The 57,006-nt window shown below is 35.0% G+C and carries 67 protein-coding genes and 1 other annotated feature (2 of these 68 running past the window's edge); of the genes, 58 read left to right on the plus strand and 9 right to left on the minus strand.

What is annotated here, in order from left to right; all coding sequences use genetic code 11:
* The 10 genes from ACLRVU_RS09350 to ACLRVU_RS09395 form a co-directional block, all read left to right on the plus strand.
* Window positions 1–631, plus strand: the 3' portion of a protein-coding gene (locus tag ACLRVU_RS09350) for a M24 family metallopeptidase (RefSeq protein ID WP_412891624.1). Its footprint begins 449 nt before the window's first position; 631 of the gene's 1,080 nt are visible here — the last part of the coding sequence; its start codon lies beyond the left edge, outside the window; its stop codon occupies window positions 629–631.
* A 102-nt stretch (window positions 632–733) separates the two neighbouring features.
* On the plus strand, window positions 734–1,177 hold the full coding sequence (locus ACLRVU_RS09355; protein WP_412891625.1) for a CBS domain-containing protein: 444 nt from the start codon (window positions 734–736) through the stop codon (window positions 1,175–1,177).
* A gap of 58 nt (window positions 1,178–1,235) precedes the next feature.
* Window positions 1,236–2,105, plus strand: a complete 870-nt coding sequence (locus ACLRVU_RS09360) for an ROK family protein (protein WP_412891626.1) — start codon at window positions 1,236–1,238, stop codon at window positions 2,103–2,105.
* Between the two features lie 65 nt (window positions 2,106–2,170).
* On the plus strand, window positions 2,171–3,484 hold the full coding sequence (murC, locus tag ACLRVU_RS09365; RefSeq protein ID WP_412891627.1) for a UDP-N-acetylmuramate--L-alanine ligase: 1,314 nt from the start codon (window positions 2,171–2,173) through the stop codon (window positions 3,482–3,484).
* A 61-nt stretch (window positions 3,485–3,545) separates the two neighbouring features.
* On the plus strand, window positions 3,546–3,809 hold the full coding sequence (locus ACLRVU_RS09370) for a DUF948 domain-containing protein (RefSeq protein ID WP_147551704.1): 264 nt from the start codon (window positions 3,546–3,548) through the stop codon (window positions 3,807–3,809).
* A gap of 12 nt (window positions 3,810–3,821) precedes the next feature.
* Window positions 3,822–4,349, plus strand: coding sequence for a YtxH domain-containing protein (locus ACLRVU_RS09375; RefSeq protein WP_147551706.1), 528 nt, complete (start codon window positions 3,822–3,824; stop codon window positions 4,347–4,349).
* A complete protein-coding gene (locus ACLRVU_RS09380; RefSeq protein ID WP_412891628.1) occupies window positions 4,303–5,340 on the plus strand; it encodes a LacI family DNA-binding transcriptional regulator in 1,038 nt (345 codons plus the stop codon). The genes ACLRVU_RS09375 and ACLRVU_RS09380 overlap by 47 nt, the downstream gene beginning before the upstream one ends.
* Before the next feature lie 73 nt (window positions 5,341–5,413).
* Window positions 5,414–5,605 (plus strand) — a binding site (T-box leader).
* A gap of 32 nt (window positions 5,606–5,637) precedes the next feature.
* Entirely contained in the window at window positions 5,638–6,864 is a 1,227-nt protein-coding gene (gene tyrS, locus ACLRVU_RS09385) for a tyrosine--tRNA ligase (protein WP_412891629.1), read from the plus strand.
* Between the two features lie 118 nt (window positions 6,865–6,982).
* Entirely contained in the window at window positions 6,983–7,198 is a 216-nt protein-coding gene (locus ACLRVU_RS09390) for a DUF4177 domain-containing protein (RefSeq protein ID WP_412891630.1), read from the plus strand.
* Between the two features lie 95 nt (window positions 7,199–7,293).
* Window positions 7,294–7,644 (plus strand): DUF2200 domain-containing protein, encoded by a 351-nt coding sequence (locus ACLRVU_RS09395; RefSeq protein WP_412891631.1) that lies wholly within the window; start codon window positions 7,294–7,296, stop codon window positions 7,642–7,644.
* Between the two features lie 31 nt (window positions 7,645–7,675).
* Here ACLRVU_RS09395 and ACLRVU_RS09400 read toward each other — a convergent pair whose 3' ends face one another.
* A complete protein-coding gene (locus ACLRVU_RS09400) occupies window positions 7,676–9,016 on the minus strand; it encodes a dicarboxylate/amino acid:cation symporter (protein ID WP_412891632.1) in 1,341 nt (446 codons plus the stop codon).
* A gap of 132 nt (window positions 9,017–9,148) precedes the next feature.
* The gene (locus tag ACLRVU_RS09405; protein WP_147551716.1) at window positions 9,149–10,180 is read right to left on the minus strand and encodes a M42 family metallopeptidase; all 1,032 of its coding nucleotides are present in this window, start codon (window positions 10,178–10,180) and stop codon (window positions 9,149–9,151) included.
* A gap of 130 nt (window positions 10,181–10,310) precedes the next feature.
* Here ACLRVU_RS09405 and truB point away from each other — a divergent pair, with 130 nt between their 5' ends.
* The 9 genes from truB to ACLRVU_RS09450 all read left to right on the plus strand — a co-directional run bounded on the left by truB (window position 10,311) and on the right by ACLRVU_RS09450 (window position 24,185).
* Window positions 10,311–11,156: a tRNA pseudouridine(55) synthase TruB gene (gene truB, locus ACLRVU_RS09410; protein WP_147551718.1), complete on the plus strand. Its 846-nt coding sequence runs from the start codon at window positions 10,311–10,313 to the stop codon at window positions 11,154–11,156.
* Window positions 11,156–12,085, plus strand: coding sequence for a riboflavin biosynthesis protein RibF (gene ribF / locus ACLRVU_RS09415; RefSeq protein ID WP_412097010.1), 930 nt, complete (start codon window positions 11,156–11,158; stop codon window positions 12,083–12,085). Before truB ends, ribF begins: the two co-directional genes overlap by 1 nt.
* A 118-nt stretch (window positions 12,086–12,203) precedes the next feature.
* Window positions 12,204–14,024, plus strand: a complete 1,821-nt coding sequence (locus ACLRVU_RS09420) for a dockerin type I domain-containing protein (protein WP_147551722.1) — start codon at window positions 12,204–12,206, stop codon at window positions 14,022–14,024.
* Window positions 14,025–14,040: 16 nt separating this feature from the next.
* The gene (locus ACLRVU_RS09425; protein ID WP_147551724.1) at window positions 14,041–15,480 is read left to right on the plus strand and encodes a cadherin-like beta sandwich domain-containing protein; all 1,440 of its coding nucleotides are present in this window, start codon (window positions 14,041–14,043) and stop codon (window positions 15,478–15,480) included.
* 115 nt (window positions 15,481–15,595) lie between these two features.
* The gene (locus tag ACLRVU_RS09430) at window positions 15,596–15,934 is read left to right on the plus strand and encodes a type II toxin-antitoxin system PemK/MazF family toxin (RefSeq protein ID WP_041138179.1); all 339 of its coding nucleotides are present in this window, start codon (window positions 15,596–15,598) and stop codon (window positions 15,932–15,934) included.
* A 51-nt stretch (window positions 15,935–15,985) separates the two neighbouring features.
* Entirely contained in the window at window positions 15,986–17,611 is a 1,626-nt protein-coding gene (locus tag ACLRVU_RS09435) for a CPBP family intramembrane glutamic endopeptidase (RefSeq protein ID WP_412097009.1), read from the plus strand.
* 97 nt (window positions 17,612–17,708) lie between these two features.
* Window positions 17,709–19,148 (plus strand): extracellular solute-binding protein, encoded by a 1,440-nt coding sequence (locus tag ACLRVU_RS09440; RefSeq protein ID WP_147551728.1) that lies wholly within the window; start codon window positions 17,709–17,711, stop codon window positions 19,146–19,148.
* Window positions 19,149–19,159: 11 nt separating this feature from the next.
* A complete protein-coding gene (locus ACLRVU_RS09445) occupies window positions 19,160–22,099 on the plus strand; it encodes an EAL domain-containing protein (protein WP_412891633.1) in 2,940 nt (979 codons plus the stop codon).
* A 67-nt stretch (window positions 22,100–22,166) separates the two neighbouring features.
* Window positions 22,167–24,185, plus strand: a complete 2,019-nt coding sequence (locus tag ACLRVU_RS09450; protein WP_412891634.1) for an EAL domain-containing protein — start codon at window positions 22,167–22,169, stop codon at window positions 24,183–24,185.
* A 69-nt stretch (window positions 24,186–24,254) separates the two neighbouring features.
* Here ACLRVU_RS09450 and ACLRVU_RS09455 read toward each other — a convergent pair whose 3' ends face one another.
* Both ACLRVU_RS09455 and ACLRVU_RS09460 read right to left on the minus strand, forming a co-directional pair.
* A complete protein-coding gene (locus ACLRVU_RS09455) occupies window positions 24,255–25,466 on the minus strand; it encodes a hypothetical protein (RefSeq protein ID WP_412891635.1) in 1,212 nt (403 codons plus the stop codon).
* Window positions 25,450–25,602, minus strand: coding sequence for a hypothetical protein (locus tag ACLRVU_RS09460; RefSeq protein ID WP_412891636.1), 153 nt, complete (start codon window positions 25,600–25,602; stop codon window positions 25,450–25,452). Before ACLRVU_RS09460 ends, ACLRVU_RS09455 begins: the two co-directional genes overlap by 17 nt.
* A 378-nt stretch (window positions 25,603–25,980) precedes the next feature.
* Between ACLRVU_RS09460 and ACLRVU_RS09465 the strand changes: the two genes are divergently transcribed.
* The 8 genes from ACLRVU_RS09465 to ACLRVU_RS09500 all read left to right on the plus strand — a co-directional run bounded on the left by ACLRVU_RS09465 (window position 25,981) and on the right by ACLRVU_RS09500 (window position 34,566).
* The gene (locus ACLRVU_RS09465) at window positions 25,981–27,072 is read left to right on the plus strand and encodes a transporter substrate-binding domain-containing protein (RefSeq protein ID WP_412891637.1); all 1,092 of its coding nucleotides are present in this window, start codon (window positions 25,981–25,983) and stop codon (window positions 27,070–27,072) included.
* 9 nt (window positions 27,073–27,081) lie between these two features.
* The gene (locus tag ACLRVU_RS09470) at window positions 27,082–28,431 is read left to right on the plus strand and encodes a diguanylate cyclase domain-containing protein (RefSeq protein WP_412891638.1); all 1,350 of its coding nucleotides are present in this window, start codon (window positions 27,082–27,084) and stop codon (window positions 28,429–28,431) included.
* A gap of 119 nt (window positions 28,432–28,550) precedes the next feature.
* Window positions 28,551–28,904 carry an Hpt domain-containing protein gene (locus tag ACLRVU_RS09475; RefSeq protein WP_412891639.1) on the plus strand — a complete coding sequence of 118 codons (354 nt, stop codon included), beginning with the start codon at window positions 28,551–28,553 and terminating at the stop codon, window positions 28,902–28,904.
* A 17-nt stretch (window positions 28,905–28,921) separates the two neighbouring features.
* A complete protein-coding gene (locus tag ACLRVU_RS09480; protein WP_412891640.1) occupies window positions 28,922–31,069 on the plus strand; it encodes a diguanylate cyclase in 2,148 nt (715 codons plus the stop codon).
* A gap of 64 nt (window positions 31,070–31,133) precedes the next feature.
* Window positions 31,134–31,403 carry a hypothetical protein gene (locus ACLRVU_RS09485; RefSeq protein ID WP_412891641.1) on the plus strand — a complete coding sequence of 90 codons (270 nt, stop codon included), beginning with the start codon at window positions 31,134–31,136 and terminating at the stop codon, window positions 31,401–31,403.
* 94 nt (window positions 31,404–31,497) lie between these two features.
* Complete coding sequence (locus tag ACLRVU_RS09490; protein WP_412891642.1) at window positions 31,498–32,211, plus strand: hypothetical protein; 714 nt, start codon at window positions 31,498–31,500, stop codon at window positions 32,209–32,211.
* A 133-nt stretch (window positions 32,212–32,344) separates the two neighbouring features.
* The gene (locus ACLRVU_RS09495; protein ID WP_412891643.1) at window positions 32,345–33,085 is read left to right on the plus strand and encodes a MurR/RpiR family transcriptional regulator; all 741 of its coding nucleotides are present in this window, start codon (window positions 32,345–32,347) and stop codon (window positions 33,083–33,085) included.
* A gap of 65 nt (window positions 33,086–33,150) precedes the next feature.
* Window positions 33,151–34,566: a glycoside hydrolase family 1 protein gene (locus ACLRVU_RS09500; RefSeq protein WP_412891644.1), complete on the plus strand. Its 1,416-nt coding sequence runs from the start codon at window positions 33,151–33,153 to the stop codon at window positions 34,564–34,566.
* A 55-nt stretch (window positions 34,567–34,621) separates the two neighbouring features.
* On the opposite strand, the gene ACLRVU_RS09505 is transcribed toward ACLRVU_RS09500, so the two are convergent.
* From ACLRVU_RS09505 to ACLRVU_RS09520, 4 genes are all read right to left on the minus strand, one after another.
* Entirely contained in the window at window positions 34,622–35,014 is a 393-nt protein-coding gene (locus ACLRVU_RS09505; RefSeq protein WP_412891645.1) for a manganese catalase family protein, read from the minus strand.
* A gap of 25 nt (window positions 35,015–35,039) precedes the next feature.
* Window positions 35,040–36,587, minus strand: a complete 1,548-nt coding sequence (locus ACLRVU_RS09510) for a recombinase family protein (protein WP_412891646.1) — start codon at window positions 36,585–36,587, stop codon at window positions 35,040–35,042.
* A 636-nt stretch (window positions 36,588–37,223) separates the two neighbouring features.
* The gene (locus tag ACLRVU_RS09515; RefSeq protein WP_412891647.1) at window positions 37,224–37,595 is read right to left on the minus strand and encodes a helix-turn-helix domain-containing protein; all 372 of its coding nucleotides are present in this window, start codon (window positions 37,593–37,595) and stop codon (window positions 37,224–37,226) included.
* A 71-nt stretch (window positions 37,596–37,666) separates the two neighbouring features.
* Window positions 37,667–38,047: a helix-turn-helix domain-containing protein gene (locus ACLRVU_RS09520; RefSeq protein ID WP_412891648.1), complete on the minus strand. Its 381-nt coding sequence runs from the start codon at window positions 38,045–38,047 to the stop codon at window positions 37,667–37,669.
* Window positions 38,048–38,176: 129 nt separating this feature from the next.
* Here ACLRVU_RS09520 and ACLRVU_RS09525 point away from each other — a divergent pair, with 129 nt between their 5' ends.
* Window positions 38,177–38,335 (plus strand): hypothetical protein, encoded by a 159-nt coding sequence (locus tag ACLRVU_RS09525; RefSeq protein ID WP_412891649.1) that lies wholly within the window; start codon window positions 38,177–38,179, stop codon window positions 38,333–38,335.
* A 10-nt stretch (window positions 38,336–38,345) separates the two neighbouring features.
* Window positions 38,346–38,507 (plus strand): hypothetical protein, encoded by a 162-nt coding sequence (locus tag ACLRVU_RS09530; protein WP_412891650.1) that lies wholly within the window; start codon window positions 38,346–38,348, stop codon window positions 38,505–38,507.
* An 8-nt stretch (window positions 38,508–38,515) separates the two neighbouring features.
* Here ACLRVU_RS09530 and ACLRVU_RS09535 read toward each other — a convergent pair whose 3' ends face one another.
* Entirely contained in the window at window positions 38,516–39,235 is a 720-nt protein-coding gene (locus tag ACLRVU_RS09535; RefSeq protein ID WP_412891651.1) for a DUF4393 domain-containing protein, read from the minus strand.
* A 147-nt stretch (window positions 39,236–39,382) separates the two neighbouring features.
* Between ACLRVU_RS09535 and ACLRVU_RS09540 the strand changes: the two genes are divergently transcribed.
* The 29 genes from ACLRVU_RS09540 to ACLRVU_RS09680 all read left to right on the plus strand — a co-directional run.
* Window positions 39,383–39,652 carry a hypothetical protein gene (locus ACLRVU_RS09540; RefSeq protein WP_412891652.1) on the plus strand — a complete coding sequence of 90 codons (270 nt, stop codon included), beginning with the start codon at window positions 39,383–39,385 and terminating at the stop codon, window positions 39,650–39,652.
* A gap of 118 nt (window positions 39,653–39,770) precedes the next feature.
* On the plus strand, window positions 39,771–40,091 hold the full coding sequence (locus ACLRVU_RS09545; RefSeq protein ID WP_412891653.1) for a hypothetical protein: 321 nt from the start codon (window positions 39,771–39,773) through the stop codon (window positions 40,089–40,091).
* Between the two features lie 89 nt (window positions 40,092–40,180).
* Window positions 40,181–40,336: a hypothetical protein gene (locus ACLRVU_RS09550; protein WP_412891654.1), complete on the plus strand. Its 156-nt coding sequence runs from the start codon at window positions 40,181–40,183 to the stop codon at window positions 40,334–40,336.
* An 11-nt stretch (window positions 40,337–40,347) separates the two neighbouring features.
* The gene (locus ACLRVU_RS09555) at window positions 40,348–40,752 is read left to right on the plus strand and encodes a hypothetical protein (protein ID WP_412891655.1); all 405 of its coding nucleotides are present in this window, start codon (window positions 40,348–40,350) and stop codon (window positions 40,750–40,752) included.
* A complete protein-coding gene (locus tag ACLRVU_RS09560; RefSeq protein ID WP_412891656.1) occupies window positions 40,749–41,459 on the plus strand; it encodes a helix-turn-helix domain-containing protein in 711 nt (236 codons plus the stop codon). The genes ACLRVU_RS09555 and ACLRVU_RS09560 overlap by 4 nt, the downstream gene beginning before the upstream one ends.
* Window positions 41,456–42,763 (plus strand): replicative DNA helicase, encoded by a 1,308-nt coding sequence (locus ACLRVU_RS09565; RefSeq protein ID WP_412891657.1) that lies wholly within the window; start codon window positions 41,456–41,458, stop codon window positions 42,761–42,763. The genes ACLRVU_RS09560 and ACLRVU_RS09565 overlap by 4 nt, the downstream gene beginning before the upstream one ends.
* Before the next feature lie 157 nt (window positions 42,764–42,920).
* The gene (locus ACLRVU_RS09570) at window positions 42,921–43,175 is read left to right on the plus strand and encodes a hypothetical protein (RefSeq protein WP_412891658.1); all 255 of its coding nucleotides are present in this window, start codon (window positions 42,921–42,923) and stop codon (window positions 43,173–43,175) included.
* Between the two features lie 28 nt (window positions 43,176–43,203).
* Entirely contained in the window at window positions 43,204–44,007 is an 804-nt protein-coding gene (locus ACLRVU_RS09575) for a DNA adenine methylase (protein WP_412891659.1), read from the plus strand.
* A complete protein-coding gene (gene dcm / locus ACLRVU_RS09580; protein ID WP_412891660.1) occupies window positions 44,000–45,370 on the plus strand; it encodes a DNA (cytosine-5-)-methyltransferase in 1,371 nt (456 codons plus the stop codon). The genes ACLRVU_RS09575 and dcm overlap by 8 nt, the downstream gene beginning before the upstream one ends.
* Before the next feature lie 13 nt (window positions 45,371–45,383).
* Window positions 45,384–45,965 carry a hypothetical protein gene (locus ACLRVU_RS09585; RefSeq protein WP_412891661.1) on the plus strand — a complete coding sequence of 194 codons (582 nt, stop codon included), beginning with the start codon at window positions 45,384–45,386 and terminating at the stop codon, window positions 45,963–45,965.
* Between the two features lie 132 nt (window positions 45,966–46,097).
* Window positions 46,098–46,484: a hypothetical protein gene (locus ACLRVU_RS09590; RefSeq protein WP_412891662.1), complete on the plus strand. Its 387-nt coding sequence runs from the start codon at window positions 46,098–46,100 to the stop codon at window positions 46,482–46,484.
* Window positions 46,485–46,490: 6 nt separating this feature from the next.
* Window positions 46,491–46,724: a hypothetical protein gene (locus ACLRVU_RS09595; RefSeq protein WP_412891663.1), complete on the plus strand. Its 234-nt coding sequence runs from the start codon at window positions 46,491–46,493 to the stop codon at window positions 46,722–46,724.
* Entirely contained in the window at window positions 46,690–47,034 is a 345-nt protein-coding gene (locus tag ACLRVU_RS09600) for an ASCH domain-containing protein (protein ID WP_412891664.1), read from the plus strand. Before ACLRVU_RS09595 ends, ACLRVU_RS09600 begins: the two co-directional genes overlap by 35 nt.
* Entirely contained in the window at window positions 47,027–47,179 is a 153-nt protein-coding gene (locus tag ACLRVU_RS09605) for a hypothetical protein (RefSeq protein ID WP_412891665.1), read from the plus strand. Before ACLRVU_RS09600 ends, ACLRVU_RS09605 begins: the two co-directional genes overlap by 8 nt.
* Before the next feature lie 133 nt (window positions 47,180–47,312).
* Window positions 47,313–47,921: a tyrosine-type recombinase/integrase gene (locus ACLRVU_RS09610; protein ID WP_412891666.1), complete on the plus strand. Its 609-nt coding sequence runs from the start codon at window positions 47,313–47,315 to the stop codon at window positions 47,919–47,921.
* A 219-nt stretch (window positions 47,922–48,140) separates the two neighbouring features.
* Window positions 48,141–48,668 (plus strand): hypothetical protein, encoded by a 528-nt coding sequence (locus ACLRVU_RS09615; RefSeq protein ID WP_412891667.1) that lies wholly within the window; start codon window positions 48,141–48,143, stop codon window positions 48,666–48,668.
* The gene (locus ACLRVU_RS09620) at window positions 48,661–48,897 is read left to right on the plus strand and encodes a hypothetical protein (protein ID WP_412891668.1); all 237 of its coding nucleotides are present in this window, start codon (window positions 48,661–48,663) and stop codon (window positions 48,895–48,897) included. Before ACLRVU_RS09615 ends, ACLRVU_RS09620 begins: the two co-directional genes overlap by 8 nt.
* Window positions 48,887–49,066 carry a hypothetical protein gene (locus ACLRVU_RS09625; protein WP_412891669.1) on the plus strand — a complete coding sequence of 60 codons (180 nt, stop codon included), beginning with the start codon at window positions 48,887–48,889 and terminating at the stop codon, window positions 49,064–49,066. The genes ACLRVU_RS09620 and ACLRVU_RS09625 overlap by 11 nt, the downstream gene beginning before the upstream one ends.
* Window positions 49,059–49,484: a hypothetical protein gene (locus tag ACLRVU_RS09630; protein ID WP_412891670.1), complete on the plus strand. Its 426-nt coding sequence runs from the start codon at window positions 49,059–49,061 to the stop codon at window positions 49,482–49,484. Before ACLRVU_RS09625 ends, ACLRVU_RS09630 begins: the two co-directional genes overlap by 8 nt.
* A gap of 4 nt (window positions 49,485–49,488) precedes the next feature.
* Entirely contained in the window at window positions 49,489–49,848 is a 360-nt protein-coding gene (locus ACLRVU_RS09635; protein WP_412891671.1) for a hypothetical protein, read from the plus strand.
* Window positions 49,845–50,252 carry a hypothetical protein gene (locus tag ACLRVU_RS09640; protein ID WP_412891672.1) on the plus strand — a complete coding sequence of 136 codons (408 nt, stop codon included), beginning with the start codon at window positions 49,845–49,847 and terminating at the stop codon, window positions 50,250–50,252. Before ACLRVU_RS09635 ends, ACLRVU_RS09640 begins: the two co-directional genes overlap by 4 nt.
* A gap of 193 nt (window positions 50,253–50,445) precedes the next feature.
* Window positions 50,446–50,958: a hypothetical protein gene (locus ACLRVU_RS09645; protein ID WP_412891673.1), complete on the plus strand. Its 513-nt coding sequence runs from the start codon at window positions 50,446–50,448 to the stop codon at window positions 50,956–50,958.
* A 12-nt stretch (window positions 50,959–50,970) separates the two neighbouring features.
* Entirely contained in the window at window positions 50,971–52,491 is a 1,521-nt protein-coding gene (locus ACLRVU_RS09650) for a hypothetical protein (protein ID WP_412891674.1), read from the plus strand.
* A gap of 2 nt (window positions 52,492–52,493) precedes the next feature.
* A complete protein-coding gene (locus ACLRVU_RS09655; protein WP_412891675.1) occupies window positions 52,494–52,745 on the plus strand; it encodes a hypothetical protein in 252 nt (83 codons plus the stop codon).
* Window positions 52,746–52,748: 3 nt separating this feature from the next.
* Window positions 52,749–53,243, plus strand: a complete 495-nt coding sequence (locus ACLRVU_RS09660; protein WP_412891676.1) for a hypothetical protein — start codon at window positions 52,749–52,751, stop codon at window positions 53,241–53,243.
* A 2-nt stretch (window positions 53,244–53,245) separates the two neighbouring features.
* Complete coding sequence (locus ACLRVU_RS09665; RefSeq protein ID WP_412891677.1) at window positions 53,246–53,932, plus strand: AAA family ATPase; 687 nt, start codon at window positions 53,246–53,248, stop codon at window positions 53,930–53,932.
* A 133-nt stretch (window positions 53,933–54,065) separates the two neighbouring features.
* Window positions 54,066–54,404, plus strand: a complete 339-nt coding sequence (locus ACLRVU_RS09670; protein ID WP_412891678.1) for a hypothetical protein — start codon at window positions 54,066–54,068, stop codon at window positions 54,402–54,404.
* A complete protein-coding gene (locus ACLRVU_RS09675; RefSeq protein WP_412891679.1) occupies window positions 54,397–56,121 on the plus strand; it encodes a terminase TerL endonuclease subunit in 1,725 nt (574 codons plus the stop codon). Before ACLRVU_RS09670 ends, ACLRVU_RS09675 begins: the two co-directional genes overlap by 8 nt.
* A gap of 23 nt (window positions 56,122–56,144) precedes the next feature.
* Window positions 56,145–57,006, plus strand: partial view of a phage portal protein gene (locus ACLRVU_RS09680; protein WP_412891719.1) — the 5' portion only. 353 nt of this gene lie beyond the right edge of the window; the window shows 862 of its 1,215 coding nt (coding positions 1–862); the start codon lies at window positions 56,145–56,147; its stop codon lies beyond the right edge, outside the window.

The raw sequence follows: 57,006 nt of genomic DNA on the forward strand, positions 1-57,006 counted from the left end.
AGCGATTGAGCGTTTGATTGCTACACTTAAACCAACGGATACGGAACTTAGCCTAAGCGATCGCTTATTAGCCATCTATCAGGAATTAGGAGCCAGTGGTCACTCTTTTTCACCAATCGTCGCTTTTGGTAAGAATGGTGCTGATCCCCATCATGGAAATGATGATACAGTGATTGCTTCAGGCGATTCGATTATTATCGATATGGGCTGTCTGTATCAAGGGTATTGTTCAGATATGACCAGAACTTTCTTTTACCAAAGCGCCAGTGATAAGCAAAAGGAAGTCTACAATATTGTAAAAGAAGCCAACTTAAAAGCGCAGGCGATGATTCAGCCGGGAGTACGTTTATGTGATATCGACGCTGCTGCCCGCGATTATATAACAGAAAAAGGCTATGGTGAATACTTTACCCATCGTCTTGGTCATTTCATTGGCAGAGATGTACATGAATACGGTGATGTATCCAGCCAGTTTGATATGAGAGTCGAAGAGGGAATGATCTTCTCTATCGAACCGGGTATTTATTTACCGGATGAGTTTGGTGTTCGTGTCGAAGACTTAGTTGTCGTGACTGAAAACGGCTGCCAAAGCTTGAACCAATATTCTAAAGAATTAAAAATAGTAGATTAACAGCAGGGAATTTCTGCTGTTTTATTTTTGTTACTAAATCTTTTTAACTTAATTTTATTTTAGCGTATAATAGAGATGGACAAAAAAGAAAAAGGTGAGTATATGAATTTGTTATTTTTTTTGAAATCCAAATCGGATGTAACATATATTGATGAAAGCAACACCGCTAGGCAAGCCTTAGAAACAATGAAGCATCATGGCTTTACGGCAGTACCGGTGATCAGTGCCGGCGGTCGCTATGTAGGAACCATTACCGAGGGGGATTTGTTATGGGAGATTTTGAAACATGATCCCTTTGAATATAAAATGAGTGAACATATTTATGTAAAAGACATGATTCGTCAGGAGCTAAATCCTGCCGCAAGGGTTGATACATCAATGGCAGATCTATTGCTGATGGCAACGAAGCAAAACTTTATTCCGATTATTGATGACCGTAAACTCTTTATTGGAATCGTTACCCGCAAGGATATTCTGCAGTATTATTATCGCTTGCATTATGTAGATAATAATCCTAAGGAATTCATGGAAGAATATCAAAAATAGTTTCGCTGAGCCCTTATTTATGCTATTGTAAAGATAGATATAAATGGAGGGGAAATACATGTATTTAGGAATTGATATTGGCGGAACTTTTATCAAATATGCGCTAGTTGAAAAAGATTACACCATTACCAAAAAATGGAAAAAAGAAACCAAGCTGTGTGAGACCAAAGATGAATTTTATGATTACCTTTGCGAAGGGCTAAAAGAATTAGATGTCGAATGTATTGGGGTCAGTGCACCGGGTGTGATTGACAGTGATTCTACGGTATTATCTAAAGCTGCCCGTAATGTGCAGATCATGATGTATCATTGCGTCAATGAAGAAATTCAAAGCCGCACCAAAATCAAGACAGCAACGATGAATGACGCTAAAGCGGCAGGTTATTGTGAATTGATGATTGGTAATGGGAAAGGAACTTCTTCAAGTGTATATTTCGTTATCGGAACGGGAATCGGCGGATGTGTCTGTGATCGTGACGGTGTCATTCAAGGGGTTAATAATATTGCCGGAGAATTCTCTAATATTCCAATGGGTTATGCCAATGGAAAGATTTTAGGTTTATCTCATCTGGCATCCATGAGTGCTTTGATTGACATTTATAACAGTATGAGCGAAACTCAGCTGACTTATGGAACAGAAGTATGTGAACGCTATCTAGCAAACGAAGAAGCAGCAGTGAAAGCAATGGACCAATGGTGCTTAAATATTTGTTTAGGACTTTTCAGCATTGTTATTTTCTATAATCCGGAAGTGATCTGCCTAGGTGGCGGAATCAGTGAAGAAGACTGGTTTATTGATAAAGTAAGAGAGACTTGGAATGCCTTGGAACGTCCGTTCAAAGACTTAACTACGACAAGGATCGACCGTTGTCTTTATAATAATGACGCCAATCTGCTAGGTGCCGTATTATATGCAACAAAACATTAGGGAAATAGAGCTCTAATGTTTCTTTTTTTTGTGATTGTGATAAAATAGTTCTAGAGGTGAAAATAATGTATTATTTTATAGGTATAAAAGGTTCTGGGATGGCATCCCTAGCAAGAATTTTATATGAACTTGGGTATGAAGTTGCCGGAAGTGATATTGATAAATATATCTTTATTGAAGAAGATTTGAGAAATAAAGGCATCCCGATCTATTCTTTCAACAAGGAAAATATTAAAGATGGGTATAAGGTGATTATTGGCAGTGCGTTCAATGATGATCATGAAGAAGTGAAAGCGGCATTGGAAAATCCCAATGTAGAATGCTATCGCTATTTTGATTTTTTAGGTGAGATGATGAATCACTATGACTCAATTGCGATCGCCGGAACTCATGGAAAAACCACGACAACCGGAATGGCTTATCATCTGTTTAAAGATTATGATAAGACAACGGTGCTGATTGGGGATGGAACCGGCTTTGCAAAAAAAGACAGCAAGTATTTTATAGCGGAATCATGTGAATATCAGGATCATTTCCTGCATTATCGTCCTAAGTACGCTGTGATTAACAATATTGAATATGATCATGTCGATTATTTCAAGACGTTTGAAGATTATAAGCAGGCATTTGAGAATTTTGCCAATCAGATAAAAGATACGGTCATCATTTGGGGAGATGATCCTTATCTGCCAAAACTGAATATTCAAACCAGAACACTGTCTTTTGGTTTAAATAAAAGCAATGATGTTCAAGCGGTTAATTATTTGCCGACAGAAGAGGGCATGAGCTTTGATGTGATGATTCATGGTGAACTGTTTGGTCATTTCAATCTGCCTTATTTTGGCAAACATATGCTTCAAAATGCCTTAGCGAATATTACATTGGGATATTTAGAAGGCATGGAAGCAGAATATATCAATGAGCGTTTAGCCTCATTTGATGGGGTAAAGCGCCGTTATAGCGTCAAAAAAATTGGTCATAATATATATGTTGATGATTACGCTCATCATCCAACAGCAATTCGCATGGTCATTGAAGCGACACGTATGCGTTATCCGTATAAAAAGATCGTGGCAGTCTTTAAACCCGATCGTTTTTCAAGAATCTTGCGTTTTGCTAAAGAATTCGCTGAAGCAATGGATCTTTCAGATTATCCGTATTTATGTCATTTTCCGGAAAATGCAGCAAAAGAACCCGGCATTGACATTGATATTCATGAGATCGGACAATATATACCCAGAGCTAAGATTATTCGTGAAGATCAGGAGTCTGCTAAGCAGCTTTCAGAGTATGAAGATGTGGTCTATTTATTTATGAGCAGCAAAGATATTTATAAGTTCGAAGATTTAGTGATAGAGGCGAAGAAAGCGGAAATTTAATACATTTATTGCATAATGAAAGCGACTGTGCAATAATAAACTTAAGAGAAGAGGTGGATATATGAGCGCATTGCAGATAAGCCAATGTATCGTTTTATTAGCAGGTGCGTTTGCCTTGCTGGCACTCGGTTTTGTTTTTATAAAATTAGTCAGCACGATCGAGCGTCTCAACATGACGATCGACCGCTCCAATCAAACAATCGATAAAGCCAATCTGATGATTGATGACATCAATTACAAATTGGATATGATCAATCGTCCTTTTGAAGCGATTACACGATTGTTTGCCCCATTTGGCGGAAGAAGCAAGTTTAGGAAAAAATAGGAGGATATAAATATGAAATTAGGAAAGTTTATTGTTGGTTTAGGTGTTGGTGTTATTGCCGGAATGCTGTGTGCACCTAAAAAAGGCAGTGAAATGGTAGAAGACATTAAAGAAGGTTCTAAGAAAGCATACGATAAATCAAAAGACCTGACAAAAGATGATATCGTAGGCATGATTAGTACTACTGCTGATAAAATGAAAAAAGCTGTAGAAGATTTCGATGCTGAAAAAGTAAAAACTTCAACGAAAGAAAAATTAACAGACGTTAAAAGCAGTTTAGATGAATTGGTACAAAAAGCAAAAGATAATGAATCATGCCAGGAAGTATTAGAAAGAATTGATGATCTTTCTCAAAAAGCTATGGAAAAGATTAATGAATACAAAGAAAAAATCATTGAATACGGTCAAGATGTATACGATGATATGAGTGATGAAATCGACGAAGAATTAGATGATGTTAAAGAAGAAATCGATGACTTATTAGAAGAAATTGGTGAAGAAAAGTCTGATACAGACGATTCTAATAAAAATAATGGATAAAAAGGTAACCATTTATGACGTAGCTAGGGAAGCAAATGTTTCTCTAGCTACTGTTTCCAGAGTTATCAATGGGTCTAGTGTTGTTAAACAGGCAACCAAAGCCCGTGTTTTAGAGGTCATCGAACGATTAGATTTTAAACCTAACGAAATTGCCAGAGGATTGGCAAAAAGTAAGACAACGACGATCGCTGTTGTTTTTCCACAATCATTATTTGCTCATGTAAAAGATATGATCGGTGGGATCGGAGATACAAGCCGTACTTTAAAATATACGGTTACTTTCCATACGACAGATGATATTGGTGAAGATAACATGGTCAATGAATTGGTGGAAAAATTAGTTAAATCAAGAGCGGATGGTGTTATTCTTTTCAACAATGAATTCTTGGAAGAAGAAATTAGTCAAATTTCTAAATATAAAATTCCGATTGTAGTCGTAGGAGATTACATGGCAGGAGATAATTTAGGAAGCATTCATACGAATGTTAAGCAGGCGATTTATGATATTACCTGTGACCGCTTGGAAAAAGGAATTGATGATATCTTATTTGTAACGACACATCAAAACTTATTAAGCGATGAAGAAATGGTGAGCGGAATCAAAGAAGCTTATGCGAAATACAATAAAACATTTGATCAGATTTTAGAAAGTTCTTCTGAATATGAAGAAAGCTACAAACAGTTTCAAGAGTATTTTAAAACTCACAAACATCAGCTTGTCATTGCGACCAATGATAAAGAAGGCGTAGCTGTCATCAACGGAGCAACCGATAACCAGATTTCAATTCCTGATGAAATGGAAGTCATTGGGATGTTTAATACCACTTATGCTCTGATGTCAAAGCCAACACTAACAAGCATCAATATTCCTATTTACAATATGGGAGCTTTAGCTGTTCGCCTTTTGACAAAGATGCTGAATAACGAAGAAATCGAATCCAATGATGTTGAAGTAAAATATATTTTAATTCAGCGTCAGTCAACGAAATAAAAATGAAAGCAGCAGGGTCTGCTTTTTCTTTATGAATTCTGTTTGACAAACTGTAATAAACCATATATAATCCAATTATACGCTGAAAGAGAGAGGTTCAAAGGAAAGCAACAGAGAACTCGTGGTTGGTGAAAACGAGTCTGGAATTTGATCTATACACTCTGGAGTTTCTAAGTGAAAAGCTTAGACGGGTCATGTCGTTATGCATGAATGAGTGCATGTGAAAGCATGAATAAAGGTGGTACCGCGAGACTTCGTCCTTTGGATGAGGTCTCTTTTTATTTTAAGGAGGACAATATGAAAATTTATGATGAATTAGTATGGCGTGGATTGATCAAAGATATCAGTTCACCAGAATTAGAAGAAAAATTAAATAACGGAGGATTAACTTTCTATATTGGAACCGATCCAACTGGAGATAGTTTGCATATCGGGCATTTTTCTTCATTTTTGATCAGCAAGCGTTTAAAAGATGCCGGTCATAATCCTATCTTATTGGTCGGGGGAGCAACCGGACTGATCGGAGATCCAAAACCGGATACAGAAAGACCAATGATCACTAAAGAACAAGTGACTCATAACTTTAATTGTTTGAAAAAACAAGCAGAGGATATTTTTGGCTTTGAAGTGGTAAATAACTATGACTGGTCGAAAGATATTAATTTTATTGATTTCTTAAGAGACTATGGAAAGTATTTCAATATTAACTATATGCTCTCAAAAGAAATTATTAAAAGCCGTTTAGATCTGGGAATCACATATACTGAATTTTCTTATATGATTATGCAGGCTTTGGATTTCTTATGGCTATATGAAAACAAGGAGTGCATGATGCAGGTTGCCGGACAGGATCAATGGGGTAATATTACCGCCGGAATTGAATTGATCCGTAAAAAAACCGGAAAAGAAGCTTATGGATTTACGATGCCGTTATTAACTAAGAGTGATGGAACGAAGTTTGGTAAAACCAATGGAAAAGCCATTTGGCTGGATAAAGAAAAAACATCTCCTTATGAAATGTATCAGTTCTTTATCAACTCAGAGGATGATAAGGTTATCGATTATTTAAAATTCCTGACTTTCTTAACACCGGAAGAAATCATGGAGTTAGAAGAGAAAAACAAAACACAGCCTCATCTGCGTGAAGCACATAAAGCGTTGGCTAAAGAAGTCATCACGTTCTTACACGGTTCGGAAGCTTATGACGAAGCCGTGCATATCAGTGAATTGCTGTTCTCCGGTGCGATCAATGAATTAAGCTTAGCTCAGGTAAAAGCTTGTTTAAGCGGAGTGCCTACTTCTAAAACTAATGAGGATCTAAATATTTTGGATGCCTTGATTCTTTCAGGAGCAGCGAAAAGTAAACGTGAAGCACGTGAATTTACAAAAGGCGGATCTGTATTAATCAACGGAAATAAAGTGACGGATGAAACATTTACTGTTAAAAAAGCAGAGGCCTTTGGTGAAGAAATGACAGTTATTCGTCGTGGAAAGAAAAATTACTACCTAATACAGCATGCTTAAGATATCCGAGAGGATATTTTTTTTTGTAAAAAAAAACAGGATTTAGGATATCGCTATGCTAAACTGTAAGTAGATAAAGAACAAAAAATATGAATTATAGAAAGGAGCAAAGGAAGCGATGAAACAAGTAAAATTTATTGAAGTGAAATCAGAATTAAGCGGATATGGCTTGGGAAAAGGAACGAGGTATACATTTGAAGGACTCGAAAAGGTCATTTATGAAATGATCATGAAGGGCTGGGACTATAAAGGTTATGTTCCAAAGGAGACAAGAGGCACCGGTGATATCGAAAAAATGTCGCTCATCTTTCAAAAGGATGAATTAGAAGAATAAATTGTAGGCAACTCCCATTTAAGTGTTTTGTTAAAAAAGAATTAAAAGGTAAATTTCTATCCAAAATATAGAGAGTCGTAAAGGAGAAGGAAACGATGAATAATGAAAAAGTATATCAGATGAAATTTTCTAAAATCTATCCCTTGCTTGTCAGTAAAGCGGTGAAAAAAGGGCGTACGCAATCAGAAGTGGATCAAATTATTACTTGGCTTACCGGTTACAGTGAAACTAAACTGAAGGAGAGTGCAGAAACAAAAGTAACTTATGCGGATTTCTTTAATCAGGCGCCAAGTCTAAATCCAAACAGACATTTGATTAAAGGCTCAGTCTGCGGTGTTAAAGTAGAAGAAATCAAAGAACCGTTAATGCAGGAAATTCGCTATTTGGATAAATTGATCGATGAACTGGCTAAAGGGAAAAAGATGGAGCATATTTTAAGAAAATAAATAATCAGATACAAAAAAGATCCCGAAGGATCTAATGATTATAAGTGTCTTGATCAAACTGGTTTTCAGATTTTGATACAATGATCGAAGTGGCGGAATCTCCGACAACATTTAAAGAGGTCACCAGCATTTCGATTGGTCGATTGATTGCTAAAATCAAGGAATAGGCAAGCAATGCGGCATCGTTCGTATACCCCATGCCGGTTAGGATTGTAAACAAAATGACAGCCCCGGCACCTGGAGCAGCAGGTGTCCCGATCGATGAGACTAAGGCTAATACAGCGATGATGCCAATACTTGTAAATGAAACTTCATATCCTGAACTAGCAGCAATAAAGATTGCGGCAATGACCTGCATAATCGCTGTTCCATCCATGTTGATAGTCATTCCCAACGGTAAAGTGAATGAGGCAATTTCATCGTGAACGCCTAATTCTTCAACCGTTGTTTTTTTGTTTAGTGGGAATGCAGCAGCACTTGATGAGGTTGAGAAACCAAATAGTGCCACTTTAGCGATTTTCTTAACAAAAGGAATCGGATTTAATTTAGCTAATAAACGAATATATATAGGATAACCAATCAGAAGATAAACAAATAATGCCAGCACGGCAGTAATGACATAAGCTAAAGCCGGCTTTAGATAATCAATGCCATAGATCGCAAAAGTACGAGTCAGTAAAACAAAGATGGCAATGGGGGCAAATTTGTTGATGACAAAACTTAAACAAACTGTAATGATTTTATTGATTTCTTCAAGCAGACGATGAAAGACTTGAATTTGACTATGTAAATGATTGATTGCTAAACCGATACAAACAGCAATGAAAACGATTGACAATACTTTACCATTATTAGAGAAGGCGGAAATAATATTGTTAGGCACAACAGATAAAATAATATTTAGCGGATTGGCACCCACACTTCCTGTTGACGGTGCTAAATTATTGACATTGATCGGATTAAACGCCCCACTGCGATAGACGCTCATTCCCACAACTCCGGCAAAGATTAAAGCACATACGGTAGTCAGTAAAAAGATTAAAATGGTTTTGGTTGAGATGCGACCTAATTTTTTTGTATCTTTCATAGTGCAGATCGCTAATGTAATGGAAGTAAATACCATTGGAATAATAATTAATTGCAAAGCATTGACAAACAATTGACCGATGATATAAAAGATTCCAATTGCATTTCCTGCGTTTTCGGCGCTGATATCTTGAAATAGAATTCGATTGATCGTATTCCATGTTTCAGTGTGACCATTGGTTAACAGATTTTCACGTAAGACCATGAAAATACCACCGGCAATTAAACCAAATAATAATGAGAACAGCATTTTTACTGCTAAGGATAATTTCTTCTTTTCTTTCATTTATAGACCTCCTGTTTTGGACACAAACCTTTAATATTATATATAGCTTTGTCTTATTAGGCAAATATTTTTTTAAAAAACTTCTTTATTGTATTATTTTGGCAAAAAAAGACTCGATTATGAAATCGAATCTTAATGTGTTAAATATAGGGCTAATAATTTCATTGAATTTTCTACACCTTGATAATGAGAACGCTCATAGCCATGACTGGCAAAAACACCGGAACCGATTAAAGCGGCACGAATGTTGTTTCCGCCACGTAAGGCAGCAGAAGCGTCGGAAGAATAAGAAGGATAGATATCTACGGCATACTGTAAGTCATTTGCTTTTGCCAATTCAATTAATTTTGAAGTCATTGCATAATCATATGGACCGGAAGAATCTTTTGCACAAATCGATACATCATACTCACTACAGGCAAGATCTTTACCAATGCATCCCATATCGACGGCTAATACTTCGGAAATATCATTAGGAATATATGCCATACCATGTCCGACCTCTTCAAATGTAGAAATCAATACTTTTACGTTATATTGAGGCATTATGTGTTGATCATGCATGTATTTTAAAACCCCGAAGATAATGGCTACGCTTAGCTTGTCATCTAAGAAACGTGATTTAATAAATCCATTTTCAGTAATCACAGTTTTTGGATCGATGCAGATATAATCACCGTTTGCAATTTCTAGCTTTTCAGTGTCTTCTTTTGTTTTTACTATTTCATCCAAGATTACTTCCATATTTTCTTCTGTTCTTTCCAAAGTGGCGGCATCATTATAGACATGAATAGCCGGACTGGTGGAAAAGAATGTGCCTGAGTAAGTTTTATTGGTACGGGTATAGATCGTACATTGTTCACTATCCAACGTAGGTAAGATAGGACCACCGACACGAGTAAAGGCTAAGCGACCATTAGCTTTAATACTTCTTACCATAGCTCCTAATGTATCAACATGAGCAGAAACACCAATAGTGCGGCTGCTGTCTGTTCCCGGAACCATAATAATGCCATTTCCTTTCTCTGTCATTTCAAAAGTGAATCCTAATTCCTTTGCATACGTTTCAATCTTTTGCATGACACCATGTGTAAATCCGCTTGGACTGTCTGTTTTTAAAATATCGGTTAAGACATCTAATACATATTGTTTATCAAAATTCATTCTGTTTCTCCTTTTATTAAACTCTATTATTATTTTACATCTTTTAAGTGAATATACAATATTATTTTCCTTTTAAATAAAGACGGAATTTGTTAAAATAGGTAAAGTAATGAAGAAGGGTGAAAAAGACATGGATGGGATCATATTAATCGATAAACCGTTAGGATATACAAGTCATGATATTGTAGGGAAAGTAAGAAGAGTACTGCATACAAAAAAAGTGGGACACTGTGGAACATTGGATCCGGAGGCTAGTGGTGTTTTAGTGGTTTGCGTCAATAAAGCAACCAAGGCTTTACAGTTTTTAACGAGTGAAGATAAACACTATGTAGCTACTATTAAGCTGGGGATTTCTACAGATACTTATGATATGACTGGAACAATTCAAAACCAAGTGCCTTATCGCAATGATATATCACTAGAACAGCTAAATCATGTCTTAACTCAGTTTAAAGGGAAACAAAAACAGATACCGCCGATATATTCCGCAATCAAAGTGAATGGAAAAAAATTATATGAGTATGCCCGTGCCGGTGAAACTGTGGAAATTCAGCCACGTGATATTGAGATTTATTCAATAGAATGTGTAGCATTAAACGAGGATGAAATTCAAATTCGAGTGCATTGCTCTAAAGGGACCTATATCCGGTCATTATGTGTGGATATTGCTTGTGCATTAGGTTATCCGGGATGTATGAGTGCATTAAAAAGAACTCAGTCCGGACCTTTTAAATTAGAGGACTGCGTCAGTTTAGAAGCGTTGGAAAACAATCAGTATGAAATGATTGCCTTAGATGAAGCACTGGCTCATTTACCATCCTTAACAATTGAAGATGAAAAGATTGTTTATCATGGAAAAACGATTGATTCTGCATTAGAAGGGCAGATCGCTATAAAAAACAAAGAAGGACATATTTTAGCCATTTATGAGCAGTCAGGCAATCACACTTTAAAAAATGTAAGGGGGTTATGGTAGTGAAGGTATTACATTATTATTTGAATGAACCACTCACCTTAAAACAACCGATTGCCTTAGCGATGGGATATTTTGATGGGCTTCACTTAGGGCATCAGGCTCTAGCCAATAAGGTAAAGGATTTTGCATCCGAGCATCAAATCGCTTCTGCCTTGATGACCTTCTCGCCGAATCCTTTGATTACTTTAGGGAAGATGGAAGCTGAACATCATTTAACTTCTTTTGAAGATCGGGCAAAGCTTTTAGAAAAGATGGGAATCGATTACTTGATTATTGTTAATTTTGATAAAGCAGTAAGTCAGTTATCACCGGAAGACTTTTTTAGGCAGTTTATTCGACCTTTAGACATTCGCTGTTTGGTATGCGGCTTTGACTATCATTTTGGTTCAGGCGGCAAGGGCAATGGCAAACTGCTGAAAGATTTGGCGGCAGATCATTTTGAAGTTTATATTCAAGAAGAAATCATGATTGATCAGCAAAAAGTAAGTTCGACTCGTATTCAAAAAGCATTGTGTGACGGACAGGTGCAAACAGCCTGTCATTTATTAGGACGACCTTACTGCATCAAGGGCGAAGTGATTAAGGGACGTCAGATTGGGAGAACGATCGGTTTTCCGACAGCTAATGTAGATTACGGAGAATATGCGGTTCCTAAAAATGGGGTTTACGGAGTAAAAATAGAAGTTGATCAGCAATTATATATGGGAATGTGCAATATTGGGTATAATCCAACTTTTGATTCATTGGAGCAGCGTTCATTGGAGGTTAATATCTTTGATTTTGATCAGGATATCTATGGGAAGATTGTGCATGTCTATTTTTATTGTTTGATACGCGATGAAGTGAAGTTTTCTTCACCTCAAGAGTTGATTTCACAATTAAACAAAGATAAAAAGGAAATCATTGGTTATTTTTTAGCCAATGATTAAATGTTTTTACCCATAATTTACCATTTTTACCAATTTTGATTATGTAATTGACAAAATAAGTGGATTATAGGATAATCTGTAAATAGAGAAGTGTGCAATTAAAAGGGGGAGTAAATCGATGCATAATAAGAAGAAAATAACGTTGTTATTAATGGCGTTTATGATGATTATTCCTGCGTTTTATAGATACGGTGAATCTGTTAAGGCGGAGGATAATGAGAACAACATTAGTGATATTGACAATACTCACTTTATTGTCATGGATAAAGAGGGGAATGTAGAATATATAGAATATAATAATGAGGCAGAACCATTAGCGGTATCTGATGAAGATGAAACCTATCAGGTTGTTTCGGTACGTGGTGAAGATGAAACTGTCTTAGGGGAATACGATACCTATGAAGAAGCCAATGAAGTAATGGAAAAGTCAAAATATTATCGTTCAGCCGGAGATGTGATGGTCAAGGCGAATAATACGGTTCGTACAACAAACTATGGGTTAGCTCGTTTGAAAAATCAGGTGATTTATTATACTGAGGTAGATTCGGGAAGAACAGGATATATTCATGGCGGAACAGCGGCAGATGCAGCTTATATCAGTACAAGTGCAGATGGCCGTACGATCCGCATCAAAGTTTCCGGTGTGGTGATGGATGTGGCAGCTGGGTACATAGCAGGTATTGAAACCAATATAGCTGACAACCGAGTTAGTTTTTATGAAGTCGATAATGGGGTTTTATACCATGCTTCACGCTATTACAGTGGGTCTAGCTATCCGCTTTCTTATGCTCGTGTAGGGGTTAAACAAAGCTATATGCAAGAAGGAGCGACCTATTATAGTTATGACGGTCATTACTTCTATACAAGCTACACTAAAATGTTAGATGACTATCGTAATGGAAATTACAGTAATGCCATTAATAGTGGAAATCCATATTATAATTACTATCAGTATTTGTCCCATCATACAAAAAGTAATTTTTCAGTAAGCAGTTTGAATAGTTTTTTAAATGCTGGAATTAACGGAAGAACAAGTGCCTTAACTTCTCAAGGACAGGCGTTTATTACTTCTCAAAATACATATACGGTCAATGCTGGGTTAATGCTTGGGGTCGCTATCAATGAAACCGGTTGGGGAATGAGTGATTATGCATTGAATCGTAATAATTTATTTGGACATGCAGCTTATGACAGTGATCCTGATCAAGCAACTTATTATAAGAGTATTTTAGATAGTATCAATGGACATGCTTATGATTATGTTTCACGAGGATATTTAAATGCGATTGATGAGCGTTACTGCGGACCACATTTAGGAGATAAACACAGCGGATTAAACGTTGCTTACGCCTCTGATGGCTATTGGGGCGAAAAAGCGGCTTCGCATATGTGGAAATTAACATCTAGTGATAACAGTGACTTTGGACGTTATACGATTGGGATTTTAACTGGTGGGGAACAGTGGTTCTATAAAGAAGCTGATCCTAATTCGAAAGCAATTTATTCTAGTGCGACTATGGATGGAGCTGGTCTTGACCAAGTGTATGATTTTCCAGTAACAATCCTTGATGTTGTTACAGGAACAGATGGAAAAAAGTGGTATAAGATTATTTCTGATACTCCATTAACTGAGGAGCGTAATCAATTAGCGACAACCGCAGTTTTTAAATCTACACGTGATTATGTATATATCCCTGCTTCATCAACAACTGTAGTCTATAACGGAAGTGGGCTTGATATTCCAGATGAAATAGTTTTAAAGGGTGACGTAAATGGAGATGGAAAAATTACACCAGCAGATTATGTAAAAATTAAAAATCATATTATGGGCACCAGTTTACTTTCTGGAAGAGCATTAGAAGCGGCCGATGCAAATGGTGATGGTAAAGTAACTCCAGCGGATTATGTAAAAGTTAAAAATATAATTATGGGCAGATAGAGAAGAGGAATAATAAATGAAAAATAAAAATAAAAATAAAATCATGATAAGTGCATTGTGTACAATTACAATGGTGGTATGCATGATGACTGGATTTATTAGCAATGTCTATGCAGCAAGTGCTTCTATTTCTGCAAGTGCAAGCACTATTTATGTTGGAGAATCAGTCACTTTTACAGTTACAGTAAGTAATGGTGCAGGCTTTGTTACATTGTCTGGTGCCGTGAATGATAAGGTATGGCTAGATAATTCTTCCCAATCATACACCGTAACCGGAAATTCAGTAGGTACTTTGTCTGTTTCTATTGGGGGAGTAGTTTCTGATTATGATACTGAATTAGATGAGTCAGTATCAGGTGGCGCTTCTGTTTCTGTTATTAACCGCCCAAGTAACAACGGTGGCGGATCATCAAGTAATACACCTTCAGGTGGAGGAAATTCTAATACTGGGGGATCAACTTCGGGTGGTGCAGCTTCCGGAGGAAATACAACACCCACAACACCAACTGAAACTCCCGAAGAAGATCCAAAGTCAACAAACAACAATTTATCCGGATTATCTGTAAGTACAGGAACATTAAGTCCGGAATTTAATGCCGATACAACAGAATATACAGTTACTTTACCGGCAGATGCGACAACGATCAGCATTGATGCAAGTGCCGCAGATGAAAAAGCAGCTGTAGAGGGAACCGGAGAACATAGCTTAAAAGCAGGAACTAATGAAATCGCGATTAATGTTACTGCAGAAAACGGCGATGTTAAAACCTATTATGTAAAAGTGAACGTAGATGAAACACCGTTAGTTTACACAACCTTTAATAACCAAAAATTAGGCGTTGTCAGAAATACTGATGAAATTGGCATTCCTAATTCTTTTGAAGAAACAACAGTAACGTTAGACGGACAGGAAGTTAAGGCATGGAACAGTGCCCAAATGAATAAGACTATTGTATTCTTAGTAAATGAAGCAGGTGAAAAGAATTTCTACTTGTTTGAAAACAATCAGGTGACTTCGATTTTTAAACCGGTTGGATTATTAGGTCGAAACCTTTATATTGTTGATGTTCCGGCAGATAAGCAAAAGATGAAGGGGCTTATTTATGGAGAAGTTGTGATCAAAGATGAAAAATTTAATGGATGGACATTTGAAGACGAAGCATTTTCAAATTACTCAATCATTTATGTAATGGATGAACTGGGTAATATTAAATACTATCAATATGAAAAAACAGAAGATGCGTTACAGCTTTATTCAATGGCAGCACCAACAACTCAGGAAGCAGTAGATAAGACAAATGAAAAAGTCAATACGCAGCAGATGATCATCTATGCGCTGATTGCAACGACGCTTGTTGGTGGCGGGTTAGCAGCTTATGCATTCTATCAATTAGTACAATCAAAGAAAAATACTGGTTACAACAAGAAATTTGACTATACAAATGATGATGAATAGAAGAGTGATAATGCTCTTCTTTTTATTTTGTAAGATAAAAATTTAGTTTGTCCCTAATATTCTAGTCAATTCTACATGGGGTTAAGCATATAGTATTACTAGGGAGTGAGGATGAATGAGTATTACTAGAGGAGATATTTTTTATGCCGATTTATCACCGGTAGTAGGAAGTGAACAAGGAGGATATCGTCCGGTCCTGATATTGCAAAATAATAAGGGAAATAAGTTTTCTACTACTGTGATCGTAGCCCCTATTTCTTCAAAAGTGCAGAAAAATAAAATACCTACCCATGTCTTAATTGATAATGATCAGTTAGAAAAGAAATCGATAGTTTTATTAGAACAGATAAGAACGATTGATAAAAAACGTATTTTCGACAAAGTTGGCTGTGTTTCCGCAGAAAAGATGGAACTGATCAATCAGGCAATAAAGACTAGTTTAGATATCAAATGAATTTTCTTTTATTGGGTGAAGTGATATAATGTCATAAAGGGAGGTATGAGAATGCGTAATATTGATATAGTATATAGATCTAGAGAAATGATGATTCAGTATAAAAGAATCCTAATTCCGATTTTTTTATTTGTTTCTTTAGTTGGGGTTATCCCATCACTAATATCAAATTCACTTCTTACACTGATAGCGAGTATATTGATAATGCCTGCTACACAAGGACTTATCACTTCATCTTTAAAAGCTTATCGTGACAGTGGGGAAACGGTAGAAACATATGAAGATGGGCTATATGGTTTTAAGAATTGGACGAAATTATTTGGTACATATTTTACGTATAATTTTATAAAATTCGTCATATTCTTTATTGAAGTTATTTTGGTAACGACACTGGTTTATATGGTGTTTGGTGATCAACTGATGGAAGCAGTGGAATTGATCAGTCAAACAAATTATGGGTTCCTTAGTTATGAATATGCGTTAATGTCTGCGTTAGGCGCTGTATTTACAGTGTTGGCAATGATTGTCTTGCCAAACATTATCGTCATTATCATCACTAACATTATTTATGATTTATTCTTCTTTCCGGTGTTTTATCTATTGGAAGATGGAGTTAAAGGATTTGAAGCAATGGGAATTGCTAAACGAATGATGAAAGGCAAGAAGAAACAGTTGTTTTTATTGAAGCTTTCTTTCTTTGGTTGGATAGTGTTAGCCTATATTCTGACTGTGATTATTGGAACGGTGATTTCAATGCTGATTCCGATTGGTGATAATGGAACCTTTTTATTCACTATTATTTTATCTGCAATTATTAGTGTTTTAGTATATCGTGTTCGTTATCAATTAGCCATGACCATTTTTTATAAAGAAGTGGTCGGAGAGGATACGATAGAAATGGATGATCATTATTATGATTATGGAGAGTCTCGTTTTAAAGAGGAACTGCCAAGAGAAGATGATGATTTTTATGAAACATTCAGTAATAGGCAATTAATAATGGGGGTGGGTATATATCTACCTCTCTATTTTATTGGTGCAACATTTTTATTAAGCATTGTATTTGGACTTTTAATCAATGCCTTTGGCTGGACGGACAGCAATTTTGTCAACTCGTGGTTTAATTTTGTTGTTGATGGGACATTACTTATTATTGCCCTTTTTATGTTTAGAAACGTATTTCAATCTGCTTGGCAGTACTTTAAAAGTCTTTCTCTAAAAGAAATCGGGAAATTGACATTAGCCGGTTACGGATTGACTTATGTTGTGATGGTGGCTGGGAATATCGTAGTTAACTTATTTGATTTGGGCAGTGAAAGTGCAAATCAAGTAGCGATTGAAGGATTAATGCATAATTTTCCAATACCGATGTTGTTTGCGACGATTGTCTTTGCACCATTAGTTGAAGAATTTGTTTTCAGGGGCATTATTTTTAGGGCGATGCGCCGCTTTGGTCCAACGCTGGCAATTTTGGTGTCAGGCTTTCTATTTGGCTTTATCCATGTCAGTCGAGCTGTCTTTGCCGGAGACCTAAGTCAGTTTATACAAATAGCGCCGTATATGTTCATGGGCTGTTTATTTGCATTTCTTTATGAAAAGACAAAATCGATTGCTGTACCGATGTATTTACATGTTTTCAGTAATCTAATTTCAGTGCTTGTTATTCTGTTTATTTAATCATAGTGATTTAGTAGCTATTACAGCTACTTTTTTACGTTTAATGAACTAGTATTGCTTATATAGATGAGGTATAATGGGACAAAGGGGGATTTTTATGAAAAAGTTTATACAGTGTTTACTTGCAATTTCTTTAGGATTAGTAGTACTTACAGGATGCAGTGATAAAAAGCATGGATTGAATCCCAATAATCCAATTAGTATTACAATTTGGCACTATTATAATGGAAAACAGCTCGTTGCCTTTGAAGAAATGGTAAACCAGTTCAACCAAACTAAGGGGAAAGAATTAGGGATTATCGCAACAGCAAAATCGAAATCAACGATTAATAATCTTTATGATGAATTACGTAATGCCGCAAATGAAGAAGTGGGTGCAGATGAGATGCCTAATATCTTCGCTAATTATGTAGATTTTGCTTTAGAATTAGATAAAATGGGAAAATTAGTGGATCTAGATCAATATTTTACTAAGAAAGAATTAGATACATATGTCGATTCATTCATTGAGGAGGGACGCTTTGATGCGAAGAATTCATTAAAAGTATTTCCGACCGCTAAATCAACGGAAGTGATGATGGTCAATCAAACAGATTGGAATAAGTTTGCACAAGCAACAGGAAGCAGTCTTGAAGAACTTCAGACTTTAGAAGGAATTACGGAATGTGCAAAGAAATATTATGAATATACGGATGCTTTAACACCGGATATTGCAGATGATGGAAAAGCATTTTTCGGACGAGATTCAATGGCTAACTATATATTAAGCGGAGCTAAAGAATTGGGTGAAGAAGTATTTAAAGTAGAAAATGGGGAAGTCACAATTTCATTGACAAAGGAAACGGCTAAGAAGTTATGGGATAATTACTATATTCCTTATATCAATGGATACTTCTTGTCTAAAGGACGATTCAGCAGTGATGATGCCAAAACAGGGGATATTATTGCTTTAGTTGGATCATCTTCTTCTGCAAGCTACTTCCCGTCAGCAGTGATTGATGATGATGGAAACAGCTATCCGATTGAGTGTACGGTAATGAAAGCTCCTTATTTTAAAGATGGGGAAGCCATTGCAGTACAGCAGGGAGCTGGGATGTCGGTTTCGGTATCAGATGAGGCGCACGAATATGCATCTGCAGTTTTCTTAAAATGGTTTACTCAGGAAGAACAGAATGTTGAGTTTTCAGTAAACTCTTCTTATTTGCCAGTTCAAAAATCTGCTAATAATTTTGAAACGATTACAACGCGTCTGCAGGACAGTGAAGTTACTATGGCACCTGTTGTCAGTGATACTTTAAAAGTATCAGTAGACCAGGTTAATGATTATGAACTGTACACATCCAAAGCTTTTGACAATTCCAATGATGCCCGTAATGCGCTGGAAAAATCATTAAGTGATAAATCGAAGACAGATCGTCAAACTGTTTTGGACAGCAGTGATAAAAAAGCAGCCGTTAGTAATTTTGATACCGAAGAAAATTTCAATAATTGGTATGAGGGGTTATTAAAGGAATTAAATGAAATAATCAATAAATAGGAGTATCTAATATGAAAAAGTCAACCTCTATAAAAACTAAATTATTAAAAGCGATGATTACAGTTGTCTTAGTGCAATCATGTATTTATATAATTTTCGTTTTTGGTAGCGGGGCAATCAAGAATATCGAGACAAATGCATATAATAATATAGCAGCGACTTCTCTGACAAGAAAAAACACTGTGGAGTCAATGTTAAGTCGATATAAAAACAGTTTAGATACTTTTGAAAAAGAATTTAATAAGAATATTCAAGCGCGTGCAAAAGATTTGGGAATAGATCTGATGAGTTCGTTAACTTCAGAACAGACTTCAGAATTGCTCCATCCTTTTGCCAATGAATTACTCACACTGACAAAGAATTCCAATGTGAATGGAGGATTTATTATCTTAGATGGAAACGGTGCAATTGAAAAGCCAGCTTTGTATTTCCGTCGTTTAGATATTTCTTCTATTTCTTTAGACAACAGTGATATCATTGCCGAGTATGGATTAAGTTCAATTATGAAAGATTATAATATTACACTGGATAGTCATTGGACACCTTATGTAGATCTAAATATGATGGATTATCAAGATTTTTATACAAAACCATTTTCAGTGGTTAAAGAATATCCGGGATTAAAAAGTAGTCAGTATGGCTATTGGTCGAAAAAATTCAGTCTGAGCCCAACCGATATCGATATTTTTACCTATAGCTTACCCTTAATTGATGCTGCTGGAAATGTCTATGGGGTTGTAGGCATCGAAGTAAGCACTTCCTTGTTAGCTCAATCTATGAGTTATGATGATTTAAGTGTAGATGAAATGGGCGGATATCTGATCGCGGTAAACAGTAGGGAGGCAGACAGTCAGTATGGAATTGAATTTATCAATAGCCCATATTTAAAAGCAGTTTTGAATGGTTCTGATTTGACACTCAATATGATGGAAAATGTTCCTAATATGGCGAATGTTTCTGCACAGGGAGTGAATGAAAGCCTGGTTGCCGGGGTACATCGTATTAATATTTATGAGAAAAATGGTCCCTTCTCAAGTGACCAATGGTATTTGGTAGGGGTTGTCTCAAAAAACAATCTATTAAGTATGGTGTATACGATGGATAAAGCTATCCTTTTATCGTTTGTCACAGCAATCATGGTATCTGTGGGAATTGCTCTGCTTTCAAGCTCTAATATCTCTAAAGCGATGCTGAGGGTAATGAAGCGATTAAAAGAAAGCAATCCGGCTTCAAAAATTGAATTAGAAAAAGTGAATATTAATGAGATTGATGAATTATCCTCAGCGATTGAAAAACTGAGTGCGGATGTGGCATTTAATGCTTCTCGTTTAAGTAAGATTTTTGAATCGATTGATTTTCCGCTGGCAGCAATCGAATATAAGGATAGTGAAAATTCAATCTATTGCTCGGACAGTTTGGTCACTCTTTTGGGAATGCCGAAAGATATCAATTTAGCGAGTTTAGATGAGGTTTCAACATTTTTTGAAGGATTTTATGATAAGATTATCGAAAATGAATATGATGAGGGGACTTATACTTGCTTGGTTCCTTTTGAGGATACAAATAAATGGTTCCGTTTTGTCTTAAATGAATCGGATGATCGTTTGCTGGTTATTGTGACAGAGGTTACTAAAGAGAAGTTGGAAATGCAGAAAATGGCTTATGAACGTGATTATGATGTTTTGACCAATCTGCTGAACCGTCGGGCATTTAAAGAAAAAGCAATGACGATTATAATGGATAATTATCCGGTGATCGCTTGTGTATTGTGGGATTTAGATAATCTAAAGTATGTCAATGATACGTATGGTCATGATTTTGGAGATCTTTATATTCAGCAGTCAGCTCAGGTATTAAGTGCGATAGAAACCGGAAAAGCAATTATATCCCGACAATCAGGAGATGAGTTCATAGGTTTGTTTTATGGCTATGAGACATCGGAAGAAGCACTGAATGAAATTAAACGGGTACATGGTACTTTATCAAAAACACGTATTCAATTTCCTGATCAATCGTCTATGCGTCTGCGTGCCTCTGCTGGTATTTCATGGTATCGCGAAGATGCTTACACCTATGATCAGATGATCAAACATGCGGATTTTGCGATGTATGATGCGAAAAGACGTCAAAAAGGCATTGTTGTAGCTTTCAATGAGGATTCTTATGAAAGAGATAAAATTCTTCTGAATGATACTGAGCTCTTAAATCAGATGCTGGAAACAATGGCTGTTCGTTATGCCTTTCAGCCAATCGTTTCATTAAAAACAGGAGAAGTTTATGCTTACGAAGGATTAATGAGACCACAGATTCCTAATTTGAAAGATCCATCTGATGTGATGCGACTGGCAAAATCACAATCTAAGCTCTATTATATTGAACAGATGACATGGTATCGTGTATTGGAAGATTACAGTGCACAGATATCTTCTGACATGCCTTATAAACTATTTGTGAACTCTGTGCCAAATACCAGTCTGTCGGCTGTAGATATGAATCATATTCAGGAAACCTACGGTGCTTATTTGAAATCAATTGTAGTCGAGATGATTGAGAGTGAGCAATCAGATTTGGGGCGTTTTGAAACGAAGGTGGATCAGCTTACTCGTTGGCAGGCAGAACTTGCGATTGATGATTTTGGGACTGGCTACAGCAGTGAAACAACCGTGTTAACGATGAATCCCGCTTATGTTAAAATTGATATTTCATTAATTAACAATATTGATAAAGACAAAGATAAGCAGTTAATGGTTAAAAGCTTTTTAGCTTATACGAAAGCCAAAGGGATAAAAGTTATTGGCGAAGGGGTAGAAAGACCGGAAGAATTAAAAACATTGATTGATTTAGATTTGGATTTTGTACAGGGATTTTATGTGGCAGAACCGGATTATACAATAAAAGATATTAATGAGGAGATTAAAAAAGAAATTTTAAGCTATCATCAAAAAAATTAAATTTTGTTTTGTCTTTATGTAAAGAAAGCCATACTAATAATAAAAAGGAATGAAAGGAGGAAAATACATGGATATCAAATTAAGTATTGAAAGTGGATTTGAGAATTTTAAAGATCGTTTCGATCATTTTCCTTATGGGATATGTCTGATCAGAAAAGACGACACATTAACGATTGATTATTTGAATGAATCTGCAAAGCGATTGATGTTAGATGTAAATCCGCCTTTTTCATTAATGGCTTTTATAGATATGAAAGAAGAAAACAAAAAAGCTTTTATTCAAAAACATAGTCAGGATTGGCTGATGAATATTAACTTTAATATGGGAAAGCAGCTTCTTCAGTTAAAATGTACTCAAATGCCTGAACTAAGTCACTATATTGTCGGACTGCTGCTGGATATTAGTGAGTATCAGAGTGATGAAGCACAAATCAACCGCATTATTATCGAACAGACAGGAATAACTGTATTAGAATGGCAGCATCAATTGTCACGCTACTATTTATCGGCTGGTGCGGAATGCTTTGGCTTTTATGAGTGCATGAATCCTTATAAGTTCAATTTTCTAAAAAAAGAGGATGTTCATCCTGATGACTGGAAAGAAGTCAAACAGACATTTCTTTTGCTGCAAAAAAATGAAAATCAAGCTAAGATAACTGTACGTTTAAAAGATAATGATCACAGCTATTTGTGGTGTCATCTTACTTTCTTTGCTATGCGTGATAAAGAGGGACAAATAGACCGCATGATTGTAACCATTCATAATGTCGATGAAGCAGTGAAAAATCGTCAGTCGCTTGAATATTGGGCTGAATATGATCCTTTAACAGGATACTATAATTATGGTAAATTTAAAGAGTATGCCCGTGAGTTAATCAATAATAACCAAGATAAGAAGTATGCACTGTGCTATACGGATTTAAAGAATTTTAAGTTTTTAAATGATATCTATGGCTATGAAGAGGGAGATCGCATTCTTAAATACTGGGCGGATAAGTTAAATTTAGTTTCAAGGGAAAAAGAATCGTTTGCACGAATTTCTTCGGACCATTTCGCAACATTGAGAACCTATGAAGATATAGAGGATCTAGTATCCCGCTTTCATCATTCGGTACATGAACTTTATAAATATCAAAGTGCCACCAATAAAAAATTCCCTTTAGAGGTAGCGGCGGGTTTTTATCTTATCAAAGAAAATGATCGCCACAGCATTGAGGATATGCTGGATCGTGCAAATATTGCCAGTAAGAGCGTAAAGGGAAAACCAGGCAGTCAATATGGCTTCTATGATGATCACCTGCGTCAAAGTGTGATTGCCCGCAAGGAATTAGAAGCAGAAATGTTCCATGCTTTAAAGGAGGAACAATTCGAAGTTTATTTTCAGCCCATCGTAGATATTAAAAACGGAGATCGGGTAACTGCAGTGGAGGCGTTAGTACGCTGGCAGCACCCGCTCCGCGGAACTATTCCGCCAAATGATTTTATTCCTTTATTTGAACGCAATGGATTTATTGTAGACTTAGATATCTATATGTTTGAAAAGGTATGTCAGTATGTCAATAAAAATAAAATTACAGACATGATGATTTCTATCAATGTATCACGAGTAAGTGCCTTTCAATCCGATTTTGTAAAAAAGTATATTCAGTTAAAAGATCAATACCAGGTGCCTGACGGAATTCTGGAGCTGGAATGTACTGAAACAACAGTGGTGAATAATCCCCGTGAATTAAATACGATTATGAATAAATTGAAAGATTATGGCTTCTTATTTGCTATTGATGATTTCGGTTCCGGTTATTCATCTTTGAATGTTTTAAAGGAAATTTCAACTGTTGATGTTCTGAAATTGGATCGTATTTTCTGTACTGATGATCTGCAGGAAAGCCGCAACCATGCGATTATTTCCAGCATTATTACGATGGCAAAGAAACTGGATATGAAGGTGATTGCTGAGGGAGTCGAATCCTTAGTGCAGTGCGATATCTTAAAATCCTTGAACTGTGATTATATACAAGGTTACTTATTTGATCGACCAATGCCTATTTCGGCGTTTGATAAGAAGTATCGTGATTTAAAAAACTAAGCCCTGATGGGCTTTTTAAATGCAAAAAATCGCTTATATCAAGCGATTTCCTGTAGAATGAATAGCATTTTAATAAATTTTCGCTTCTTCATCTCTGTTTTGCTTTGTTAGGAAAAAGATCAGCAAATGAGCGACGTAGCAGCGACTTCCATAATGTCTGCTTTGGCATTCTAATTGATGCATCTTTTCTAAATGACGAATGATCTTTGTTTGATTGTTACTGAACAGAAAAAGCTCAACTAATTCCAAATATAAAATTGAAGTCTGTGATTTTTGTTCAACTTGCTTCCCTGCTTCTAACCATTTCAAAGCCTTATGTGGCTGCTCCAAGTAAAAGTAGTTCAAAGCATAAAGATAATGTAGGTTGTTAGCGTGCTTTGAATGGTGAAGCAGGTCTAAAGATCTGAGTGACTGTTCATATTGACCGGCATAAAGTTCACTACATGCCTTACACTCTAGGATATCTTCTGCCATTGAATCAAATTTCATATTGATGGCTCCAATCAGACAGTTACCGTAAATTGCAATGGCTCGATTGAACTGACCGATTGATGCCATGATCTTTGCGTCATTCATTTCAGTATAAAGCCAACGAATTGAGTTATCAGTGGCTAGAAAAAGGTGGATCGCATTTTGACTGCTGCTTTTTGCTTTAACACTGTCACCTAATGAAAGATAAACCATCGTCAGATAATATTCATTCATGGCTTTCATATTCTGCACTTGGGCATATTGCTGGACAATCAGCAGTTTTTCTAAAGCATCTTCGTTATTTAATGTGTAATGGTCAAGTAATGCGCTATATTGAATAAATATCAGATCATCAAAAGTGAAGTTTTCATCTTCCTGCACGTGGATCTTCTGCAGAAATTTGATAATCCTTTTAGCTTCAGATAAATGCGTTTCCAACGATATATAATACATCGCCACAATGAGCAGAAAAAGCGGGTAGTCATCAGTATTCTCATAATGTGTTTCCCATTCTAATAAATGACAAAAAAGATGCTGCCTGTCAGCTGTTTTATAAAATACACTGGCATGATAAAATGCGAAAAAAATATTTCTTATCAGTTTATGGCTTTGGGCAACAGTCAATCTATCCTTGATCGGATAAGCTAATTGGATTGACTCATAAAAAGATTGAAGAAATGGGATATCGATCTTATTCCTTTTTAACACATCATCATTCAGCAAATACTGAGGACGTTCTAACTGATAAACGTTTCGGACATGCTGTGATACTTTTTTTCTTCTGAAATCCTGACTATCCTGAGGGCTCATTTGTATTCTGGGCAATCCTATTTTCTTCGTTCCTGATATTTAGATAGGAACGCAGACCGACTGTCTTAGGTGAGCTGTTTGCCTTAAATAATGTGGAAGTTTTTATATTGGCTTGATAGTGGCTGAATCTGTTCATCTCTTTCTCTCCTTTCTTTAAAGATACTACTATTATATAGAATTCACGAAAGCTTTGTCTAGATAGCGTTGTTTATACACAAATGGGTAGAAAATTTAAAATATATCATTATTAGTGACAATTTTGTGATAATTCATGGAATATATAGCTTTTGATCTGTCTTTTTCCGAATAAATAGGAGTGAAATCAGCGTGCATTTCCTGATATTTGGAATATAATCTTTTATAGGCTGGGATTTATCTTCGAAAGATCATGAATATGATACGCAAACTTGTTATTTTGTCGAAAGTTTATTATAATAGTCCTATAAATAACTATTTTATACACATTATTTCATTTGTGTTGTTAAAATAGAATAAAATAGCAGGGGGGGATACTATGCATAAAAGAAATAAGCGTTTTATTATGCTTTTTTTCATTGTAATGTCATTAATGCTGTCAGGAGTTCCTCTGCATGCAAAGGAAAAGCGTATTATCAAAGTCGGATACCCCATTCAAGCTGGGTTGACTGAACTGGATGAAGATGGAAATTATTCCGGGTATACCTATGAATATTTACAGGAAATCGCGCAATATGCGAATTGGGAATATGAGTTTGTTAAAATCGATAAGAATATTAATGACTCTCTAGTTGAATTAATGGGGATGCTCGAACGTGGAGAGATCGATCTTCTAGGCGGCATGATCTATTCTGAAAGTTCAGCAGAGAAATATGATTATGTCGGTCATAGCTATGGCAATGCCAATACTGTTTTAAAAGTATTATATGACAGTGATATTACGAATCTGAATTCCGCAAGCCGAACAGAATTGCGAGTAGCAGTGATTGAGGGGGCGCAGCAGCGCCAAAAAGAGCTGAATGAATTTTGTGCATTATATAAAATAACACCGATTTTTATTGAATGTACCGATTATATTGAACAAGTTCAAGCCATGACCGAGGGGCGCGCGGATGCGTTATTAGACGTCAGTGCTCATCCCACAAACGAACTTAGAACAATTGCTACCTTTTCACCAAGACCTTTCTATTTTGCAACAACAAAAGGGAAAAGCGATATTGTTTCAGAGGTGAATTCGGCGATTGATTTGATCGAGCAGACAGATCCTTATTATACATCGAATCTATATGACAAATACTTTGGCGGAAACTCTTCTATTTTCAAATTGACAAGCGAAGAACAGCAGTATGTTGAAGAGAATAAAATAGTTCGTGTAGGCGTCTTGGCAAACAATCCTCCGTTTCAGTATCTCAATAAAGATAATCAAATCGATGGAATCAGTATAGATCTATTAGCTTATGTGAGTGAAAAAACCAATCTTGATTTTGAATTTGTATTGGCATCTACACAAGAGGAGCTCAATAAGCTGGTAGAAGATAATAGAATAGATATCATTTCTCATGCTGTTTGTGACTACAGTCTTAACCGTGAGAGCGATGTTGCATTAACGCGTCCTTATTTAAAAACATAGAATTTTATAGTGCTGAAAAACGGTGCGGAGCAGACGGATTTAAAAAATTTGCGCTTTATTTCTTATCAAAACGGTCCTTCGGGTGATTATGAGGATACATTGAAGGCAGATAGCTTGAAAGAAGCATTAAAAGTGATTCAAAGCGGGAAAGCTGATTTCACTTTAGGTAATGGGTATGCATTACAATACTATGTCAATCAATCTGAATACAGTGAATTAACGCTGATTCCAGCGAATACAGAAGAGTATGGTATAGGGTTTGGAATCGTTCGTCCGGTAAATAAGAACCTATTGAGTATTTTAAATAAAGTCTTTATTAACTTAAGTGATCATGAACTGCAAAATATTATTTATCCCAATACAACGTATGATCATAGTTTTTCAATCGGTGAGTGGATACGTTTAAATCCTTTTATTTCTTTAGCATTCATAACGATTATTATGAGTATTATCATTTTGCTTTTGGTACGTGGATTGAGACTGAGAAAGCAGATGAATCAGAAAATCTTATTAGATTTAGAAAAGCATCGTCAGATCTATGAATTGGCAAATGATTATTTCTTTGAATATAATGTCACAGATGATACGCTGATGATCTCGGCAGATAAGAAAACAAGAATGATAGATTTGAAGAAACCGCCTCAAGCATTAAATAAACGGCGTTCACTTAACTCATTTGTAGATGAGATTAAAGCACTTCAAAATGAGACAAAAGAAGTGCAGATTTTATTGGAAAACGGTGAAAAATGCTGGATCAGTCTAACAGGAAAAACCGTTATTGATCCCAATGGGAAAAGGGCCTATATCATTGGCAAGATCAATAATATTAATGAAGAAAAAATACGTGAAAACAGGCTGATTAAAAAAGCCGAACAGGATAGTTTGACCCATGTTTATAATGCAGAAACATGTCGATTAAAAATAATTGAAAGTTTACAAGCATTTAAATCCGGACAGTTGGGGGCACTGCTCGTGATTGATGTCGATACCTTTAAAATTGTTAATGACCAGTTTGGACATTTGCAGGGAGATAAGGCTTTAATCCATATCGGTGAAATATTATTAAAAGAAACGACGCTGTCGGGAATCTGTGGTAGATTGGGCGGCGATGAGTTCCTGCTTTATCGTGATGATTTAAAAGATCAAGCAGAACTAGAAGGGATCTGTCAGCGAATCAGTGACACGGTCAAACGCTATTATCTTAATGATGATTATCATTTGACGGTAAGTGTAGGGGCTGCTTTATTTGATTCATCCGTTGAATTTGAAACTCTTTATGAAATGAGTGATCAGTTGTTGTATGAAGTTAAAAATGGTGGAAGGAATCATTATTTAATAAAGCACATGAATAGTAAATAAGGAATCAAGATAAGAAATTGAACCAACGCGAATACCTCAATGATCATAGAATATATTCATGCTTCCTATGTTTATTGATACTTTAAATGAAGATGGATAAAAGAAAAGAGGAAATACGTATGGAGATAAGAGAGACTTTAGAAACATTGGGAGTAGATTATGAAGTATTGAAGATGCGTTTCAGCAATAATGAAAATTTGTTAAGCAAATTTATTTTAAAATTTCCTGATGATGTCTGTTACGCTCGATTGCAGACAGCTGTTCAAACCAAAGATTATGAAGCAGTCTTAATGGAGGCCCATAGCTTAAAGGGGGTAGCCGCTAATCTTGGATTTGAGACATTGTTTTTAAGATGCAGTGAACTTGTTCAGTATTTAAGAGATGGACATACAGAACACGTGGAAGAATTAAATAATGCCATTACCGCAGCATATAATATCATCATCGATGGATTAGCAATGATCGATAAGTGATAATCGGTGGGTAGGTCATGATGAATAAAAAAACAAAAATATTGATAGTCGATGACATTGAATTAAATCGAGCATTATTGTGTGAAATGTTTCAGTCAAAATATGACATTTTAGAAGCGGAGGACGGGAAAAGTGCCCTCCGCATTATTGAAAAAGAAAAAGAGAATCTTGCTATTGTTCTCCTTGACGTGGTCATGCCGATCATGGATGGTTTTAGTGTCCTCGAAATCATGAATGAAAAAGGCTGGATTGATTTTGTTCCGGTCATTATGATTACAGCCGAGGTATCCGATAATGTCATGGGAAGCGGCTATGAATTAGGGGCAATGGATATCATTAATAAACCTTTTAATCCGAATATTGTTAATAAACGTGTTGAAAATATTATTGAAAACTTTGCCTATAAGAACAGCCTGGAACAAATGGTTGAAAACCAAGCACGTAAGATTCGGGAACAGTCCGAGCGCCTGCATGAAAATAATTTACGATTGATTGATGCCTTGAGTTCTATTATTGAATTCAAGAATACCGAATCTGCACAGCACATCTTCAATATTCGTATCATCACTAAAATGCTGTTAAATAAACTGATAGAAATTCGTACAGATTATCATCTGACTCAACATCAGATCGAACTGATCTCAGAAGCAGCGGCAATGCATGACATTGGTAAGATTGCAGTGCCGGATTCAATCTTAAATAAACCCGGGAAACTAACTCAGGAAGAGTTTGAAGTCATTAAAGAACATACCATCAACGGATGTGAAATATTAGAACATATCGCAGCCATTAAAGAGATGGATTTCTATCATTACTGTTATGATATTTGCCGCCATCATCATGAAAAATGGAATGGAAAAGGGTATCCTGATGGACTCGTTGGAAATGAAATCTCGATTTGGGCACAGGCTGTTTCTTTGGCGGACGCTTATGATGCGCTTACAAGTAAACGGGTATACAAAGATGCTTATTCAAGTGAAGTCGCCATGCGAATGATTTTAGATGAAGAATGCGGGGTATTTAATCCGGATTTATTGGAATGTCTGATTCAGATCCTGCCGTTGCTCTCAGAGAAGAACGGGATCATCAAGAAAGATTATTCCGTACCGACAGAGATAATAAAAACGGAAAAACAGAAGAAGCCGCTGATGGATATTTCTGCTAGAACCCTGCGTTTATTGGAAATGGAACGACAGAAATATAAAATTATATCTGAGCTTTCCGATGAAATCATCTTTGAATATGATAAAGAAAGCGATAAGGTAATATTTTCTGAAGAATTCCACAAAATTACGGGGAATGATACAGTAATTTTTGATCTGAAGAAAAAAGGTTCATTGATGAAATATATCAAAGAGGAAGATTATAATTTCATCATGTCAAAAGTCGAAAAACTATCATTAGAAAATAAAATGCTCCATTTAGAACTGCCGTTAAATCTAAATGGAAATGGCTATGAATGGTACAGCGTTCGCATATCCGGATTGTGGGATATCAGCTATGAAGTAAAATGCATGGGGTATGTTGGAAAAATCGTAAATATTGAAGATGAGAAACAAAAAAATATGGAATTGGAAAAAGCTGCAAATTATGATTCATTAACTAAAATTTTTAACCGTCACGCTGTCGAAACGATGATTTCCGATGATCTTAAAACGACTTCAAAAGCGGCGATCTGCTTTATTGATATTGATAATTTTAAAATGGTCAATGATCGGTATGGTCATCTTTTTGGTGATAGTGTCTTAAAGCGCATTGCGACCATCGTGCAAAAGAATTTAAAGGAAAAAGATCTGGTAGGACGATTGGGCGGAGATGAGTTTGTCGTCTATATTCATGATTATAAGACGAAAGAATCCCTTAGAGAACGTTTGGAAATTTTACGTGCTGAACTTAAAATGGAACTAAATGATTTTATTTTATCAGGCAGTTTAGGGGTATCCTTTTATCCTGAGAATGGGAAAAATTATCGTGAATTACTTTATAAAGCCGATCAGGCATTATATTTTTCAAAATATCATGGAAAAGATGTCTGTCATTACTATGATCAAGAATGTGAAAGCATTCCCTTTCGATCATTAGTTTCTAATGTTGATGATTATCATGATGAGGTGGATTATCTTGATCAATTACTGAAGCTGAAAGGAAATTCTTCTTCTAAATAGTTGAACATAAAGCGTGATAAAATATTTTTATATGTGACACTAGTAAAAGGGGGAAAGGATAAATATGCTGACTTTATTTAAAAAAGAATTATTTGTTGGCAGTAAAGAACAATGCTTACAGATTGAATCAAAATTAAATATGGGGAATATCAAATATACTATAAAAAAACGAAATCCCGGTTCAAATTTCACACCTTTTAGAGCGGGCGCTTATGGAATGGTAGGCGGTGAGAGAGCCTTTCAAAGAAAAAGCTTGGATATGTGCGACTTATATGTAGTGTACGTACGTTATCAGGATTTAGAGGAAGCTGCTTATTTGATGAATAAGTCATAAATGACTTTGATTTTAATAAGGTTAGGATAAAAAGCTGTTGAGTTTTTAATTATTATCTATTGTATAAATTTATTTTATATTGGAGAATACTAACATGATAAAAAGGGTTCACATATTTATTTTATTCATCGCTATGCTGGTAATATCGGGTTGTCATGACACTAAAGAAATACCGGATTATGATTCCGGAATTATAGGCGTTGATATTAATGAATTAACAGCAGAAAATATAATTCTTCCTGACTATAAATTAGTCAGTGCCACTAGACAGATGTCTTCCTCACTATCTTTAGATGAGCTGATTAATAAATCAGATATTATTGTTAAAGGGAAGATTGAAAAAATATATTTTAATTATTATGCTTATTTTGATTGTCTGCTGACAGAGGTTTATAAAGGTGATCTGGAAATAAAAACAATGATCACGATGAATACTCAGCAGGAATTTTGGAATATCAACAGCAGAAAAAAGGAACAAGAAGAAAACGATCCTTACGATACGAGGACTTCTTCTGCTGACTATTACGGTATCGATATCAACAATAGGGAATTTAGTGATACAGATTACTTAGATTACTGTGGTATAAATATGTTTGAGATCTGGCAGAACAAGGATCAAGAATATATCTTCTTCTTAAAAGATGGAAGAAAAGCAAAGGGCTATAACGGCTCTAATCTAATCCATTTTACCACAGATTATTATTACTGTTTATTTGAAGAAACTGCGAATGATCAGTATACTAATAAAGAGAATCGCTATTTGGATCTAATACCGATAACGTTTGACAGTAAAGATTTGGTGGATTAATGCTGTGTCAATAATACAAGAGCTATTTTAAGGAGTACATCTTAGGGGTGTATTCTTTTTTGAATGGAGGATAAGCCGGATTTAATTGTTGTTGATAATTATGCTATAATATTGTTATGTTAGGGGTGATAGAGTGGAACAATTGGCTTACACGTTACTGGCATATATAAATAATGTCATTGAAGAGGATATGAACTATTATATCGCTAAGAAGTTTTTAGAAAACATATATAAAATTCAAGATTTTTCTTTAGAAGAGATTGCGTTTGAATGTAATGTTTCCAGCAGAACAATCAATCGTTTCTGTAAAAAAATTGGTTATCATAATTTTACTACATTAAAAAAGCATGTCTTATATCCAATTGTTGGAAATGATAAACCTTATTATGAAACAGCTGAGTTCCAGGCTATTCTTTCACGACATTTTGATGTAATCCGGCAGATTGACTTATCGGATTATTTAATCTTAATAAAGATGCTGAATGAGGCTGAAAATATCTGGGTCATTGGTTTTGAAAAACATCAGGTATTTGCATTAGAGTTTCAAAAACGATTGTTTGAATTTGGAAAAATAAGTCGCTGTATCATGAATTATCATCAGCAGCTTATTGATATTAAAAAAGCAAGTGATAAAGATTTAATTATTACCATTTCTATAAAAGGGGGGACGTTAACGGATTATAATCAAATATTAAGCAATATTCCGGCAAAGAAAGTTTTATTAACGTTTAATCCTCATTTAAGTCCTCATATTTTTGACCAATGTATTATCTGCGGGGATCTCAAATATGTTGAGTTTAGTGAATTTGCTCTGCTTCGTTTTTTTGATATTTTGTTTTACCATTATAAACAATGGATAACTGGACAGAAATAGTCCAGTTATTTTCATTGAAGCACGTTATAATGAAACTATCTTAATAACAAAAGGAGAGATGTACGATGAGTTTTCCAAAAGGATTTTTATGGGGCGGTGCTACTGCTGCCAATCAATATGAAGGTGGATGGAACGAAGACGGCAAAGGGGCAAGTGTTTTCGATGCCTCTACGGCGGGATCTGTCACTAAAAGTCGTGAATTTTTTAAAGAAGTCAATCCAGATATTTACTGCCCCAATCATGTAGCTACAGATTTTTATCATCATTATAAAGAAGATATAGCGTTAATGGCTGAGATGGGCTTTAAGGCATACAGAATGTCAATTGCTTGGACACGTATTTATCCAAATGGAGATGAGACTGAGCCAAATGAAAAAGGATTACAGTTCTATGATGATGTATTCGATGAATGTTTAAAAAACAATATCGAACCTGTTGTCACCCTTATTCATTATGATACACCACTGCATTTAGCGAATGCCTATAATGGCTGGTATTCTAGGGAGTTGGTTGATCTATTCCATCGATATACAACCACCGTGTTTGAACGTTATCATAAAAAAGTGAAATATTGGCTGACTTTCAATGAAATAAATTGTATTGCGATTGGAAATCCCTATATGGCAGGGGCTTGCAGAGAGGTTGAAGGTGTATCTTTAGATCAAGTCACCTATCAAGCTGCACACCATCAGTTTTTAGCCAGTGCCAAAGCGGTGAAACTTGCCCATGACCAATATCCCGATCTTAAAGTCGGAATGATGTTAGGAGGATTATTCTTTTATCCAGATACGTGTCATCCATTGGATATGCAAGAATACCAAAAGTCAAACTATCAACAATATTATTTCAGTGATTTGATGTGCCGTGGCTATTATTCAAACCGTGCTAAGGCATTCTTGAAAACCAAAGGGGTAGAACTTGTCATGGAAGATGGTGATGAAGAGATTTTGATGAGTGGAAAAGTCGATTATTTGGCATTTAGTTACTATATGACGATCAATGCGACTCATGTTTATAACCCTGAATTAAAATTAGCGGGTTCAGGCATCGCTTCACCTAAAAATCCATATTTACAGGCAAATGATTGGGGAATGGAAATTAATCCTATTGGATTGCGTTATTATTTAAATGAATTGTATGATCGCTATCAGATCCCCTTGATGATCGTTGAAAACGGTCTAGGCCATATTGATGAATTGGTTGATGGGAAAGTCCATGATGATTATCGTATTGACTATTTAAGAGAACATATTCAGCAGATGGATTTAGCGATCAATGAAGATGGTGTCGATTTGATGGGATATACAACATGGGGGTGTATTGATTTGATTTCTGCCGGAACCGGAGAAATGAAGAAAAGATACGGCTATGTCTATGTAGATCGTGATGATTTGGGAAATGGAACACTTAAACGTTATAAAAAGGATTCATTTGACTGGTATAAGAAAGTCATTGCATCGAATGGCGATGACTTAGATTAAATTTAAATAAAAACATCCTATTGGGTATCGAAATATTCCCATTAGGATGTTTTTGTTACCAGTTATTTAATTTACAGTCTTTTTTTCCGTATCCTTTTTCCAGATAGTAATTATAAAGCTCCAAGAACCTCTGATAATGAACAACTTCACGCTGTCTTAAGAAAGATAGCGGTGCTAGTATTTCTGGATTATCGGTTAAATCCATCAAGTGTTCATAAACGGCACGTGCTTTTTGTTCTGCTGCCATATCTTCCGCTAAATCGGCGATTGGGTCACCGGTAACAGCGAAATAATCTACGGTAAACGGCGCCCCTTGAGCGTTAACCGGATATAAGGCACGTCCATGTTCAGTATAATGACCTTCCAGTCCGGCAGCTTTGATCTCTTGGATCGTTGCTCCCTCCATTAGTTGGTAAACCATTGCTGAAATCATTTCCATATGCGCCATCTCAATAGCACCATGATGATGTATGTTATATTTTAAAGTTAATTTCTAGACTGAAATTATCGATAGCAGCCTTATTCCAACGTCCACCAGTTTCTTTTTTATAAACACATTGTTGTATCGCAGATTTTAATAATTCATTCTTTTCTACAGGGCTTGATTTGTCATAAACCTCTAATATATGTGTTAGCAATGGGATTGCCTTTTTATAACGATCTAGTTTATTTTCCTTAGATTGTTTTAAAAGGTGGTCCTTTTGTTCTTCTAACAAAGTAATCGAATTTTTAATGCTGTTGGTTCTATTCTTAAATAACTCTTCTGTGTACGTTCCTGTCTCTAAAAATTCGCAGCACTTCACAATCTGATTGTTTAATTTTTTTATCTCTTTGTCTATGTTGCTAATTTGCTTTGCATAATTGTTCTTTTCAGTAATAATTTTTTCTGAATAATTATTTACATATAAAGTGCATTCGTCTAAATAATTTTCTATAGATTCCATAATTCTGCTTTCAATAATATGCAAATCAGAAGCAACATTCGGGCAACCAATAGTATTGCATAATAAGGTTTCAATCCGTCCGTTAGCATAGGGTTTACGGATCATCTTTTTACCGCAATCTCCGCAAGTTATAAGTGTTGCGAGCGGATTTTTTAAGGTTTTTACCGTATTTGTGCGTGGTATAGAATTTTTATTTTTTCTACTTATAATGATGTCATATTGCTCTTTGGTAATGTAAGTAGGGTGTAGTCCTTTATGCAATTCGCAGTCCTCATTTCGTGGGCGTGATCGAGCAATTTTATTGTTGTTCACGATCTTCTTTGTTTTTCTATAATTCCATCTTAATAAGCCGGCATATACTGGATTCAGTGAAATGGTGTCAATGGCTGCTTTAGTCCAGTCGCCACCGGAACGCGTTTTATAACCCAATATATTTAGTTTTTTAGCGATCGCTTGACTTCCCATATTATTATCGATTATAGAATATAGAATTATATTTGTTGCATCTTCTTCTGTTTCTTCTTTTTCAAGCGTATTCCCTTTTTTTAATCGTTTTATTTTATAGCCATAGGGAGCAATACTTCCTAAATAAAAGCCCTCTTTAACTGCCATCTGTTTTCCGGCTTGCATACGTCTATTGATTGTTTTATATTCTCGCCTACTCATAAATAACCCAAATTCAAAGTATTCTTGATCGTATTCATTGGCAGGATCAATCGTTTTCATAGGGGTAATAATCTTAGTGTTTGTAAATTGGAATGCCTGAGATATGATTCCTTGATCGATACTATTCCCCCTTGCTAGACGTTCGACCTCCACAACGAATACACCAATATATTTTTGCGTTTCTATATCTTCAAGTAAACGTTGCATTTCCGGCCTTGCGCTTAGATTTTCGCCGGATACCACTTCTTTGTATATCTCTATATCAGATTCATTAATATTTAACTTATGTGCAAGTTCGATTAATCTTGTGTAGTGTCTGTTTAACACTTCCTCTATGGTAGCATCAGGATCATCGGCTCGGCTTTTTCTTAGATACATGGCATATTTATTTTTGTTTTGACTGGTATACATTTTATTACCTCCATATAATAAGGTTTTCAATTAATATTATACGTTAAACTCAAAATAATTCAAATAAGTCTATAGATATGAAGTGTTTATTTTGTTAAATCCTAGTAACTAATTTGACATAAATATTTTATATTGATTTTTATTATTATGAAATAATTGTCCTGTTATATTGTGATTTATATAAATAAATTCTTTTATTATATTTTATTTTAATATTATTTCTTTTATAAGTGTGCAACAAAATGCAACTAAATGGTCAAAAACTATCGAATGATTTTTTATGCACAGTTTGTTATATCCTAGTAAACTAGTAATTATAAAACAATAAACTAACAATTCTATATATCGTAAAAAAATAAAAAATTAATTTGTAGAAAAAAGAAGTATTTCTTTAATTACTCTAGTATATATAGGTAGGCGGGCAAGCGGTACAAAAGAATATATGTTAATATGTATTTACAGAAGCGCTACTGAAAAACAATAAAAAGATCGAGGGGAGAAGTTAGTATGAATGAAGATATTTACAAAGAAAGAATAATAGAAATGATTAAATCGATCAATGATGTTAACTATATTGAAAAAATATATAATTTTATCATAATGTACTACTTAAAGTAAAAAACGAGGATTTATTCCTCATTTTTTTTTTGCGCTTTTTTCTGCTAACGTTAATAGAAAATTTTTGATTGCGTTTCTTTGAGATTCAGATGCTTGTAAATAAGTTTCAATGATTAAACGATCTCGAATATCCAAATCAAATTCATCCACGAGACTATCGATGATCGATTCAGGAATTGCTGTAAACATATCTCCTTCGCCAGTCTCGAGCCAAAATGGATCGACTTTGTAAGTTGTACATATTAATTTGATCATAGCTTCATTAGGGACTCTTACTCCACCTTCATAGCTAGCGATAGCATTTCGAGATAAGCCCAATTTTTTAGCAAAGTCTATTTGTGTTGAATTAACAGATTTTCTAATGCTTTTAATTCTATCTCCTATACTCATTTAAACTTTATCCCTCCTTTCATACATATAGTAAATCAATAAATGTTTTACTTAAAGTAAAAAACGAGGATTTATTCCTCATTTTTTTTTGCGCTTTTTTCTGCTAACGTTAATAGAAAATCTTTGATTGCGTTTCTTTGAGATTCAGATGCTTGTAAATAAGTTTCGATAATAAATCGGTCTCGACTATCCAAATCAAATTCATCTACAAGACTATCAATGATTGTTTCAGGAATAGCTGTAAACATATCGCCTATTCCTTCTCTTAACCAAAAGGGATCCACATTAAAAGTTTTACATATTAACTTCAAGGTCTGCTCTGATGGATTGGAAATCCCTTTTTCAAATCCTGAAATAGCGGATTTAGAAATGCCCAATTCATTACCGAATTTTTCCATTGATAAGTCGAGGGTTTTCCTAAGTTCATATAATCTTTCTTTTAAATTATTCATATTTAACTCCTTTCTTGTTTAAATAGTAAACTTATAATTTTAATTAGTCAAGTAGATGAACATAAAATATTGACAAAGTATATTAACAGAACTATAATGTAAATGTACAGAACGAAAGGGGTGAAAATAATGACAGAGAAAGATTTAAAAAGAAAGCAAGATCAGGGAAAAGATATTGCTAAGGTCTTACAGTCTTTAAAGAAAAAGGGCTATGAATTAAATGATTATGATATGGGTTTTATTTCAGGATTGTTGTCAAGTAAACAAGTAGTTCACAAACAAACATAGGAGGGTAGAAATGGAAATCATAACAATTATCGTTGTAAGTGCGATAGTTTCAATAATTATTGGGAATATAATTGGAACCTATTATTTAAAAGAAAATGATAACAAGTGGAAAGAAGTTTTTCATCAAATAACTGAAATTACAATTAATGAGGTAAAAAAAATAAAAAAATAAAGTCTGCATTATTCAATGCAAACTTTTAGAAAATCTTTTCCTAATGGTGTTAGGTCAACAATCCCTTTTTCAAGATATATTTCGGCTATTCCATTCTTATCAGCAAAGCTTTTTAATTCTAAGTAAACGGGATGTTGTTCATATATATCGTAATTTTCTGACACCACTAGTTTAGATAAATAAGAAACCTCTATAATACCCAATCTTTTAAGATTAGTTATGCAAGAAGAATAAGCATCAGGATTAGACGATGTATTTTTATTCAACACAAAAAAATGATTAGTTAATATTGTCATTCCCTCACCGATTTTAGATTTAACGCAAATATTAGTAATCGCTTGTTTACTATTCTCGTTACAAAACGATTTAAGTATTATAGCATCTTTAGGATCTAATTGTTTTATTATATTTAAAAAGTAATGATGAGAATTGATATTTTTCCTGTTATCACAAGCGGAAGCAATTAATTTAGCAAACATTTCACGATATTCTTCATCTTCTAAATAAAAAATTGAGGACTCGAATGCAGGCCAAATAATAGAATTCTTTGGAGATTGTCTGTTTTCTTCGGGTATATCTTCTAAATGTTTAGTTAAATGTTCTTTAAAAATATTCATATAAACCTCCATTTCTGCTCTCTTTTTACAGTAAAGAGGATTTATATCTTTAAAATAGTCTGCTACACCAATAACAGAAGCGATTAATGCTAATCCGGTTTGTAAATCCATTTTTTCACCTCACCTTCAATAAAATTTCGATAGTCCTAATATCGATACTTTAATTATAGTTGAGCATTCGTTAAGAAACAATAAAAAATAAAAACAGATGATAAATATCACATTTTGTAAGTATGTATAGATTAGGAGGTGATTAGAATGCCGATTGATCCTAGAGACGATCCAAAAGACAATCGATACATCGATAGGGAGAAATATCCCAAGACAAGGGAATATATGATTGGTCACACAAAGATCATTACACATCACCCGGAGACACCAAGCCGGGAAGCTGTAATACATCTTTTTGACACAATAAACAAAATCGCAAGACAACATGAAGCAAGAGGAATAGACACAAGTAACTATTTCTATACAGAAGAACAACTAGAGGAACTTAAAAATGACCCAAATACAATTATTTTATAGCAATAATTTTAGGCATGAAAAAAGCTCTCTAGTTAAAACTAGGGAGCCTTTCTTAAAATATACACCATACATATTATAAGAGATCGCTCCCTAAAAGTCAAATTGGAGGAAAAGAAAAATGGAAGTTGCAACAATAACTAAAACAAAAACTTTAAAAGCACCGCTTTATATATCGGTTAATTGCAGTGGATATAGTTTTATAGTGATCTATGGAAAATTATTTAAAGGATATTACTGTAGTATTTTGAATTGGGGAATTTGTATTAATTTAGCTTGCCCTAGTAATATCTTACAGAATTCCAATCAATTAGCTAATGGATTCATGGGAATTGAAGGAAACGATTGGGAGAGTGCACTTGCTTTAGAAATTGGCAAAAGTTTATCCCTAGCTATTAAAGAAGCCTGTGATCTTATGCGAAGAAAGAATAAATATGAATGATGCACAACGCCTATTGATCTTCTTTGTAGTGGCTGTACTTTTGATAACAACAATCTTAAATAAAATAAATTTTAGGAGTTTAAAGCATTATGGTTTATTTGTGTATCGGAACATTACTAGAAAGTTTAATATTATTGGCTTTATTAGGCATGGAAGGAATAAAAGAAATAGAAAGTATTATGATCGTTATTCTTATCGTAATTGCGATCATACTCGGCATTAATAGTGTCGTTTTAGGATATTAGGAGGAAAACAAATGAATAATAAACACATTGAAATTTATGCAGCTGGGAAAACTGTTTACTGCACGATGACAGAAGATTCAGAAAAAACAGGAGAAGGATATTATACGTTCCCACAAAACATGAAAATGGACTTTATTAAAGGGGCAAGATGTGCTTTAGAACAACTCGCAGAAAAAGAAAGAATGAAACCTAAAAAAACAGGATTTCATACCGTGGGCGGAGAAGAAATTAAAACGGGGGATATTTGTCATATTTACATCGATCGTACGTATATGGGAACAGTTAAAATCGATAATCAGATGATGAATAGCTTAAAAAAATTGATAGATAAAAAAATTAGTGTAGCTTTAAAAAAAGTGAATCAAATCCATGATATTCCATCAGATAGTGCGTTGAGAATGGCGGTGTTCAAATGAGTAGGAAAAAGAGACAAAAAAATGATGAAAATCGTTTTTCAAATAATTATATTGTCGTCTTTGGTTGGATGATTAATAAGCTTAAATTAAACGGTAATCGACTACTCGTCTTTGGCACTATTTATGGCTTTAGCCAAGACGGAGAAAACGTTTATAGTGGTAGTTTGGAGTATTTATCTAGGCTTCTGAATATCTCCAGCAGAACAGTGCTGAGGACACTTTCAGAACTGACAGAGGAAGGCTATATTTTAAAAGAAAAAGAAGATAATTTCTGTAAATATAAAGCGAATATCGATCTGATTAATACGCTCGTTTTTGGTATAAATAACCAGTGTCAAAGTGTCATAGAGGGCGAAAAAAGCGGTGACAAAGTGTCACACACCCTACGACAAAATGTCACACTAAATGGTGACAAAATGTCACACAATAATAAATATAATAATAAATATATATATATGACCCACGGAGAATTTAAAAATGTACAGCTTACAGAAGAACAATACAACAAGCTAAAAGAGCGAGATATGCTCCCTTACATAAAGCAGCTAAGTGTGTATATGGAGAGTACCGGAACGGAGTATAAAAGCCATTATGCGACTATCTTAAATTGGTATAGAAAAGATCACCCGGAAGAGCAAAAGGAAGAGACAGAGAGCGAAGAATACAAAGCCCCAAGCATTGAGGAATTAGGAGATTATCTGACATGAGTATTCCTTGCAACATAGAAGCTGAAAGAGAAGTGTTAGGGGCATTACTTTACGACTATCAAGAAGTATCGATCAAGTTTTCTAAATTAGTAGAAGATGACTTCTACGATGAAACCAATAAAAGAATATTTAATGTGGTAAGTGATCTGCTAAAGTTGCGTTCGCCGGTTACTCCGATTACAGTCTATGAAAAAGATAAAACGTTAGATATGGTAATGCTGCTTGATTTATCCGGCGCTATTGCGACAACCGGAATGGTCGACCATTATATTAAAATTCTGAAAGAGAATACATCTAAGCGAAAACTGATCCAAGCATGTAGGAAAATGATAGGTGACATAGAAAATGGAGAAATCGATGATCTTCGAGATTATGCTTATCGCTTTAATGGATTTATAGAGCAAAGTGTAACACAAACCCAATCCACGCTGGTTCCATTGCAAGACATTGTTAACAAAAATATTGATGAAGTGAAGTTGATTGCAAGAGGACAGGGAAAGAAAGATTTAAGAACTGGATTCCTGAACATCGATCTCAAAACACATGGCATCGATGAATCGTCTTTAGTGATTATCGGTGCGCGCCCGTCTGTTGGGAAAACAGCCTTTGCCATGAACTTGGCGATGAAAGCAAGCCGACTAAATAATATGAACGTGGCATTCTTTAGTTTAGAAATGTCCGGAAGTCAAATTGCATACAGGGTAATGAGCAACATCGGGCATATATCCCATCAAGAAATAAAAAACGGAAATATCGCAAGGAATAATCCCGACAAGCTATCAGAAATCGCCAATGTGAGCCAACAATATAAAATCTATATTGATGATGGAACGACAACGAAAGTCGCTGACATAAAAGAAAAATGCATGAATATGAAGCGGTCAAAAGGAATTGGGCTAATCATAATCGACTACTTGCAACTGATGAAACCATCACGCAATAATATGAACCGATATGAAGCCACTTCTGAAATATCGAGGGACCTTAAACTCATGGCAGCGGAGTTGAAAATACCAATAATAGCGCTAAGCCAATTAAGTCGAACGGTCGAAGGAAAAGAAAGCCAAGAGCCAAGAATGAGCGATCTTCGAGATAGTGGCAGCATAGAACAAGATGCAGATATTATTATGCTAATGCACCGAGACGACTATCAAAAAGAAAACGCCGGGGAGATTTCTAAAACAAAGGTCAATCTTGCAAAAGTAAGAAATGGGAACACCGGGGTGGTTGAATTTGATTTTTATAAGGATCATACGCTTTTCGTAGAAATTAGCAATCGGTATGAAAAAGACCTACGAACATGAAAAAATATACAGGAGAAAAAGAACTCTTTTAACAAAATTAGAGCATTGGATAAAAATGATCTAATTCGTATTTCCGAGAGAACAGAGTTTCTTATGGAATTAAGGCATAACAGCAAAGCTAAAGGACAATAATAGCTTTGTAAAAGGAGGGCTATATATGCCATTAACACAAAAAGATAAAGATTTTTTAAGCGGTTTTCAAGACGATGTCTATTTTACAAGAGATAAAAACGGTCGTCTGTTTATGACCATTATTATGCCGACATTAAATATTACTGTTGGCGAATGGGAAAGCGATGAAAAGTTAAAAGACAACGCTTTTTTCGAATTAGATAAAAACATTCTTAAAGATGTTACTTGGGAAAGTCAAAAAGTATGGACCCCAAGAGAATTATTAGCATTGGCGGACTAATCCGCCTTTGCTATAAGGGGGAATAAAAATGAATACATTATTAAATTATCCAGGATCGAAGCAATTAATCAAAGATTGGATTATTTCTTTCATTCCAAAACATCAAACCTATTTGGAGCCTTACTTCGGATCAGGAACTATCTTTTTTAATAAAGAGCAAGCAAAAATTGAAGTCATTAACGATATTGACCAAGATATTTACAATTACTTTAAAGTGTTAAGAGATAAACCGGATGCGTTTATCGAAAACATAATACTAACGCCGTTCTCAATTAAAGAATATAAAAATTCAAGAGTAATAACTGAAACTGATTCCGATATAGAAAAAGCTAGAAAGTTTGCCATTAAATGTTGGTTTGGGATTGGGAATAGTGCAGTGTATCAAAGTGGGTTCAGGCGATCTAAAAGTTCCACAAGTTCTAATAAATGTAAGACGTGGAATAAGCTGCCGGAAACAATGCAAATCGCATCATCTAGGCTTAAAAATGCGGTTCTCGAAAATGACGATGCAATTAATATAATAAAAAAATACAACAATCCGGATGTGTTTATCTACTGTGATCCACCTTATGTATTAAGTACAAGAAAAGAGCATTTATATAAGCACGACATGACAGACGAACAGCATATCGAATTATTACGAACGCTTAAGGAGCATAAAGGCAAGGTGCTTATAAGCTGCTACAATGAAGAAATCTATAGCAAGGAACTTGCCGGGTGGCATAAGGAAACGATCGAAACAGCGGCCGAAAGAGGGAAAAGAACAGAATGTTTATACATGAACTACCTTCCTCAACCGTCATTATTTGATATTGGTGAATTGAATGGATAATATCGATATTTTTGAGTTGCTTTATCCTACATATAAAATAACAAAACCAATCAGATTAATTGAACTATTCGCTGGCATTGGATCACAAGCAATGGCACTTAGAAACTTAGGCGTAAAATTTAAACATCATAAAGTGGTTGAATTTGATAAATATGCAATAGCAAGCTACAACGCTATTCATGGAACGAATTTTATGCCAACAGATATTACTAAAATAAGGGCATCTGATCTAAACATAGTTAACACAGATCAATACGATTATGTCTTAACTTATAGCTTCCCTTGCCAAGATTTAAGCCCAGCAGGGAAGCGAAAAGGAATGAAGAAAGGAAGCCAAACAAGATCGGGGTTACTTTGGGAAGTGGAACGAATTTTGGACGAATGCACAGAATTACCACAAATTCTATTAATGGAGAATGTTCCACAGGTATTGGGAAGCGCAAATGCTAAAGATTTCAGAAGTTGGCAATTAAAATTAGAAGAACTTGGTTATAGCAATTATGTATCTTTGTTAAATGCTAAGGGCTACGGTATTCCACAAAATCGCAATAGATGCTTCATGGTCAGTATTTTAGGTCAATATAACTATACATTTCCACAACCACAAAAGTTGGAATTAAGATTAAAGGATGTGTTAGAAAAAGAAGTCGATGAAAAATATTATTTGTCTAAGACAAAAATTGAATATATGCTCAACACACAATTTACTCAAGGTAAATATGAAAATAGAGTTTTAAATGAAAATGGAATTAGTAAGACATTATGTGCGCGAGATTATAAGGACCCTAAATGCATTGAAGTAAAACAACTAGGTAATTGTATGCCAACTAACAAAAGGGAAAACCCAAATCAAGGTAGGATTTACGATAAAGACGGATTATCCCCTACGCTTACAACAATGGAAGGCGGAAATCGTCAGCCGTTTATAATGGAACCGATTATTTGTGCAAGTAGAGGTAGAAATCCAAATTATCCAAAGTCTAGAAAAGTAGGATTGCCTATTAAACAGATGTTAGAAATAAAGCCGGATGGATTATCAAATACCCTTACTACTGTTCAAAAAGATAATTTAGTTATTATGCAAGCAGATGGAATCTATACAAATGTGTCAGATAACTTTCAACACGGACCATTAAAAGATGTTTCAAGGACAATTAAAGCGATCAATCACGATAGTGGTGTAATGTTAAATAATTCAGCAATTCGTAAATTAACGCCCCTTGAATGCTGGCGGCTAATGGGGTTCGATGATGAAGATTTTTATAGAGCTGCCAAGGTAAACAGCAACAGTCAGCTTTATAAGCAAGCAGGTAATAGTATTGTAGTTAATGTGTTAGTAGCTATATTTAAGCAATTTTTGTAGGAGGGGGAATTGAATGGAAAATCAAATTAATTTGTTTGATCATCTAAATACGTCTACATCAGTTGAAAAATATGAAAAAAATAAATATTACGATTCTGATCATGTAGCAACCCCAAGGTGGGTGGTAGAAAATATCTACAATATTATAAATATAAAATCATTCAGCATGTGTTGGTTCCCATTTAACCATTACGACAGTGAGTTTAAATTACGAGCAGATGAACTAGACCTTAAATATAAAGCTACTCATAAATTTGACGATTTAGGAAATGACTTTTTTACAACACTTCCACCAAATGGAACCGATTTGATGATTAGCAATCCTCCATTTTCCATCCAAAACGAAATAATAAAACGCTCATTTTGGTTAATAGAAAATAATTATATCAAATCGTTTGCTTTGCTACTGCCGATTGCGACTGTAGAAACCCCGACAAGGGCAGATATTTACGAACAATATGCAGATAAATTATCCATAGGAATATTTAAAAAAAGAATCAAGTTTCTAGGGCATACACAAGTATTTAACAAGGGGTGTTGTTGGGTGTGCTACAACATACCAGCTTTAGAAAATAAACCACGTTGGTGGATTTAGAGAGGGTGATAAATTAGTGTGAAAATGACCATAGAAGAATGTAAAGAGCAGCTTAATAAAACGAAAAGTCCTTATCGGAAAAGAGATTTAGAAAAATGTTTAAAGAGGTTATTAAAGGAGAAAAGGAAGAAAATGAAAAAATGTAAAGGATTTATAATGTTAACAATCTGTTTATTACTATGCGGCTGCAGTACCGATGCAGAAGTAGTGACGGAAAATGTAAAGAAAGATGCAGAACAATTCAAGATTCTTAGAAGAGTGATTTTTATGAATAACATAACCGGGGAATATTTATTTGAAGCCGAGGGAAACTGTTCGGTTGAAACAAATAATACAGCTAACCGTTTGGAGCTAACCTGTAAAGTTGGGGAAGACAAATACAAAGTTCATTACTTTGGCTTGTCCGATAACACAAGTTACATCGTAGAGCAGACAGAATGGAAAGAAGAAGATAAATATAAATACAAGATTATATTTAAACCCGATAGTATCGTTCCCATTGAATTTGATAAGGAGTAAAAGAGAATGGAAGTAACTAAAAAAGCATTTGAAGAAAAAGCAAATTTATATCAATCGCTTTTAGCGGTAAGAAACGTATTTCAAGATTTTGGAATTGACATAAATATAGAAATCGAAAACGAAGAAGGAAGTAAAAGAACCATTAATGCACTTGATATAATTACTGCTCACGTTGTTTCCTTTATAAATAGAGGAGTAGAAGAAAATGCTAACACTACCGATAAAAAAGAAATGGTTTGAGCTTATTCTTAGTGGAGATAAAAAAGAAGAATACAGAGAAATAAAACCATATTATACAAGTAGATTTTCTAAGTTGTTTGGTTTTGACGAGTATGGTATGATAGATGCTTTTATAAATGTCGAGGTAACGCACTATATAGCAAGTAGACAAGTGTGTTTTAGGAATGGATATTCTTCTCATTCACCTTGTTTCATTGCTACTGTTAGCTTGTCTATCAACTATGGCAAAGAAGAATGGGGAGCAGAACCTAATAAAAGATATTATGTATTAAAAATTATAGAAATAGAGGAGGTAAAAGAGAATGAATAGTCAAGTCAAAGAAATAAAAGATCAAATTGATGAAGCGCTTGGAAATGCGGTCGGTGTAAAAGAGGTTTGCGAAATATATGCCGAATTACTCCATCATATAAAAAGACAAATGGAATTTGTTATAGATACCTTGTTGGAGGATTAAAGAGTGGATTTAAACACTGTATTAAAACATGTAGCATGCATCGCAAAGGAAAAAATAGAAAACGGCGATAAAATAATTGGTCTTTGTATAAGAAACAAGGAACTCATTATTAGGTTTGAAAGAAGGTGATGAAATGAAAAGCGTTGATCCAATAAGAGATAAATACCTGTTAGCGGATATTGAGGAATATCTAAGAAATAAAGAAGCCAAAACAAAGCATCAAGAATTTATCAGAGATAGGAATCATCTTATTTTCATGTTTGGGGTTTATGAGGGGCGAAGAATCTCCGACTTTATCGTTCTTAAATATGGAGATATTACCGATGATCGAATCGAAATGTTAGAGAAGAAAACAGGCAAAGAAAATACGCTATATTTGCACGACAAAGTGTTAAAAGAAGTAAAGGCATATGCTAAGAAATACAATCTTAATAAGAGTGACTATCTATTCCCAAGTCGCAAACGCGATCCCATAACAAAGTTAAGGAAGCCACTAGCGAGGAATGGAGCGTATGCCTTTTTAAAGAAAGATATCCAAGATTACTTTGGAACTCAAACCGGGAATATTGGCACTCATACATTACGCAAAACATTTGGTTATATGTATTACCAAGCCACACACGATGTCGTTATGCTACAAAAGCTATTTAATCACGCTACGCCAACGATTACATTAGACTACATAGGAATAACCAAAGACCAAAAACGTGAAGCTATACAAGGATTTGATCCCTTTAAATAGCTCCTAAGAATGAATTAATCAAACATAATGAGCAAACATTCAATTCATTTTTAAAGAATTGAGAAGATGGCTAGAAAATATAGGGGGATTTAAGGGTAAGCGAATTTAACAGTATATAAGATATGTTCAATTCAAATAAGGAAAAAAGGAGATAACAGAAAATGAAAGATAATCAAAAAGCATTAAAAAAACGTAAGAAAGAGTAAAAGGAGATTTAAAATGTCAAAAAAAGAACAATTAGAATATATTAAAGAACATTATTCTATACCCAACATTTACTTTGGTTGCTATGTGGAAGCATATGGAAAGTATGCCGGTATTTTTAAAAAAATAAATGGTCATTACGTTGTTATAGTTGGAAAAGAAAGTTATATTTTACACCCAACGGATAATATTGTTTATTTTGATAATAGTATAGATAAAAATATTATTTATGACTTTAGAGAAAATATAAAGAATGAGAAAATTGAAAAAATGTCAGCTGCGGTTGGAAAATTGAATAAATATCTTAAAAAACAAAAACAATATGGAAAACTTAAAGCTAATCTAGCGAATTGCGGTGAAATAGAGATATTAAGCGATTACGATGGTGCTTTAGAAATGCGCATTACATATCCCGACGACGATGAAGAATACTGGGACGATGAAGAATACTGGTTTAAATATATTAATACATATGGTCATGGTATGAATTTTGGTTTTATTGAAGGTATCATAAATTGTCTAAAGGAGATTGAAAATGAATAAAGATCAGAAAACATTAAAACAATTTAAAATATTTAGAGAAATCATAGCGTGGGTACTTGCCATTTCTTTTTATGGATTAATTGTGGGTTGTGTTATGTTTATATGGTTTGGGGTGATAGGACTTAAAATATTGTTAACATGTGTGATATTTTTAATTTTCTTTGGATTTTTATATATACCAACGGATAAGGCAATCTCAGACTGTGAGAAACAACACCATGAAATATAATGGAAAAATTGGCTTAACAAAATCTTCCCTAAAAAATGTGAACTACCATATTGATTATAGTAATGGTGTTGATTATACAGCTATTGCCACGTACAAATTAAAAGATAACGGTGTTATCCAAGTTGAAAACGTGAAGATCATAAAAAAAGAGGTAAAAGAAGATGTATAAAATTAATGAGGATTTAAAAAACGTAGATGCTTTCCGATTTGGGTATGATCCCATGCCGGTTTGGTTTTTAGATTTATTTCGTACAGAATTTAATAATAAATATTCCTACGATGTACATCACGTAAGATATGCAAATGATTTGTTAAATATAGAGACATATGAAGACATCAAACCGGGAGGTGGTAGAAAAACTATAGATGATATAAAAATATGGCGCGGACAATGGGTGTGTAAATACATAGGAACCGATAATAAAATAAGAGTGTTTGAAAACGAAGATTTTAAGAAACAATTTGTTAAATACGATAAAAAATATAAATCAACAGATATAATATTCACTGGTCTGTCTTTAATCACGGGGATCATAATCATTGCGATTATGGCAGCCTTCGTATTTAAGATTATGAAAGGAGGATAATCTAATGACCTATGATGAATTAAAAAGAGCGTTACTAACAATCAAAGAAGAATGCAAACGAAATTATAATTGCGATTCCTGTATGGTTAAACAATTGATCGGAGAATATTGTCAAAGGAAAACGCCGGAACAATGGTATTTCAAAGAAAAAGAAGAAATATGCTGTTGCGATCGCTGTGGAAAAGAAATAAAAGATTATACGACCTATACTGTAGAAATTGGGGCTTTGGAAACGACTGCCGGAATATCAGCAGATGGAGCGATAGAAAATATTGAGACTAATGCATCACCGGCGATTCGTTTATGCAAAGAATGCAAAGATGAAATCAAGAAATTTGTATATAAAAAGGTGATAGAAAAATGAAGTACGATGAATTGATAGAACGCATTGCGGAAAAAACATCTGAAAAAACATCGACAAAAGTAATTAAAAAATTAAAAAGAGAAAATCGAATTAGATACAATAAAATGAGCAGCTTCACTCGAACAGAAAATGTTTTGAAACTTTATCCTAAATTACCCGAAGATAATTCTTTAAAGAAAAGAATCAAGACAGCTTTAGAAGAAATCAAAGATGATGAGTATTATGGAATAATAGAGAGTATCTATAGCGACATGATGACGATCAAATCCGTTAGTGAATTTTATAATGTAAAAACTACCGCCATTTCTTATCACAAAGTAAGATTAGTTAGAAAATTAGCGATGAATTTATTTCCGGAAGAAGTCGCAAAAGAGTTGCTAGAGGATTTTGCAATCAAAGATTAAGCACTGAACCAATAGTGCTTTTTTATTTTGTATTTTTATAGATTTATAGGGGTATTTGGTTTTATCACCTTAAAGTATACAATTATATTGTGAATAAATTACCTTTTACGCCTAATCAACGGGTCCCATTTTCCTCCTAGAAAAATGTTGATTAGGTATAAAAGAAAATTTGTTTTGAGAAAGGAGGAGAAACGTGAACAACAAAGAAACTAAGACGGGGCGTAAAGGGGCTTATGAATCCCGTATAAAACCCCGTTTTTCTTATATTAGTCAGTTAATTAAAAAAGGATATAGGGAAAAAGACATTGCAAAAGTGCTGGGGATTGCTGAAAGTACATGGTATAAATGCAAATCAGAGCATTCCGAGTTATCGGAGTTAATTATAAAATGCAGGACAGAGCCGGTGAAAGAGATTGAAGCGGCAATGTTTGATAGTGCTAGAGGATTCACAAAAAAAGTGAAAAAGGCGATAAAAGTTAAGAATGTTGATTATTTAGATGGAAAGAAAAAATCCGAAAAAGAGGAAGTCATTTTTTATGAAGATGAACTTTATTTTCCGCCCAATCCAATGTCAGCAAAGTTCTTGTTGCTGAATTGGGCGAAGAACAGTCAGGGGTTACCGGAATATGCAAATGATCCACAGACGATTAAATTAAGAGAAAAGGAACTGGAATTAAAGGAAAAATCTCAAGAGGATTGGGAGTAAAGGAGGAATAGAATGAGAAGCATATGTAATATTGATTATGCGAATCCGTCTAATATTGGTGCAAGTACAAGCGCTAGTGACCAAAACGAAATCATCGTTTCTATTCAGCCATTAATTTATCAGACAGATAATTTAAGAGTAGAATTAAGCAAAAGCAACGGCACTATCATTAAAACTACAAATGCGATAAAAGGTAACAGTGATCTTATATGGTTTACATTACCAGCGGGTTCTTACACCAGTACCGGAACTATTCGGTTGCGCTTGCTTTCAGATCAAGGGAATAGTTCTTATGTGACATTTAATACTAATCAAGCATTATCAAATGGAGACAATGTATATGTTGGGATCAACGCATTAAATAGTGGGTTTGAAATCGTTAAATATACAGATTATCATACCCCACAAATCATCGACAATTTAACAAGTACGAGTGGGATAGATGCATTAAGTGCAAATCAAGGACGTATTTTGAATGAAAGTAAAGAAGATAGGAGGAGTTATCGCGTTACTGTTGACTTAACGGGGTCTTCCTATAATACAAATACCTATTATCCAGTTGTATTGACAAAACAAATACCAAGTAATCCATTTATTTTTTATACATATGAATGCAATGTTAAGCTAAATAGCGGAAGTAAGCCGCCATGGTCGACACACAGCGGTGGATTTACTGTAAATTTAAAAGCACATATTGTTGCAAACGGTTGGGGAGTAACTGCCAGCGATGAGATGGGATGGCTCGAAGCGGCAACCTGTATGCATTGTAATGGAACGATGCCAGCATTTATACAGCAGATCAATCAATTATCAACAGTTGTTTTTTATCTTAGAGGTGGTGGAAGATACTACCTCAATACGCCTAATGAAACAGGATTTAACATTTATACTGTGAAAACGAATGTCGGTAGTGCGACTTATCCGAAGTATGTAGAACCAACAACATCGCCCACAAATAGTTATAAAGTAGGTGGAATACAAGGAACCGTAACAAAGACAAGCGGGACAGTGGTAGAGTTTTCAAAAGATAGTGGGGGTTACCTTGGGTTTAGTGAGGCGAGTGGAAACTATTTAAGAACGCCAATAGGAGGGTTACTTCCAACATCAACTAGTACCGATAGTCAGATTGGAACATCGAGCTGGCAGTTTAAAAGCGGATATTTTAAAAACTTATTTTTGAATGGCACAAACATCACCACGCTAATGCCTAAAGCAACAACAAGTAATGGTTTTAGATTGTACACGTTCCCAAGTGGACTAAAAATAGCGACATGGAGTCCATCTATAAATTCGGGCAATTTTGTATCATGGGGAACTGTTTACGAAAGTACAAATTATATCGGTCCAACAACTCTTCCGACTTTTTTTAGTCGAATTGATTATTTCAGTGGTACTTTTCATGGAGAGTTAGGGCTTTGGACGGAAGTACAAGGTCAGATTTCAACGACCAAAACGCCATATTTCTATGCGTGTCGACCAAGTGCGCAGCCATCACAAACAATTTCATTTAAACTAATTATAGTAGGAGGATAAAAATGGATAAATGGGTAGAAAAATTAAATCTTATGCCCTTAGAAATGGGGCTAGAACGTCATGGAGATACGGTTCAAAACAGGATTATATTTTATCAAACATTTATTGATCAGAGCGTAAAAAAAATACAACAATTTGAACTTGAAAGCAGATTGAAAATTCAACCAACACTAAGCGATGATGAATACTTGGAGTTATGTGAATTAAGAGATCAAGCATTTTTAACATTAAGAGAATTAGAAAGGGGAATATAAAACATGGGAAAATATGTATTTAGTGAAGATGGCAGTCGATTTGATGCTTATGATCAAATCGAGATTGATGAAAGATTGGAAAGGAAAAGTGACACAGGGCATACTCATGCATACAGTGCCATTACAGGAAAGCCAACAACATTTCCACCTTCAACACATAATCATGATGATCGTTATTATACTGAGAGTGAAGTGAATACAAAGTTAGCGAATTATAAGATAAAAGGTGATTTTGCAGTGACAACAGGGACAATCGCACTGACAAACGGAAGTGGTGGTGCGACATTGACATACCCTAGCGGATTTAACTCAAGTAATTGTGTGATTATTTCTATCGGGGTAGCATTCAAATTAGCAAGTGCTTATAACTTTGGTGGGGTAGATGAAGTACAATTCAATACGACATTAGGATCGAGTAACATATCGCTTACTGTATTTGCACCCGGAATGGGACCAACAGCAACACGAAATTGTAAAATAGTTTTAATGAAGATATAACGATGCTATTGACATTAGATAACATCTACAAGGATAAGCGATGGATCTCCTTTCGAGAACAGTTGATTGATGAACGCAAGAATAAAGAAGATGGCTTAGTATACTGTGAACATTGTGGTAAGCCAATTATCAATAAGTATGATTTGATTGCACACCATAAAGTGGAGTTAACAGAAGATAATGTTAATGATTTCGATATTACCTTTAATAAGGACTTAATCATCTTAATTCATTTTAAATGTCACAATGAGATACATCACCGTTATGGATATGAAGGAAAGAAGAAAGTCTTTATCGTGTGGGGTGCGCCTTGTAGTGGTAAAACGACATGGGTCAATAATGTAGCATCACCGACTGATCTTATTATTGATTTGGATAACATTCGTCAAATGATTAGTAATGCACCGAGATATACAGAAAACAAACGATTGAATAGTGTGGTCTTTAGTCTGCGTGATTATCTCTATGATATTGTAAAAACTCGCAACGGGAAGTGGACGAATGCGTATATCGTTACAACAGAGCCATTTAAGATGGCAAGGGAACGTTTAGAAAGAAAGCTGGGAGCCAGTAGTATTTTTATAGACACTAGTCAAGAGGAGTGCTTGCAACGGTTATACAGTCAATCAGATAAGGGATCGCAATGGGTAAAATATATTGATGAATGGTTTGAAAACTATGAACAGTAGCCCCCCTATTCCGTTTCAAACAACGTATTTAAGGAACCGTGGAGGACTAATATATCTCACCGAACGCCATTTTTTGAGATTTTTGAAATTGAAATCATCTTGGGAATGATGATTTTAGAAAGAAGGGGAAAGTGTGAAAAATGAAACCGTAGAAGATCAGCGAAAACAAGCATTAGAAAGGATTTTAAAAGCTTACGACGATGACGTTAAAAATATTATTCTGCCAATGATAGAGGATGTCCTCTTTTTAGAACAACAGCTTAAATATTTAAGAGCCTTACCGTTTATTCGAGTAAATCCACAAAACAGATCACAACAAAAGCCAACGCCGGCAAGTAAACAATATAAAGAACTTCTGCAGCAATATAATAACTGTATTAAGATATTATGTTCCTTGACAACAAAAAGCGGAGACGAGGGAACAAGCCCTTTAAGAGAATACTTTGCCAGTTTGAAATTAAAACATGAATAACCTTACCACAAATATCAAACTTGAAGAAACGTATCTGTGGGAATATCGGCAAGCAATTAAAAAAAGGAAGATAAGAGCCGGTCGAGAAATGATCTTAGAATTGGATCGATTAATCGAAGAATTTAAAGAAGATGGGTATATTTATAATATTGATGATGCCTATGCACGTATAGATTTTATTGAAAATTGTGTGAAGCTGACAAAATCTCCCTTCTATGGAAAGCCAATGAAGCTGCAGCTTTGGCAAAAAGCGTTTATCGAGGTATCGTATTCCTTCAAAATGAAATCGATCGATACAGGTGGGTGGGTGGATCGATTTCAGGAGATACTTCTTTTAATTAGTCGTAAAAATGGGAAAAGTGAAACTATCTCCGCATTGGAATTGACCGAAATGTTTCTAGGTAATCCGGGAAGCGATATCGTCTGCTCCGGAACCAATGATAATATCGCAGATTTGTGTTATCAAGCGGTTGATAAAATGCGTTTGCTGATTGATCCGGATAGCTTAGATACATGGCGCAATCAAAAAGGGATTACCTGCACCATCACGAATAATAAGATTTTCAAATTAAGCGATTCTTCACGCGGGAAAGAAGGACGAAACATCGACTTCGCCGGACTTGATGAAATCCATGAATTACTCGATGATGGCATTTATAGTCCGATTCAGCAGTCTACATCGGTAAAAGATTCATATAAGATTTTTATGTTCAGTTCCGAAGGCTTTACAAATGATGGCTTTTTGGATCAAAAGACAGAAGAATACCGTAAGATCATTTACGGTGAAGATGACAGCGAAAGTGCTAAAAGAATGTTACCGTGGTTCTATACCCAAGATTCCGAATTAGAAGTATGGGAAACAAATGAAGAGGGAATCAACTTGGATTGGGAGAAATCCAATCCTTCCATTGGAGCTGTGAAGAAATGGTCGTATTTAAAAGATCGTGTGGATAAAGCAAGACGAAGCCGATCAGATCGTATTTTCACATTAGCAAAGGACTTTGACTTTAAAGTGAGCAACGCAGAAGCGTGGTTGGATTTGGAAGATTATAGTTATCTTGCGGGCTTTGAGTTGGAATCGTTTCGTGGTAGTATATGCCTAGGAGCGGTGGATTTAGCTGAAACAACCGATATGTGCAGTGCGAAAATACTGCTTATGAAGCCAAATGATAAAACTAAATATATTTATCAAATGTATTGGATTCCACGATCTAAATTAGAAAATAGTGACGATAAAAACGCCGGCGCTGATTATTCAGAATGGGCGCGTCAAGGTTTTATACGAATTGAAGATGATAATGAGGTAGACGGCGCTCATGTTGCGGATTGGTTTGCAGAAATTTATCATGAATATGACATAAAGACTTTCGTAACTGGCTATGACAGTAACCTAAGTAAAGCGTTCATTAAGCAAATGAACGAATACGGGTTTGAAACGGATATTGTCTTACAAAAACGGGAAGTGATGTCTAACCCGATGAAACTATTGGAAACGGAATTGAAAGATCAGTTAGTCAATTTCAATAACAATCCTATTGATACATGGTGTTTAAAAAATACGAGCGTGCAAGTATGGGACACAGGATTAATTATGCCGGTTAAGTTGAAAGGACAAAGCGCACACCGTATAGATGGGGCGGTCAGCTTGATTATTCTTTATGAAACATATCGACGATATAAAAAAGATTTTATTACTTACATTGAAAATACACAATAAGGAGGGGTGTTCTGTTGGGAATCATGGATAGTATAAAAGCCATTGGTCAGAAATGGAAAAATTTAAGCTATGCAAGGATGTTGAATGGTTCTGCCCCTATTTATAGTCAGTTCGGCACCAATATATATGCGAGTGATGTCGTTCAACAAGCCTTAGGTGCTATCGTTCGTGAAATGTCGAAGTTAAATCCTACACACATCCGACTTAAAGGATTTGATCCTATCCCGGTAGAGGACAGCGAGTATCAGCGAGTGTTAAATAATCCCAACTTTTTGATGACGACATCGGAATTTATAGAAAAATTCATGTGGAACTTAGTCCTTCATTATAATAGTTTTATCTATAAAGAGTATGATCGTAATGGAACTATAAAAAGTTTGTACCCTGTCACTCCAACGAACGTCACTCTATTAGAAGATCAAACAGGGAAACTATATTTAAAAATGCGGTTTAAGAATGGGTATGAAGCCACCTTACCCTATGAACGATTTATTCATCTTCGTAAAAATTATTCAGTTGATGATTTTATGGGTGGGAATGAAGCCGGTCAGCCTGATAACGATGCTTTATTAGGAGTTTTACGACTAAATGATATGTTGCTGCAGGGAGTTAAAAAAGCCTTAAATGCCAGTTTTGCCATCAATGGCGTTGTCAAGTTTGGCGGCATGATTGAACGAGAAAAAACGGAAAAAGCTGTACGTGAATTTGAAAAACAATTACGCAATTCAGAAAGTGGCATTTTAGCTATTGATGGTAAAGCGGATTACTTACAATTTAAACGCGATATTAAAATCGTAGATGAAGCGACGCTAAGATTTATAGACGATAAGATTCTACGCAACTTCGGTGTACCGGTTGAAATCGTTCGCGGTAATTACACAACCG

Origin of the sequence: Beduini sp. (assembly GCF_047239305.1) — a bacterium.
GTDB lineage: Bacteria > Bacillota_I > Bacilli_A > Erysipelotrichales > Coprobacillaceae > Beduini.

Excerpts from the sequence above, each read along its gene's own strand:
- ACLRVU_RS09355 (WP_412891625.1), top strand. The coding sequence starts at position 734 with ATGAATTTGTTATTTTTTTTGAAATCCAAATCGGATGTAACATATATT.
- ACLRVU_RS09360 (WP_412891626.1), top strand. The coding sequence starts at position 1,236 with ATGTATTTAGGAATTGATATTGGCGGAACTTTTATCAAATATGCGCTA.
- murC (WP_412891627.1), top strand. The coding sequence starts at position 2,171 with ATGTATTATTTTATAGGTATAAAAGGTTCTGGGATGGCATCCCTAGCA.
- ACLRVU_RS09370 (WP_147551704.1), top strand. The coding sequence starts at position 3,546 with ATGAGCGCATTGCAGATAAGCCAATGTATCGTTTTATTAGCAGGTGCG.
- ACLRVU_RS09375 (WP_147551706.1), top strand. The coding sequence starts at position 3,822 with ATGAAATTAGGAAAGTTTATTGTTGGTTTAGGTGTTGGTGTTATTGCC.
- tyrS (WP_412891629.1), top strand. The coding sequence starts at position 5,638 with ATGAAAATTTATGATGAATTAGTATGGCGTGGATTGATCAAAGATATC.
- ACLRVU_RS09390 (WP_412891630.1), top strand. The coding sequence starts at position 6,983 with ATGAAACAAGTAAAATTTATTGAAGTGAAATCAGAATTAAGCGGATAT.
- ACLRVU_RS09395 (WP_412891631.1), top strand. The coding sequence starts at position 7,294 with ATGAATAATGAAAAAGTATATCAGATGAAATTTTCTAAAATCTATCCC.
- ACLRVU_RS09400 (WP_412891632.1), bottom strand. The coding sequence starts at position 9,016 with ATGAAAGAAAAGAAGAAATTATCCTTAGCAGTAAAAATGCTGTTCTCA.
- ACLRVU_RS09405 (WP_147551716.1), bottom strand. The coding sequence starts at position 10,180 with ATGAATTTTGATAAACAATATGTATTAGATGTCTTAACCGATATTTTA.
- truB (WP_147551718.1), top strand. The coding sequence starts at position 10,311 with ATGGATGGGATCATATTAATCGATAAACCGTTAGGATATACAAGTCAT.
- ACLRVU_RS09420 (WP_147551722.1), top strand. The coding sequence starts at position 12,204 with ATGCATAATAAGAAGAAAATAACGTTGTTATTAATGGCGTTTATGATG.
- ACLRVU_RS09425 (WP_147551724.1), top strand. The coding sequence starts at position 14,041 with ATGAAAAATAAAAATAAAAATAAAATCATGATAAGTGCATTGTGTACA.
- ACLRVU_RS09430 (WP_041138179.1), top strand. The coding sequence starts at position 15,596 with ATGAGTATTACTAGAGGAGATATTTTTTATGCCGATTTATCACCGGTA.
- ACLRVU_RS09435 (WP_412097009.1), top strand. The coding sequence starts at position 15,986 with ATGCGTAATATTGATATAGTATATAGATCTAGAGAAATGATGATTCAG.
- ACLRVU_RS09440 (WP_147551728.1), top strand. The coding sequence starts at position 17,709 with ATGAAAAAGTTTATACAGTGTTTACTTGCAATTTCTTTAGGATTAGTA.
- ACLRVU_RS09445 (WP_412891633.1), top strand. The coding sequence starts at position 19,160 with ATGAAAAAGTCAACCTCTATAAAAACTAAATTATTAAAAGCGATGATT.
- ACLRVU_RS09450 (WP_412891634.1), top strand. The coding sequence starts at position 22,167 with ATGGATATCAAATTAAGTATTGAAAGTGGATTTGAGAATTTTAAAGAT.
- ACLRVU_RS09455 (WP_412891635.1), bottom strand. The coding sequence starts at position 25,466 with ATGAGCCCTCAGGATAGTCAGGATTTCAGAAGAAAAAAAGTATCACAG.
- ACLRVU_RS09460 (WP_412891636.1), bottom strand. The coding sequence starts at position 25,602 with ATGAACAGATTCAGCCACTATCAAGCCAATATAAAAACTTCCACATTA.
- ACLRVU_RS09465 (WP_412891637.1), top strand. The coding sequence starts at position 25,981 with ATGCATAAAAGAAATAAGCGTTTTATTATGCTTTTTTTCATTGTAATG.
- ACLRVU_RS09475 (WP_412891639.1), top strand. The coding sequence starts at position 28,551 with ATGGAGATAAGAGAGACTTTAGAAACATTGGGAGTAGATTATGAAGTA.
- ACLRVU_RS09480 (WP_412891640.1), top strand. The coding sequence starts at position 28,922 with ATGATGAATAAAAAAACAAAAATATTGATAGTCGATGACATTGAATTA.
- ACLRVU_RS09485 (WP_412891641.1), top strand. The coding sequence starts at position 31,134 with ATGCTGACTTTATTTAAAAAAGAATTATTTGTTGGCAGTAAAGAACAA.
- ACLRVU_RS09490 (WP_412891642.1), top strand. The coding sequence starts at position 31,498 with ATGATAAAAAGGGTTCACATATTTATTTTATTCATCGCTATGCTGGTA.
- ACLRVU_RS09500 (WP_412891644.1), top strand. The coding sequence starts at position 33,151 with ATGAGTTTTCCAAAAGGATTTTTATGGGGCGGTGCTACTGCTGCCAAT.
- ACLRVU_RS09505 (WP_412891645.1), bottom strand. The coding sequence starts at position 35,014 with ATGGCGCATATGGAAATGATTTCAGCAATGGTTTACCAACTAATGGAG.
- ACLRVU_RS09510 (WP_412891646.1), bottom strand. The coding sequence starts at position 36,587 with ATGTATACCAGTCAAAACAAAAATAAATATGCCATGTATCTAAGAAAA.
- ACLRVU_RS09515 (WP_412891647.1), bottom strand. The coding sequence starts at position 37,595 with ATGAGTATAGGAGATAGAATTAAAAGCATTAGAAAATCTGTTAATTCA.
- ACLRVU_RS09520 (WP_412891648.1), bottom strand. The coding sequence starts at position 38,047 with ATGAATAATTTAAAAGAAAGATTATATGAACTTAGGAAAACCCTCGAC.
- ACLRVU_RS09525 (WP_412891649.1), top strand. The coding sequence starts at position 38,177 with ATGACAGAGAAAGATTTAAAAAGAAAGCAAGATCAGGGAAAAGATATT.
- ACLRVU_RS09530 (WP_412891650.1), top strand. The coding sequence starts at position 38,346 with ATGGAAATCATAACAATTATCGTTGTAAGTGCGATAGTTTCAATAATT.
- ACLRVU_RS09535 (WP_412891651.1), bottom strand. The coding sequence starts at position 39,235 with ATGGATTTACAAACCGGATTAGCATTAATCGCTTCTGTTATTGGTGTA.
- ACLRVU_RS09540 (WP_412891652.1), top strand. The coding sequence starts at position 39,383 with ATGCCGATTGATCCTAGAGACGATCCAAAAGACAATCGATACATCGAT.
- ACLRVU_RS09545 (WP_412891653.1), top strand. The coding sequence starts at position 39,771 with ATGGAAGTTGCAACAATAACTAAAACAAAAACTTTAAAAGCACCGCTT.
- ACLRVU_RS09550 (WP_412891654.1), top strand. The coding sequence starts at position 40,181 with ATGGTTTATTTGTGTATCGGAACATTACTAGAAAGTTTAATATTATTG.
- ACLRVU_RS09555 (WP_412891655.1), top strand. The coding sequence starts at position 40,348 with ATGAATAATAAACACATTGAAATTTATGCAGCTGGGAAAACTGTTTAC.
- ACLRVU_RS09560 (WP_412891656.1), top strand. The coding sequence starts at position 40,749 with ATGAGTAGGAAAAAGAGACAAAAAAATGATGAAAATCGTTTTTCAAAT.
- ACLRVU_RS09565 (WP_412891657.1), top strand. The coding sequence starts at position 41,456 with ATGAGTATTCCTTGCAACATAGAAGCTGAAAGAGAAGTGTTAGGGGCA.
- ACLRVU_RS09570 (WP_412891658.1), top strand. The coding sequence starts at position 42,921 with ATGCCATTAACACAAAAAGATAAAGATTTTTTAAGCGGTTTTCAAGAC.
- ACLRVU_RS09575 (WP_412891659.1), top strand. The coding sequence starts at position 43,204 with ATGAATACATTATTAAATTATCCAGGATCGAAGCAATTAATCAAAGAT.
- dcm (WP_412891660.1), top strand. The coding sequence starts at position 44,000 with ATGGATAATATCGATATTTTTGAGTTGCTTTATCCTACATATAAAATA.
- ACLRVU_RS09585 (WP_412891661.1), top strand. The coding sequence starts at position 45,384 with ATGGAAAATCAAATTAATTTGTTTGATCATCTAAATACGTCTACATCA.
- ACLRVU_RS09590 (WP_412891662.1), top strand. The coding sequence starts at position 46,098 with ATGAAAAAATGTAAAGGATTTATAATGTTAACAATCTGTTTATTACTA.
- ACLRVU_RS09595 (WP_412891663.1), top strand. The coding sequence starts at position 46,491 with ATGGAAGTAACTAAAAAAGCATTTGAAGAAAAAGCAAATTTATATCAA.
- ACLRVU_RS09600 (WP_412891664.1), top strand. The coding sequence starts at position 46,690 with ATGCTAACACTACCGATAAAAAAGAAATGGTTTGAGCTTATTCTTAGT.
- ACLRVU_RS09605 (WP_412891665.1), top strand. The coding sequence starts at position 47,027 with ATGAATAGTCAAGTCAAAGAAATAAAAGATCAAATTGATGAAGCGCTT.
- ACLRVU_RS09610 (WP_412891666.1), top strand. The coding sequence starts at position 47,313 with ATGAAAAGCGTTGATCCAATAAGAGATAAATACCTGTTAGCGGATATT.
- ACLRVU_RS09615 (WP_412891667.1), top strand. The coding sequence starts at position 48,141 with ATGTCAAAAAAAGAACAATTAGAATATATTAAAGAACATTATTCTATA.
- ACLRVU_RS09620 (WP_412891668.1), top strand. The coding sequence starts at position 48,661 with ATGAATAAAGATCAGAAAACATTAAAACAATTTAAAATATTTAGAGAA.
- ACLRVU_RS09625 (WP_412891669.1), top strand. The coding sequence starts at position 48,887 with ATGAAATATAATGGAAAAATTGGCTTAACAAAATCTTCCCTAAAAAAT.
- ACLRVU_RS09630 (WP_412891670.1), top strand. The coding sequence starts at position 49,059 with ATGTATAAAATTAATGAGGATTTAAAAAACGTAGATGCTTTCCGATTT.
- ACLRVU_RS09635 (WP_412891671.1), top strand. The coding sequence starts at position 49,489 with ATGACCTATGATGAATTAAAAAGAGCGTTACTAACAATCAAAGAAGAA.
- ACLRVU_RS09640 (WP_412891672.1), top strand. The coding sequence starts at position 49,845 with ATGAAGTACGATGAATTGATAGAACGCATTGCGGAAAAAACATCTGAA.
- ACLRVU_RS09650 (WP_412891674.1), top strand. The coding sequence starts at position 50,971 with ATGAGAAGCATATGTAATATTGATTATGCGAATCCGTCTAATATTGGT.
- ACLRVU_RS09655 (WP_412891675.1), top strand. The coding sequence starts at position 52,494 with ATGGATAAATGGGTAGAAAAATTAAATCTTATGCCCTTAGAAATGGGG.
- ACLRVU_RS09660 (WP_412891676.1), top strand. The coding sequence starts at position 52,749 with ATGGGAAAATATGTATTTAGTGAAGATGGCAGTCGATTTGATGCTTAT.
- ACLRVU_RS09665 (WP_412891677.1), top strand. The coding sequence starts at position 53,246 with ATGCTATTGACATTAGATAACATCTACAAGGATAAGCGATGGATCTCC.
- ACLRVU_RS09675 (WP_412891679.1), top strand. The coding sequence starts at position 54,397 with ATGAATAACCTTACCACAAATATCAAACTTGAAGAAACGTATCTGTGG.